Origin of the sequence: Dorea sp. 210702-DFI.3.125 (genome assembly GCF_020560945.1) — a bacterium.
GTDB classification, from domain to species: domain Bacteria; phylum Bacillota; class Clostridia; order Lachnospirales; family Lachnospiraceae; genus Dorea; species Dorea formicigenerans.
This window is the reverse complement of record NZ_JAJCNF010000024.1, coordinates 1-55,867: the sequence shown is the minus strand read 5'-3', so window position 1 is coordinate 55,867 and position 55,867 is coordinate 1. Positions and strand designations below refer to the sequence as shown.

Here is a 55,867-nt window from a genome sequence, read left to right as displayed (position 1 = left end):
CAAAAGTCATATAAAATGAGATTTGAAAGGATTAGAGACTAATTATGATGAAATGCGAATGGATATTGTGTCCTGTTTGTGGGAGCAAAACCCGTAATAAAATTAGGAAGGACACTGTTTTGGAGAATTATCCCCTTTATTGTCCAAAATGCAGACAAGAAAGCTTGATTAAAGTTGACAACTTGAAGATAACTGTCATCAAAGAGCCAGACGCTTAAGACGCAGAGCCGATGAAATTGTGGAACAATTCACGAATCATCGGCTCTTTTTGTTTCGTATTTGAAAGAACAAACTCACCAAATAAAAAAAACGATATTCGGGTGGGTTATTTTGTTATACCCTAAATTACCCTCTGAATTTGTTTTTAAATTTGGAGGGATTTTTTTATGTTCTTTTTTCGGGCGGTTATTCATCTGCTCATACGAAGTAAAATTTATCAATACATAGCATATCAGAGAATGGCAGGAAACCAGTTAAAAAAATTTCTGCCAGTGCAGCGGTACTTCTCACCTTGAAAGTGGAAGTACAATCTCCATACAACAGAATTTGTATTTCCCATAACCGTGAAGGTCACAGAGCCTTTGCGGTTTTTCTTTTGTCGTTTTTTGTTGGAAAGTGCCGCAGGGCTGTTTCTGGTGTGCGTTGCCGCTCCCCGCCTCTCCATCTGGATTTTTACATTTCAAAAATTCAGATTGGAGGTATTAGCGGTGAAATACGCACCAAGAAAAGTATATATCAAAGAAAGCGGCGGCTATGTGGAACTGTCCTATACGGATTTCTGCCGCCGCAGGCAAGCCGACAAGGGATATATGGACAAGCTGTTTATCCCCGTCCAAGGTTGTCTGCTTGAAGTCGTAAGGGAGCAATATGCGGACTTCTACCGTGACAGGGAGCGGTGGCGTTACCTGCAAAAATTAGATGCGAGGAACAGCCTGCTATCTCTGGACGGATTTACGGACAGCGAGGGGAATCCTCTGGACTTTATCGCTGATGAAGCGGCGGACATTGCGGAAACCGTTGTCAATGCTGTTATGGTGGACAGGCTGAAAGCCGCCCTGCCTTTGTTGTCGGATAGTGAGCAGGAGTTGATACAGGCAATCTTTTTTGACGGACTTTCCGAGCGTGAAGTCGGGGCGAGGTTAGGCATAACCCAGAGCGTTGTGAACAAACGCAAAGCCAGAATCCTAAGAAAACTAAGAAAGATAATAGAAAATTAAAATTTAAGGCGTTCAGCCCCCTTGTTTTTTCCTTTGGGAAAATGAGGGGGCTTTTCTCTGCCCTCTCAATCAATTCTGATTGGAGGAAGAAAGAATGGCATACAACCACGGACGGGAGGACAGGAAATGGCGTATCTGGAAAGAAGCGGAGGAAAAGCTGCTGCGTGAGTGCGGCGTTGATGAAGTGACCATTGAGCAGATACGCATAGCGGACAGGGCAGACTTCAATTCCAACAGGCGGTTTTACCGATGGACGAATGACGTTGCGGAATACCTTGAGGACATGGCAGACAGGGAGCGGCAAGCGGAGGTGAATACAGTTGCGGAGTTACTGGACGAGATTGAGAGCGAAAATCTCTATCAAGTATTAGTCACGGTGGACGGGCGTACCTTGAAAATCGTCCTGCTGAAAATGCAGGGGTATTCCACAAAGGAGATTGCCCCACTTGTGCATTTGACGACTGGTGCCATCTATGCGAGGTTAGACCATCTGCGGAAGAAGCTTCGGAAAATTTTGTAAGCGTCTAATACATCCCATTATTCTGCGGGCTACTGGGTGGGGAGTGGAATCTCCCCGCTTATTTTTGGCAGGAGGAAAACGGGATGGCATATAAAGCTAAGGCGTACACGCTTCGGGAGGAATCCACGGAAAGCGGTATAAGGTATTTTATCAGTTTTAAGGACGGGCAGGGGGAACACCACGAACTGGAAGTATCCGAGCAGTTATTCTTTGAATTTCGGCAGATGGAACGCAGGAACAGGAATCTTCTCCAATGGGACGAGCGGCACAGGGAGTTTTCGGAAGTATGGGACGAAACGCTGAACAGGCGGGCGTTAAAGCTGCCTAAGAGCATTGAGGAACAAATGATTGAAGCAGAACGGGCGGAACTGCTCTGTAAGGCGGTTGACAGACTGCCAGAGATACAAAGGCGACGTTTCCTGCTCTACTACGAGTATGAGTTCAATTTTTACCAAATCGCCGCTATGGAGCATTGCACCGCTTCTGCAATACAGAAATCCGTTGCTGTTGCAAAGAAGAAAGTAAAAGCGGAAATGAGGAAATATCTCCAACCATGACCGACACCGCCCGAAAAAGAAATCTGTTTTTTATTTGTGTGGGATTGGCGGTATTACATACTCTCACTTTTTTCGTGGGAGTAAATCTATTTTTAAGGAGGTCAACGCCTATGTGCAACAAAAACAAGATAACTGCCCGAAAGGAGGAAACCCATGCAGAAGTTACAGACAGTCAACGCCGAAACGCTCCTTTATGAGCCGCTTGAGAAGCCGTCCTTTGTGGTGGACAGCCTTATCCCCACAGGCTTGTCGCTGTTCTGCGGCTCACAGAAGATAGGCAAGAGCTGGCTCATGCTGAAGCTGTGCTTATGCGTGTCGCAGGGAATCCCCTTATGGGACATGACGACAATGGAGGGCGATGTGCTTTACCTCTGCCTTGAGGACACGTTCTGCCGCATACAGGACAGGCTGTTCCGTTTGACGGACGAAGCGAGCGGGCGGCTTCATTTTGCCGTGGCAAGCTGCAAGCTGTCAGACGGTCTTATCGTGCAGCTTGAGGATTATCTGAAAGACTATCCAGACAGCAGGCTCATTGTCATTGATACCTTGCAGAAAGTCCGTACAGCTTCAAAAGACAACGCCTATGCAAGCGACTATGGGGACATCTCCCTAATCAAAGATTTTGCCGACAGGCACTCTCTGGCGGTCATTGTCGTACACCACATCCGAAAGCAGAATGACAGCGATGTGTTCAACAAGGTGTCTGGGACGACAGGCTTAACGGGGAGTGCGGACGCTACCTTTGTTCTGGAAAAGGAGAAACGGGCATCTGACACCGCCAAGCTGTATGTAACGGGCAGGGACACGCCCTATCAGGAATACACGCTCCGTTTCCGTGATTGCAGTTGGGAACTTGTGGAGAGGAAAACGCAGGAGCAGCTTGCGAAAGAAACGATACCAGATGTCCTTTTTCGGTTGGTGGATTTTATGAGGGATAAGGAAGAATGGGCAGGCACGGCAACGGAGCTGTTAGCCGCTATGGGGGAAACGGAAACCATACCCACGGTGATTACGAAATGGCTGAATGAATATCACACCACATTTTTAAGCGAGAACCGTATCTGCTACCAGTACAGCCGCAGGAAAGACGGCAGGCAGATTGCCCTTGCAAGGAGGGCGGGTGACAGCGGTGACGGCGGTGACAGCGATATTGGGATACCCCCTGTTACTGTCATTGACGCTTAAAGCCATGTAAAGTTGGCGGCTCTGCCCTGCGGGTGACAGCGGTGACGGCAGTGACAGTGATTTTAGGATACCCTGCCGCTGTCATCCCTACGGGAGAACACCCCGCAAACGCAAAATGCAGGCGTGGGATTCACCCGCCCTTTTCGGGCGTGTAAAATCACCCCTGCGGTCAGAAAAATCTCTCCGATTTTTCCGACTGCGTTTACAGGGTGTAACACACTACACTTTGCCCTGCAAAGAGCCGTGTGCCAGACGTTCCCTCTGGACTCCCTTATGGCAGGTCTTACGCCCTGCTATCCTACGCCTTGCGGCTTCGGATAAAAGAACGGCGGCATGACGGTTACAGCTCTTGCGAGGGAGTATCCCAAAAACACCGTCACCATCGTCATGACCGTCATGCAGGGGATAAGGGTGACAGTTACGGCAATCGGCAGGGGGCATCCCAAAACTGCCGTCACCACCGTCACCGCTGTCACCCAAAGGGCAGTTACCCGCCGAAGAAAGGAAGATGATGGATTATGCCCTATGCAATCCTGCGTTTCCAGAAACGCAAAGCGGGCGGCGTTGCGGCTTGCGAACGCCACAACGAGCGGAAGAAAGAAGCCTACAAAAGCAACCCAGATATCGACATGGAACGCTCTAAAAATAACTATCATCTTGTCGCACCGCCAAAGTACACCTATAAGAAAGAGATTAACCGAAAGGTAGCCGAAGCAGGGTGCAGGACAAGGAAAGACAGCGTGATGATGGTGGAAACGCTCATCACGGCTTCACCAGAATTTATGAACCAGTTACCGCCCGAAGAACAGAAAGCGTATTTTACGATGGCTCTGGATTTCATTTCGGAGCGTGTCGGGGAGCAGAATATCCTCTCCGCAGTCGTCCACATGGACGAGAGAACGCCCCATATGCACCTCTGCTTTGTGCCGATTACACCAGACAATAAGCTGTCCGCCAAAACAATTTTAGGCAATCAAAAGAGCCTGTCGGAGTGGCAGACCGCCTACCATGAGCGGATGTCCTCACGTTGGAATCAGCTTGAGAGAGGTCAATCTTCGATGGAAACCAAGCGGAAACACGTCCCCACATGGCTCTATAAGTTGGGCGGCAGGCTTGATAAGCAGTATGGGGAAATCGTGTCTGCCCTGTCCGACATCAACGCCTTTAACGCAGGGAAAAAGCGTGACAAGGCTCTGGAACTGGTTGCCGCATGGCTGCCCGAAGTGGAGAAATTCTCTAAGGAAATCGGCAGACAGCAGGCGTATATCGACAGCTTAAAGGAGCAAATCGGGCAGGAAGCCGACTATGCAGGGCGTATGCGTGATGAAAAGTACGAGCAGGAATTAAAGGTGCAGAAAGCCAACCAGAGGATATTTGAATTGCAGAGAACCAACGAGCAGATGGGGCGGCTGCTCTCAAAGATACCGCCAGAAGTGTTGGAAGAATTACAGAGAACAGGCAGAAACAAATCAAGAGAAAGGTAAAAAGTGAATGAAGAAACAGGATTTTAAGGTGTTAAAGACCAAAGATTTATACCCGTTTCCCGACAATCCGTTTCATGTTGTGGAGGATGAAACGCTGTCAGAGTTAGCGGAAAGCATCAAGGAATTTGGCATTGTCACGCCGATAATCACACGCCCGAAAGAGGACGGGAACGGTTATGAAGTGATTGCGGGGCAGCGGCGTGTCCGTGCGTCCGAACTTGCAGGTATAAATACCGTGCCTGCATTTGTCCTGCCCTTAGACCGTGACCGAGCCATCATCACCCTTGTAGACAGTAATTTACAGCGTGAAAATATCCTGCCATCGGAGCGGGCGTTTGCCTACAGGATGAAATCCGAAGCCATGAAGCGGCAGGGTTTCCGCACAGACTTAACCTCGTCACAAGTTGTGACGAAGTTGCGGACGGACGACAAAGTGGCACAGGGCTTCGGCGTGGGCAGGATGACCGTCCAGCGTTTTATCCGCCTGACGGAACTGATACCGCCGATTTTGCAGATGGTGGACGAGGGGAAAATCGCCCTCACACCTGCGGTGGAACTGTCCTTTTTGAAGAAAGACGAGCAGGAAAATCTCTTTGCCACGATGGAGAGCGAAGAAGCAACGCCCTCACTCTCACAGGCACAGCGGATGAAAAGCATGAGCCAGAGCGGGCAGCTTGACATGGATATGATATTTTCCATTATGACGGAGGAAAAGGGAAACCAGAAAGAAACCTTGAAAATCAACACAAGCAAACTGAAAAAATACTTTCCGAAGGACACAACGCCGAAGCAGATGGAGGAAACCATCATCCGACTTCTGGAACGTGAGTTGCAGAGAAAACGGAGCAGGGACAGCCGCTAACCTTCTTTTTTCGGGAAGTAAATGCAGGAATTTGGAACAGAAGAAAGACAGAATTTTAAGGAGAATGAGGTAAGGAATGAAAGAAATCCAGTATGAGATTGTAAAGGAAATCGCCGTATTGTCTGCGAGTGACAGCGGCTACACAAAGGAAATCAATCTTATTTCATGGAACGGGAGAGAGCCGAAATATGACATCCGCAGCTTTTCCCCGAACCGTGAGAAGTGCGGAAAGGGTATCACGTTGAACGCTGATGAAGCAGCGGCACTCCTTGAAGCATTACAGAAAGAAGTAAACAGCGGGGATTGATGGTATCTGATTGACAGGGCGGGGCGTTTCCAGACGTTCTCCTGCCCTGTCTGGAAAGGAAGATTTAAGTATGGGCGAGGATAGGAAAACAACTGGAAGAAGAAAGCGTATTGTGCCAAAAGGGCAAGTACAAATGATTATCAGTCGAGAATATATCGGCACACAGACCGTTGCAGAAGCGTTTGTCCCGATTATCTCCGAGGATATTCGGAAGAAGATTGCCGAGGGCGACACCTTCGACAATGAGGGGCTGTCCGCTTAGAATGTACGCAATGGAACATGAAAACGTTAGGACAGATATGGAGGTTTTACAGTATGGCAGGAATAAGAACGGAGAACAAGATTTATGAAGTCGGCATTTACTGCCGCTTATCAAAGGACGATGGCACGGATAACGAGAGTGCGAGCATTGCGACACAAAAATCCATCCTCACGGATTATGTGAAAAGGCAGGGATGGCATTTAGCAAAAACGTATGTTGACGATGGCTACTCTGGAACAAATTTCCAAAGACCAAGTTTCCAGAATATGATTAAGGACATTGAAAACGGGCTGATAAACTGCGTGATTACAAAAGATTTATCCCGTCTGGGGAGGAACTATCTTGATTGTGGGTTATATCTGGAAGTCTTTTTCCCAGAGCATAACGTGAGGTATATAGCGGTCAATGACGGCGTGGACACCTTAAACAAATCCGCTATGGACATCACGCCTTTCCGCAACATCCTAAACGAAATGTATTCTGCCGATGTGTCAGTCAAGATAAAATCGGCGTACCGTGCGAGGTTTCAGCAGGGGAAATTCATGGGAACAACAGCCCCTTATGGCTATGTCAAAGACCCTGCCGACCACAACCATCTGCTGATAGATGACAAAGTTGCCCATGTGGTAAGGGAGATATTCGACCTTGCGTTAGCGGGCAACGGCATCGCCAAAATCCGCAAGCACATCAACAAACAGCATATCCTACGCCCTGCCGCTTATGCGGTGGAGCAAGGGGCAACAGGCTATGAGCGGTACTTTGAGGATAACGAGGAAAACCGTTATATTTGGAGCGAGAACAGCGTGAGGGGCATTTTAAGAAGCCCGATATATGCGGGCAACCTTGCAGGCTACAAGCGGATTGCAGCCAACATGAAAAGCAAGAAACGCCCCTCTAAGCTGCCCGAAGAATGGGAAGTGATACCAGACACCCATGAGGGGATAGTCACGCAGGAGGAATTTGACACCGTACAGCAGCTTATGACGAGCCGCAGGCGGGAGCAGAACGCAGGGGGATTTGAGAATATCTTTTCGGGCGTTATCAAGTGTGCGGACTGCGGCTATGCGATGCGGGCGGCGAGTGCCAACAGGAGGAAACGCCCCGACATCATCGACTGCGTACAATACACCTGCAATAATTATGGCAGATATGGCAATGTTATGTGTACCGCACACAGCATTGAAGCGAGGGACTTATTCAATGCCGTCCTTGCCGACATCAACCGCTTTGCGGATATGGCGGTCAATGATGAAAAGGCGGTCAGAGCCATAGAAAGGCGGCTCACGGAAACAGACCAGAGCAGGGCGAAATCATTAGAGAAAGAAAAGAAGAAGCTGAACAAACGCCTTGCGGAGCTTGACAGGCTGTTTTCCTCTCTCTATGAGGACAAGGTAATGGAGCGTATCACGGAGCGGAATTTTGAGATGATGTCGGGGAAATACCAGAAAGAGCAGCTTGAAATTGAAGCACGGCTGAAAGAGGTAACGGAAACGCTCAATGACAGCTATGAGAAATCGCAGGGCGTGAGGGACTTTCTATCCCTAATCCGCAACTATCAGGGGCTGAAAGAGTTGGACGCAACCATCATAAACGCACTCATAGACAAGATACTTGTTTCGGAACGTGAGAAACTTGCGGACGGGACAGTAAGGCAGGAAATCAAGATTTACTATAAATTCATCGGCTTTGTCGGTGAATTACATATCACACCCACAAAGCGGTGGACGGCGTTAAAGCCTAAAAATTGTACGGTGTGCGGTGTTGAATACGTCCCCAGCTCTGGAATATCAAAGTATTGTCCCGCTTGTGCTAAGAGGATACAGAGGGAGAAATCAAACGAGAGCAAACGCAGGAGTAGGGAGAGGAACCGAAGGGCATGTATTGAACTGTCCGCAAAAAATGACCGACTGACACTGACCGGAGATACGGCACTTAGAGGAACAAAGACTCTAAAAGGACGGGATATGAAGGAGAACGAAGCTTTTGAATTCATGCTGACAGCAGGTGATGACAGCACGAAGAAAGCCATTCAGGACGGTGAGGTGACGATTGCTCAAAATGGAGACAAAGCAGTTGTTGCTGGTGCAGAAGACGGCGTAACAACAGAATTCCAGTTTGGCGATGTTACATTTACAAAGGCAGGAAATTATACATTTGACATTAAGGAAAATGTTCCGCAGACACAGGCAGGAGGCATGACTTACGACGCACACACAACAAAAGTGACAGTTAATGTAGTGCGCGATACAGAAGAATTTGCGAAATTAAAAGCTTCCGTTTCTTATAATAATGGCACAGCCGGAACTGCAACAGATAAGGCTGTATTTGAAAACAGTTATAGCAGTTCTACAGAAGCAGAAGGCGGAACAAGTGCAGAAATTAAGGCAAACAAGATTCTGAATGGCCGGCCGATGAAAGCAGGGGAGTTCCAGTTTAAGCTGGCAACACGTCTGGCGAATGGAAGCAATGGAACAGTAATCCAGGAAAAACAAAACCAGGAAAATGGAAATATTTCTTTTGATTCATTGAAGTATAAAACTTCCAATACCGCAGCCGGAAATACTGCAATTGTACTTAGTAAAGCGGTAAGTGATGGCTATGCTGTAAAATCAACAGATCAGAATGGCAACACAGTGTATACACTCAATTATAGAATTTATGAGGAGACAGCAGAAGGAACTCTTCCAAATGGAGTAAGCGCTGTAACGAACTCTTATGATTTTACGGTGACAGTAACAGACAATGGTAATGGTACGCTGACAGCAGCGACCAATTATCCGGAAGACAAGAATAAGTTTGAGTTTGTGAACCGGTACGGTGCTTCCGAGGTTCCGGTGGCGATTACAGGAAGTAAAACTCTGTCATATGAAGAAGGACTGACACCGGACAGTATTGCAAGAAAGTTCACATTTACACTGGAGGCTCTGACGGAAGGAGCTCCGATGCCGGAAAATACGACAGCCGTAAATGATGCGGCAGGTAATGTCAACTTCGGACAGATTCCATTTGCACTTAGTCAGTTGGAAGGTGTGGCACCGGACGAGAATGGAACGCGAACAAAGGAATTTGAATATAAGGTTACAGAATCAGGAAGTGTTTCCGGCGTGACAAATGATACTGGTGCATCAACAGGCAAGACCTTCAAATTGACATTGCATGATGACGGAGAAGGAACTCTGACCGTGACAAGAAATCCGTCAGACGGCCCATTGTTCAGTTTTACCAATACTTATAATGTCAATGAATTAGCAACCAGTATCACAGACCAGATTAAAATTAATAAGAGCCTGACAGGAAGAGAATTAAGAGACGGAGAGTTCCAGTTTGAACTACTGGAAGGAAGCAGTGTAATTGCAACAGGAACCAATGATGCAGACGGAACTGTCACATTTGATAAGATTACATACACGAAACCGGGAAATCATCTTTACACAGTGCGTGAAGTGAAGCAGGGAGAATCCGGAATTACTTACGATGATCAGACCTACATGATTCATACCAAGATTACAGATAATGGTGATGGAACGCTTAAGGCAGAACATCAGGTGCTGGCAGGAATCGGTGAAGATGACCAGATGATTCCGGCAGAAGAAAATGCAATTACTTTCCAGAATAGTTATAAGGCAGAACCGGCAAATGTAACAATTGAAGCTGTCAAGAAACTGGAAGGAGGAACTCTGAAAGAGGGGCAGTTTACATTCCAGATTAAGGATAAAGATGGAAAAGCAGTTGCGGAGGTTAAAAATAAGGAAGATGGAGCAATCCGTTTTGAAAATCTGGCATTTGATTCAGAAGGTACTTATGAATACACAATTTCAGAAGTAAATGATAAACAGACCGGTGTTACATATGATGAAAACGTGTACAAGCTTACGGTTAGTGTGACAGATGATGGAAGTGGTGTGTTGTCAGCAAAAGTAAGTGGTGATAAAGCGACATTTATAAACCACTATAAAGCAACAGATCCAAAGACAGATCCGAAGTCAGACACAAAACCGAAGACTTCGGCTTCAGATGCGAAGGATAAAGTTCCGGAGACGGGAGATAGCAGTCCTATTGCATTGTATCTGGTTCTGGCAGTGATTGCAGCAATGTCAGGAGTGCTGGTAGTGAGAAGAAAAAATAAATAACAAAAGAGCGTATCGGTACAGATATCCCTAATAGTTTATCCTCCTCTCAGGTGTCATACATCTGGGAGGGGGATTTTTATAACCATATATGTATTAAATTAATTTTTGTATAAACAGAAAAACACAATAAAAATCTGATTATCCGCTAAAACACAGTATCTATCAGCATTTTCAAGGAAACAAACACATCAATTTACTACTTATTTACTACTAACGAATGAGCCTTGATACGCAAGTTTTCCTAGATATGCAAAGATATGGTACAGCATATCAGTATTGAAACAAGAAAAAATTGAATAACTCATAGATTATGGAACGCCTAAAATGACGTTCCTTTTCTATTTTCAGCCGTTCTTATTGGACGGCTTTTTTATTACCCAAAATGAAAGGAGCATTAGATTTATGAAAAAGACATTGAAACGATTGTGTACGGGCTTCTTAGCTCTTGCAACTGTCGTTACTGCTTTACCGACTACACCCGTTCATGCAGAAAGCAAGCAATACTGGACGGAAAGTGCAGAGCGTGTCGGTATCATTGAAAAAGTAATGAATGACGGTTCTATCGGTTCTACATTTAATGAGGGCATGATGAAAGTTGAGGGCGAAACTGCCTATTGTATTGACATTAACACAGATTTTAAGAATGGCTACAAGACCAGAGCTGACGCAAGCTCACGCATGAGTGCCGACCAGATTTCAGATGTGGCGTTATCCTTAGAGTATGTCAAACAGTATAGCGAAGCTCACAAGGAACTGAACTACAAACAAGTCTATCTGTTGGAACAATGTGTAGTCTGGCAGAGATTGAGCGTACATCTTGGCTGGCAATGTGATAACGTGCGAGCTTCTTATGATGAAATTCCAAAGGCAACGCAGGACGAAGTTTTCGCTGGTGCAAGAGCCTTTGTCAAAGAAAATAAAGGACGCTATGAATGTGGCGGTTATATCTACTCTGGCGAGGGGCAGGAATTGGGACAATTCTGGGCGAAGCTGAATGTCGGAAATGCGAAACTGCAAAAGACTTCCAGTAATACCAGCATTACAGACGGTAACGGGAATTACTCTATTGCAGGTGCGACCTATGGTGTCTTTTCTGATAAGGACTGCACGAAACAGCTTGCCACCCTTACGACTGATGAAAACGGAAATACAGATGTTGCAGAGGTAAAGGCTGGCACAGTTTATATCAAGGAACTATCCGCACCAGCAGGATATAAAGTGGATAAAACAATCTATCCATTAACAATCAAAGCTGGCGAAACAGCGACCTTGAAAGTATCAGATACACCCAAAGTAACAGACACTTTGATTGAGCTTTTCAAGATTGATATGGAAACACAGAAAGACAATCCGCAGGGAAACGCTTCTTTAGCAGGTGCGGAATTTACATGGAAGTATTATGCTGGCTTCTATAACAAAGACAATCTCCCTGCCGAAGCTACTCGTACATGGGTTACAAAGACAATCGCTGAAACAGACAGCGACGGAACAACCCACTACATCACAAAATTAGCGGACGCATACAAGGTATCTGGCGACAGTTTCTATATGCAGGACGGCAAGGCGGTTCTTCCACTTGGGACGCTAACCATAGAAGAAACAAAAGCTCCAAACGGCTACTTATTAGAGGGTGCATATATGCAGGCTGGCGATAAGTCCGAACAGATAAAAGGCTTATACCTTACACAGATTACCGAGGACGGCGACCTTGCCGTACTATCTGGAAGTAACCAGTTTTCCGTATCAGACAAGGTTATCCGTGGCGGTGTGGAAATTCAGAAACGAGATTTAGAAACGGGCGATACGAAGCCACAAGGAAGTGCCACTTTGAAAGATACTGCTTTTGACATCATTTCCTTAAATGACAATTCTGTTTTGGTTGAGGGCAAGCTATACAAGAAAAATGAAGTGGTAAAGACAATTCGTACCGATATTGAGGGTATCGCTTCTACTTCTGCCGACCTTTTACCTTATGGAAATTTCCGTATCGTTGAGAGTGAAGCTCCAAACGGATATTTGACAGACGGTGCAAAACCGATTGATTTTGCAATCACAGAAAACGGGAAAATCGTGGACTTAACCGACGAAGCCCACTCTATCTACAATCAGATTAAGCGTGGGGATATTGAGGGCGTGAAAATCGGAGCAGGCACACACAAACGTCTTGCTGATGTTCCCTTTAGGATCACAAGCAAGACAACGGGCGAAAGTCATATTGTGGTAACTGATGATAACGGGCAGTTCTCCACTTCTTCTGAATGGGCTTCTCACAAGCACAATACCAACGCAGGAAAGACCAGCGAGGACGGTGTGTGGTTTGGAACTTCTGAACCAGACGATAGCAAGGGTGCATTACCTTATGATACTTATATCATTGAAGAAATGCGTTGTGATAGTAACAAAGGCTTTGAACTTATCCCACCTTTTGAAATTGTGGTATCAAGAAATAATCTTGTGATTGATTTAGGAACGCTGACTGATGAATACGAAAAAGAAATCTCTATCCATACCACAGCAACCAGCAAGGACGGCGAAAAGACTATCCTTGCAGGAAAAGAAGTAACAATCGTTGATACTATAAAATTGGACGGACTTACAAAAGGCACAAAATACCAGCTCAAAGGCTGGCAGATGTTAAAAGAAGAAAATGCCGAGCTTATCATTGATGGGAAACGTGTAGAAAATGATTATACCTTTGTTGCTGATGATGAAGAAATGAAAGTGGAAATTTCCTATACATTCAATGCGTCTGCTTTAGGTGGCAAGAACCTTGTTACCTTTGAAGAATTGTATGATTTGAGCAATCCAGACGAACCCGTGAAAGTTGCGGAACACAAGGACATTGAGGACGACGGACAGACTGTATTGATTACAGAGCGTATCATCAAGATACATACAACTGCTACCGATAAGGACGGCAACAAAGAGCTTGAAGCTGGAAAAGAGGTAACAATCATTGATACCGTAACCTTAGAGGGCTTAGAAGTCGGTACACAGTACAAACTTGTGGGCTGGCAGATGTTGAAAGAAGAAAATGCAGAACTTCTTATCAACGGAAAGCGTGTGGAAAGTGATTATACGTTTACCGCTGACAGCGAAGCTATGAAAGTGGAAGTTGCTTTTATGTTTGACGCTACTTCTCTTGACGGCAAACAGCTTGTAACTTTTGAAGAATTATACGATTTCAGCAATCCAAACGAGCCGAAGAAAGTTACCGAGCATAAGGATATTGAGGATAAGGGACAGACGATTACTTTTAAGGAAAAGCCAGAAGAACCAGAAAAACCCGAAACACCACCGACACCAGAAAAGCCTAGCAGACCTAGCGACAGTCCCAAAACGGGCGATAACACAAACCTTTACGGACTGCTTGCACTTCTTTTGACTTCTGGTGCTGGACTGGCAGGTATCTTCTTCTACAAACGCCGTAAAATGAAGAAATCATAAGGCGGTAACGATATGATGAAAGAAAAATCACGCTCTCCGCCGAAGTGGTCAAACGGCAGACTTCCGCTTATTCTGGCTTGTCTACCAACAATCTGCAAGAACACGGATAGTCAAGGGTGCGAAAGCATTGATTTTACCCTTTACTATCTGTGGGATTGCTGGTACTTCCCGAACCGCCAGAATAAGAAATCACAATCAATTAACTTATCAAAATAGAAAGAAATGAGGTAAAACATTATGGAAATGAAATATGTCGTGCCAGATATGGCACAGTCTTTTGGAACTTTTGAATTTGCAGGCGAAAGTGAGCCAGTCTTTGAAAGAGATAAAAATAACCGCAGGGTCTTAGCCAGACGAAGCTATAACCTTTATTCTGACGTACAGAAAGGCGAAAATGTTGTAGTGGAAATTCCCGTGCAGGCAGGCGAAAAGCATTTCAAGTATGAGCAGAAAGTAAAACTTGTCAATCCGAAGTTATACGGCAGAGGTTACGCTATCGGGGATATGGGACATACCGATTATGTGTTAGTTGCTGATGATATTGTAGCAGTTGAAGAAAAGTAAAGGAGTGAAGAATTTATGAGATTATCAAACGGTTTTGTTATTGACAAAGAGAAAACATTTGGAGAATTAAAATTTACAGCGGTGCGTGATGTTTTCTTACAGAATGAGGACGGGACACCGAGTACCCAGCTTAAAAAGCGTATCTATGATTTGAAGTGCAGTCTGCATGGTGGAATTATCCCCGTATCTGTACCGCCAGAAGTACCGTTAAAGGACTTTCCGTACAATGCAGTTGTGGAACTTGTCAATCCAGTAGCCGATACGGTATCAAGAAAGACCTATACGGGTGCAGATGTGGACTGGTATGTAAAGGCAGAGGATATTGTGTTGAAGAATAAAGGTAACCAGAACGCAGGCAATCCACAGAACCATACACCGCAGGGACAGACGAAGAAATAGAATGATACAATCAGCTTTTTACTTTGAATAAAGTGTAAAGAAAAGTTATAATCTATGTATATTTTTATAATGTCAAAGCAGGTTGACAAATTGCCAACAAAGATTGGTTGAAGAAAACTCTTATTTTTGTAATACTATTCTTGCGGTCGCAAATAAAGAATACTATTAGGAGGCAATATATGAATTTTAATGAAAAGCTGATAAACCTTAGAAAATCAAAGGGACTTTCTCAAGAAGAATTAGGAAATGAGTTAAAAGTTTCCAGACAAACAATTTCAAAATGGGAGTCATGTCAATCTTATCCAGATTTTCAACGCTTAGTATTGTTAAGCGATTATTTTGGATTAACATTAGACGAATTAGTAAGAGATATTGATGTACAAGAGGTAAGAGAAAAAAACTTGAATAACGAAAAACTATCTTCAATATACAGCGATATGAATGAAGCAAAAAATTTTATTAGAGTTTGTCTTGTTATTGGTGTAGTAATTCTTATCTTTTTTGCAATGATTGTTACGTATGGAATATTCTTTGTAAAATAAAATGTAAATTCTTGTATATCAATCAAAGCAGTTAGTTTTAGGATTGACTGCTTTTTTCGTACCCAGAAAGGAGTGATTGATTTATGCAAAAGATTTGGAATAAAGGACACCGTATTAGAGCCAGCGACAAGCACTACGCTCCGCAGGGACAGCCGAAAAAATAGGATTGCTAACTAGATTTTCATTGTAGAGGATATATGGAACTGTTATAATATGGGTATGGTGAAAGCGACAAATTAGTAGTTTTGGAGGTAATACGGTATGAAATATATAGGTGGTATTATAACGGCATATATTGTTTTACTCGTTTTGGATATAATACAAAGCAGAAATCACAAACGAACTCAATCTATAAAAAAATTCACTATAAGAACAATAACTGATGTATCATTTATATGTGCAATAGGTGCTTTGTTTGTACTTGTTGTCTTTATTTGGGGATTTTGGAGTGAACCTGAAAATTTTTGTTCTAAAAGATATTTGATGATCATTATCCCATTTTCTATTATTTGGTTTGGAGTTACTTTTTTTGGTATGATTGCTCCGTTAAAAGGAGTGTGGGAGATAAAAGTTGAAGAAGATAATATCACGGTTATTAAAATGTTTATTTTTAGAAGACATTGGAAAATATCAGACATATCCTATTGTAAAATGAAACGCGGTGGTATGAATGTGTATGTCAATGGAAGAAAGAAAAAAGCATTTTTTGTTGATGGTATGACAGACCATTTTGATAACTTTATAAAACGGATGGAAAAAGAGGGAAAAGAGATTATTATTCCAGAGCCAAAAGAAAAGAACTAAGTGTATTAAAAAAAGTGAATTTTAGTTTTGCAACTTTATATCCATACATACAAAGCAGTTAGTCTTAGGATTGACTGCTTTTTTCATACCCAGAAAGGAGTGATTGATTTATGCGTAAGATTTGGAATAAAGGACATCGTATCAGAGCCAGCGACAAACACCTTGTTTACCATTATTGTATAGGAACGCTTCTGCTTGTATTCGTGGCGGTTCTCTTGCTACTCAATATCAAACAGCTCATGCGTACCGATTGGGAGCATTTCAGCTTGTTAGAAAATGGCTTGACGCTTTCCTCTTACAACTTGATAACCATACTGATAGCGACTGGTGTTTGTGCATTGGTCGCTTTTCTATATTACCGCTTCTGTTACGACAGTTTCAAGAAGCTCCTGCACCGTCAAAAGCTGGCAAGAATGATACTGGAAAATAAGTGGTATGAAGCCGATACCGTACAAGACAGCGGTTTTTTTACTGACCTGCAAAGCAGATCAAGGGAAAAAATCGTCTGGTTTCCAAAGATTTACTATCAAATGGAAAAAGGCTTGCTTCATATCCGCTGTGAAATTACACTGGGGAAATATCAAGACCAGCTTTTACGGTTAGAGGATAAATTGGAAAGTGGCTTGTATTGTGAGCTAACCGACAAGACCCTGCATGACGGCTATATCGAATATACCCTGCTTTATGATATGATAGCGAACCGCATTACCATTGATGAAGTACGGGCAGAAAACGGCTGTCTTAGACTGATGAAAAATCTTGTCTGGGAATATGACGCACTCCCTCACGCTCTGATTGCTGGTGGAACTGGTGGCGGTAAAACCTATTTTCTGCTGACGCTCATTGAAGCCTTACTACATACCAACGCTGTCCTTTACATCTTAGACCCGAAGAACGCTGACCTTGCGGACTTGGGGACAGTTATGGGAAATGTGTATCACACCAAAGAAGAAATGATTGATTGCGTCAATGCTTTTTATGAGGGCATGATACAGCGAAGTGAGGAAATGAAGCGACACCCAGACTATAAGACGGGCGAAAACTACGCCTATCTGGGACTTCCACCCTGCTTTCTTATCTTTGATGAATATGTGGCATTTTTTGAAATGCTGGGGACGAAAGAAAGCGTGAGCTTACTTAGCCAGTTAAAGAAAATCGTTATGTTAGGGCGACAAGCAGGTCATTTCCTTATCGTTGCCTGCCAGCGTCCAGACGCAAAATATTTCTCGGACGGTATCAGAGATAACTTCAATTTTCGTGTGGGATTGGGGCGTATCAGCGAACTAGGTTACGGTATGCTGTTCGGTTCAGATGTGAAAAAGCAGTTTTTCCAGAAGCGTATCAAGGGGCGTGGCTACTGTGATGTGGGAACAAGCGTGATAAGCGAATTTTACACGCCTTTAGTCCCGAAAGGACATGATTTTTTGCAGACTATCGGCTCTCTTGCACAAGCAAGGCAGGACGGGACGGCGACGTGCGAAGCGAAAGGCGACGGCACGGACTAGCCGTTGCTGGTGTGGCGTAAGCCACGCCAGCAGGTAAAACCCCTCGGTATCTAACAGAGGGGTACGTTTGCAAATAGACAATAGACAAAAAACATAGGAAACATAAGGCTTCTGGCATGATTTCCTAGCAAAAATCGGCTGTGAAGTTGCCTTAAAAAACTTCACACTTTACAGATTGGGGGTATGGTTCTGAATGAAGAACAATGGATAAAAGAATTACGGGAGAAACGGATTGCTTACGGTATCTCACAAGGCAGGCTGGCGGTGGCTTCTGGTATCACAAGGGAATATCTCAACAAGATAGAAAGCGGAAAAATGAAGCCGTCAAAGGAGCTTCTGGAAACTCTGCATAAAGAACTGGCAAGGTTCAATCCAGAAGCACCGCTTACCATGCTGTTTGATTATGTGAAAATTCGTTTTCCTACGCTGGATATACAGCACATCATCAAAGATATATTAAAACTGAATATCAACTATATGCTCCATGAAGATTACGGACATTACAGCTATACGGAGCATTATTCTCTTGGGGACATCTTTATCTATACGTCGGCTGACGAAGAAAAAGGTGTCCTTTTAGAGTTAAAAGGGCGTGGTTGCCGACAGTTTGAAAGTTACCTGCTGGCACAGCAAAGAAGCTGGTATGACTTTCTCATGGACGCACTCGTAGATGGTGGCGTGATGAAGCGTATCGACCTTGCTATCAACGACCATACGGGCATTTTGGATATTCCAGAGCTTGCGGAAAAATGCAGGAAACGGGAATATATCGGAAAGTCCAGAAGTTATAAGTTTTACCAGTCGGGCGAGCTTATCAAGCACAGAGAGGACGACAGAGAATATATGGGACGCACCCTTTATCTTGGTTCGCTGAAATCAGATGTGTATTTCTGTATCTATGAAAAGGACTATGAGCAGTACGTCAAGCTGGGGACACCGCTGGAAGAAGCTGATATTATCAACCGTTTTGAGATACGGCTTCGCAATGAACGTGCCTATTATGCAGTACGGGATTTGCTGACCTATTATGACGCAGAGCGGACCGCCTTTTCTATCATCAACCAGTATGTGCGGTTTGTTGATGAAGAACCAGACAAGCGGAAAAATGACTGGAAACTCAATGACCGCTGGGCTTGGTTTATCGGCGATAACAGACAGAGCTTGAAGCTGACGACAAAGCCAGAGCCTTACACCTTAGACCGTACATTGCGTTGGGTACAAAGGCAGGTAGCACCGACCTTGAAAATGCTGAAAAGAATTGATAAGGGAAACGGTACAGACTACATGGAAACAATCGAACAGCAGGCAAAGCTCACAGAAAAACATGAAATGATAATCAAACAGCAGACGACCCCTGCAAAAGATTTGGTGGAAAGTTAGGAGTGATAAAAAATGTGGATATTATTAAAAGACTTCCTGCTGGTATCTCTGGGAATGGGTATCGGCATAGTCTTGATGTGTATTTTGACTGTCGGCAAAGAAGCTGACTGTGAAATGAAACAATTAGAAGAAAGAGAGGACAAATAACATGAATTTCGGAAACAATTTGTATCAATGGTTTTTATCAAACGCACAGAGCTTGGTGCTTATGGCGATTGTGGTTATCGGTATCTACTTAGGGTTCAAGCGTGAGTTTTCCAAACTTATCGGCTTCTTGGTAGTTGCCTTGATTGCTGTCGGTTTGGTATTTAACGCCGGCGGTGTGAAAGATGTACTGTTAGAGCTATTCAACAAGATTATCGGTGCATAAATTTTTATTGTGATGTTGTTAATGGGGTGATATAATATGGATATAAAAATACAACTTTAGGAAGTGATATTTTATGTTAGGATTTAGTATAATGATGTGGTTTGTTTCTGCTATCCTTATATTCGTGAGTATTTCTTTATTAAAGGGAAATTACTCTTTTGTTCATGGTAAAGTATTTGATACTACTGATAACAAAAAAGGATATGCAAAAGAATTAGGAAAACCTGTTTTATTCGTAGGGATTGGTATTTTAGTATCTGGGGTAATTGCGATTATAGTAAAAAATCATTCTATTCCTACCGCAGTTTTTTTCTTGGCAATTATAGCTGGTATTGCTGGACTATGGCTACACAAAATACAAAAAAACTTCCGAAAATTTTAGTTTACAAATTTATATTTATATGCAAAGCAGTTGGTCTTAGGATTGACTGCTTTTTTCTTACCTAAAATTTCAGATTGGAGTGATTACATGAACGATATTTTTAAGGATATGCAGGCAAAAGTCGGCTGTGAATACATTTCCGACCTGCCCTCTTACAAGCGTAAGGTGTGGCAGGAAATGAAACGGTTGAACCCTGCCGATTATGAAGAAAAACAGTTAGAAGATTTTTCAAAGTATGTGTTTGGTATGTCGTACCAGAGCTTAAAAGATGTGATGAAACAACAGAAAGGACGTGAGGAACAATGCAGGAAACAAGGGTGCTGGTGGAAACGAGAGGAACAACTGGCAAAGAAACAACATCATACTGGTTTGAACTGCCGATAGATGTTGCCGAGTTTGAAGAAAAGTTAGGTATCGGTGCAGAAAGTGGGGATTACCGTATTATCGAAAAGGTGTTGCCTTATGCTGATGAAGTCCACGAACATACAAGCGTGTACCAGCTCAACGAATTAGATTTTATGTACCGCCAGCTTTCAAGCGATATGCAGGAAGAATATGTATCACTACTTACGGTGTTTGAGAATTTAGAAGCACTTTATATTTGCAGGAACGTGATTACGGTTTATCCTGACTGCAAAAGCATGATAGATGTTGCAAGGCAAAAGCTGATGAACGACCCGACATTTAAGCATTTATCCGAGGACTGTCAAGAATATTACTTTGACTTTGAAGCCTATGCTTCTCACTTGCAGGAACACGGGAAATTTTTAGTAACAGAACACGGTATCTTTGAACTGCCAGAGTAGGAAATGAGGTGGTGCTTATGATTGATGATATGGCGGTTTATATTGCTAATCTTGGCAAATACAATGAGGGCTATTTAGTCGGTGCTTGGTTCACGTTTCCTATTGACGAGGAAGATGTGAAAGAAAAAATCGGCTTGAATGAACAGTATGAGGAATACGCTATCCATGATACCGACAACTTTCCCATTGCGATTGGCGAGTATGTTTCCATTGAAGAACTCAATGAGATGTATGAAATGATAGAGGAACTTCCCGACTATATTGTAGAGTGTCTGGACGAATTTATCAGCCACTATGGGACGCTGGAAGAAGTCGTGGAACATAAGGACGATATTTACTATTATCCCGACTGTGAAACCATGACAGATGTTGCCTACTACTACATAGACGAATTGCAGGCACTTGGGGACATTCCACCCAGCTTACAGAATTACATTGACTATGAAGCCTACGGGCGAGATTTGGATATGGGCGGTTGCTTTATTGAAACAAGCCGAGGTATGTGCGAGATACCATATTAACGCTGGAAGATCAGCGACAAGCATGGTTGCTACTGACAGCGTATTTCTCTTTTAAGGGACAGTCTGAAAATGGCTGTCCTTTTCTATTTTGAAAGGAGCTGAAAGAACTTGAAAAAGATTAAAAGCTACACGGGTATCTGGAACGTGGAAAAAGTCTTATATGCAATCAATGACTTTAACTTACCCTTTCCCGTTACTTTTACACAGATTACATGGTTTGTGATTACGGAATTTATCATCATTCTGTTTGGGGATATTCCCCCACTTTCCATGATTGAGGGAGCATTTCTCAAATACTTTGGTATTCCCGTTGCTCTCACTTGGTTCATGTCGCAGAAAACCTTTGACGGAAAGAAGCCGTACAGCTTTTTGAAATCACAGATAACCTATGCCCTGCGACCAAAAATCACTTATGCAGGAAAAGCCGTAAAACTGCATAAGCAGACCTTGAATGAAACAATCACGGCAGTAAGGAGTGTGAACTATGTTCCCGATAAAATATATTGACAATAACCTTGTCTGGAACAAGGACAATGAAGTGTTTGCCTATTATGAGCTGATACCGTACAACTATTCTTTTCTATCCGCAGAGCAGAAATTTATCGTGCATGACAGCTTTCGCCAGCTTATCGCACAGTCCCGTGAGGGTAAAATTCATGCGTTGCAGATTGCCACAGAAAGCTCAATCCGAAGTATGCAGGAGCAGTCAAAGAAGCTGGTAACGGGAAAATTAAAGGAAGTTGCCTATCAGAAGATAGACGAACAGACCGAAGCGTTAGTATCTATGATTGGGGACAATCAAGTGGACTACCGCTTTTTTCTTGGCTTTAAGCTCATGGTTACGGAAGAACAGCTCAATCTGAAGAACATCAAAAAATCGGTGTGGCTGACGTTCACAGAATTTCTCCATGAAGTGAACCACACGCTGATGAATGATTTTGTTTCCATGCCGAATGATGAAATCAATCGTTACATGAAAATGGAAAAGTTACTGGAAAATAAAATCTCCCGTCGCTTTAAGGTGCGTCGCTTGGAAATCCATGATTTTGGGTATCTCATGGAACATCTTTACGGCAGGGACGGTATCGCTTATGAAGATTATGAGTATCAGTTACCAAAGAAGAAATTGAGGAGAGAAACGCAGATAAAATACTACGACCTTATCCGTCCGACAAGATGTGTGATTGAGGAAAGCCAAAGGTATTTACGATTGGAACATGAGGACAAGGAAAGCTATGTGTCCTACTTTACCGTCAATGCGATTGTCGGCGAGCTTGACTTTCCGTCGTCTGAAATCTTCTATTTCCAGCAACAGCAATTCACATTCCCCGTTGATACTTCTATGAATGTAGAAATCGTGGAAAATCGAAAAGCATTAACCACAGTCCGCAACAAGAAAAAGGAATTGAAAGACCTTGACAATCACGCCTATCAAGCTGGAAGTGAAACCAGCTCAAATGTGGTGGACGCTTTAGACAGCGTGGACGAGCTGGAAACAGACTTAGACCAGAGCAAAGAAAGTATGTATAAGTTAAGCTACGTGATACGGGTGTCTGCACCCGATCTTGACGAGCTGAAACGCCGTTGTGATGAAGTCAAGGACTTTTACGACGACCTCAATGTAAAGCTGGTGCGTCCTGCTGGGGATATGCTGGGGCTTCATTCTGAATTTCTTCCTGCCAACAAGCGATATATCAATGATTATGTGCAGTATGTAAAATCAGATTTTTTAGCAGGGCTGGGCTTTGGAGCTACCCAGCAGTTAGGAGAAAACACGGGTATCTATATGGGCTATTCCGTTGATACGGGAAGAAATGTGTACCTGCAACCGTCTTTAGCTTCGCAGGGCGTAAAAGGTACAGTTACCAACGCTTTAGCGTCTGCTTTTGTCGGTTCGCTTGGCGGTGGGAAGTCGTTCTGCAACAATCTTCTGGTGTATTATTCGGTGTTGTTTGGCGGTCAAGCAGTCATTTTAGACCCCAAAGCCGAGCGTGGCAACTGGAAAGAAACGCTCCCAGAGATAGCCCATGAAATCAATATCGTAAATCTTACCAGCGACAAGGACAATGCAGGACTTCTTGACCCATTCGTGATTATGAAGAATGTAAAGGACGCTGAAAGTCTGGCAATCGACATCTTAACATTCCTTACGGGTATTTCCTCTAGGGACGGCGAAAAATTCCCCGTACTTCGTAAAGCGGTTCGTTCCGTTACCCAGAGCGACAGTCGGGGCTTGCTCCATGTGATAGACGAGCTACGCCGTGAAGATACGCCCATATCAAGAAATATCGCAGACCATATCGACAGCTTCACGGACTACGACTTTGCACATCTGCTGTTTTCAGACGGTACGGTGGAAAATGCAATCAGCCTTGATAACCAGCTCAATATCATTCAAGTAGACGACCTTGTACTGCCAGATAAGGACACGACCTTTGAGGAATACACGACTATTGAATTATTGTCGGTGTCTATGCTGATTGTGATTAGTACCTTTGCCCTTGATTTTATCCATTCGGACAGAAGTATTTTTAAGATTGTCGATTTGGACGAAGCGTGGGCGTTCTTAAATGTGGCACAAGGAGAAACGCTCTCTAACAAGCTGGTTCGTGCTGGACGAGCTATGCAGGCAGGCGTTTATTTCGTTACACAATCTTCTGGGGACGTGGCAAAGGAAAGTCTGAAAAACAATATCGGCTTAAAATTCGCTTTCCGTTCTACTGACATCAACGAGATAAAACAGACCTTAGAATTTTTCGGTATCGATAAGGACGATGAAAACAACCAGAAACGGCTTCGTGATTTGGAGAACGGACAATGCTTATTGCAGGACTTATACGGGCGTGTCGGTGTGGTACAGATACACCCAGTTTTTGAAGAACTGCTACACGCCTTTGATACCAGACCGCCCGTACAGAGAAATGAGGTGGAGTGATGAAAGAAAGGATAAAAGGTGCGTTCACAAAAAGGAAGATACTTCACTTTCTCAAAATGGCTCTGTTCGTGGTGGCACTCTCCCTTATCCTGCTTTCACTTCTGGGGACGGTGGCTCATGCGACGGGGCTTGTGGACGATACCATAAACGCAGAAAATCTTTACTCTAAATATCCGCTGTCGAATTACCAGCTTGATTTTTATGTGGATAATAGCTGGTCGTGGTTGCCGTGGAACTGGCTGGACGGGATTGGAAAATCGGTGCAGTACGGGCTTTACTGCATTACCAATTTTGTCTGGACGATAAGCCTTTATTTAAGCAATGCTACGGGCTATGTGGTGCAGGAAGCCTATAAGCTGGACTTCATCAATGATATGGCAGACAGTATCGGAAAAAGCATACAGACCCTTGCAGGCGTAACACAGAACGGTTTTTCCAGCTCTGGCTTTTATGTCGGTTTCCTGCTTCTCATTATCTTAGTGGTGGGACTTTATGTTGCCTATACAGGACTGATAAAACGGGAAACCAGCAAGGCACTTCACGCTGTTATCAACTTTGTGGTGGTGTTCGTGCTGTCCGCTTCTTTTATTGCCTACGCTCCCGACTATATCAAGAAGATAAATGAATTTTCATCAGACATCAGTACCGCTTCTTTGGACTTGGGAACAAAAATCATGCTCCCCAACTCTGACAGCGAGGGCAAGGACAGCGTGGACTTGATACGGGACAGCTTATTTTCTATTCAAGTGGAACAGCCGTGGTTACTCTTACAATTCGGGAACAGCAACGCAGAAGAAATCGGGGCAGACCGTGTGGAAGCTCTGGTATCAGTAAGTCCAGAGGACGAGGACGGAAAGACCAGAGAGGAAGTCGTGAAAACAGAAATCGAAGATAACGACAACAACAATCTGACGATACCGCAGGTCGTGAACCGTTTAGGCATGGTGTTCTTCCTACTGTTCTTCAATTTAGGGATAACGATATTTGTATTCTTGCTTACGGGCATGATGTTATTTAGCCAGATACTTTTTATTATCTTTGCAATGTTTTTACCTATCAGCTTTTTACTTTCCATGATACCGAGCTATGAAAGCATGGCGAAGCAGGCAATCGTAAGGGTGTTTAATACCATAATGACACGGGCAGGAATAACGCTCATTGTAACGGTGGCGTTCAGCATTTCCAGTATGTTTTATAACATCTCCACGGACTATCCGTTCTTTATGGTAGCGTTCTTGCAGATAGTATGTTTCGCTGGTATTTATATGAAGCTGGGCGATTTAATGAGTATGTTCTCTTTGAACGCTGGCGACAGTCAAAACATGGGACGCAGGATATTCCGCAGACCATATCTGTTTATGCGACATAGAGCTAGGCGTATGGAAAGACGGCTTGCTGGTGCGGTTACTGCTGGCGGTGTTGCTGGTGCGGTGGTAGGTAGCACGATTTCAAACAGAAAACCGACAAGGAACACAGCCACAAAAGACAGTCGGGGCAAAGGCTCGTACAGACTATATGTTTTGTGCGGGCTTTTTTCATACCCGAAAAAAATTTAAAAATTTTTCAAAAGAGGTCATTAAATCACACCTTTCATTCCCTATATGGTGCGGAAAGAGGGATAAACACTTTTCAAATCATAGTGGAAAGGGGGTGAGATTGATGAAACCGTCTGACTTCCAGAAAACAGTTCAATGTCGCTTTGAAAGTTGTTTGAAGAAAGTTGTCCGTCATATTGTAAAGGACTACCAACAAGGATTGAAACGACGAAAAGATAAAGAAATTCCATTCTGTGAACTTCCAGAAATTTTCGTTGAAAATTTTGCTGTGTGGGATGACTACGAAACAGATTATACAATCTTTTCAGTATGTGGCATTGATATTCGTGTCCTTGATGATGAGCTGGCAGAAGCCTTGAAAAAACTTCCAGAAAGAAAGAGAAATACTCTGTTAATGTATTACTTCTTGGAAATGACAGAAAGTGAAATTGCCAACTTACAAAAGATTACGCAAAGCGGTGTATTTAGAAACCGACATCATGCTTTGGAAACTATGAAAAAAATACTAAAGGAGAAGCAGTAAAATGAAGCAAACATTTAAGAAGCCGTCCTACTATTTGCTTTCGCAAGCAATGGACGGGGACGAAAAAGCGATTGAAAAAATACTGGCATTTTATGACCCGTACATATCAAAGTGCTGTTTGCGTCCACTCTATGATGAATACGGCAATGTCTATATTGTTGTAGATATGGAGTTAAAGGGACTTATCCGAGAAGCACTTATCAAAATGATTTTAGGGTTTGATATTGCCTTAGAAATCGAAGAAGAATAAGCAGTTTTTAGCAGAGCATGGTTTAATGTCCCCCTCTTTCCTGCTCTGCCCTGCTTTTACATGAAAGCAACACGCTTTCGCCACAGCTCTTTGACAACTGAATAAAGCAGACGGATACGTTTGTGAGATAGCGAGCCACGGGGACTGTACGCCACGACCTTTCCAAAAGAAAGCGAGCGACCCACGCAGTGATCCGAGAGCGACTGTTGGAAAAGTCGTTTTGCCATGACCTATCCTCACAGAATAATGATACGTCCGCATGGTGCGGTTCTGCCCACAAGAATGGGAATAGTTGAGATACTAATGGAGCTTTCCAAAGCCGTCTGTCTGCTTGTAAAAAACAACACACAGTAAAGGGGGTGCATAGATTATGAACAATACTGATGTGCCTATCTGGGAAAAATATACGCTGACGATTGAAGAAGCGTCTAAATACTTCCGCATTGGCGAAAAAAAATTGCGTAAATTAGCCGAAGAAAATATTGACGCTGGCTGGGTTATCGTGAACGGTAATCGTATTCAGATTAAGCGAAAACAATTTGAAAAAATCATAGATACATTGGACGAAATCTAATGTCATTGAGCCGTAGATATGGTATAATAAAGTATAGCGTATCACGGCTCATTCCATGACGGAAAGGAGCTTTACACTATGTCTAATGTAAAACGAAAAGACAGTAAAAATCGCAATTTGCGTAATGGAGAGAGCCAGCGAAAAGACGGAAGATACGTTTATAAATATACCGATATATACGGAAAGCCACAATTTATCTATTCTTGGAAACTTGTACCGACAGACAAGACACCTGCTGGAAAGCGTGATGATATTTCATTGAGGGAAAAAGAAGCACAGATAAAAAAAGACCTTAACGACAGTATCGACACAGTCGGCGGTAAAATGACAGTCTGCCAGCTTTACGAGAAAAAGAACAGCCAAAGAAAGAACATCAAGAGGGCTACCGAAAAGGGACGACAGTATCTTATGAACGCTCTGAAAAATGACCCATTGGGTATGAGGGCGATTGATACTGTTAAGCAGTCGGACGCTAAAGAATGGGCTATCAGAATGAGTGAAAAAGGATATGCCTATAAAACAATTGATAACTATAAGCGTTCCTTGAAAGCGTCATTTTACATGGCGATACAAGACGACTGTATCAGAAAGAACCCATTTGAATTTAAACTAAGTGATGTTCTGGAAGATGATACAGAGCATAAAGTTATCCTTACACCAGAGCAGGAAGAACGCCTGCTTGCCTTTATGGAAAAGGATAAGATTTACAGCAAGTATTATGATGAGGTTGTGCTTCTGTTGGAAACGGGACTTCGTATTTCTGAATTTTGCGGACTGACGACGCATATTGATATGCAGAACAAAATACTCAATATAGACCACCAGTTATTGAAAGACAGCGAAATCGGCTACTATATTGAAACGCCAAAAACCAAAAACGGAAAACGGGAACTTCCATTGACAGAACGGGCTTATCAAGCAATCCAAAGAATACTAAAGAACAGAGGAAAGGCACAACCGCTGATTGTAGGTGGTTACAGCAATTTCCTATTCTTAAACCGTGAGGGCTTGCCTAAAGTTGCAGGAAACTATGAGGGCATGGTGCGAGGACTAATTAAGAAGTATAACAAGTATCACACGGACAAGTTACCGAACATCACACCACATTCATTCCGACATACTTACTGTACGAATATGGCAAATAAAGGAATGAACCCAAACACTCTGCAATATCTCATGGGACACGCCAACATAACCATGACACTTGGTTATTACGCACACGGTACATTTCAATCTGCAAAAGCGGAACTGGAAAGACTGGCTTGCTAATATCGGAGCTTATATTTACTACTCATTTACTACTTTTGGTTGCATTTTCATGCTGGTAAATGCCAGCTTATGCAAGGTATCTTCCAAAAAGAAAATACCGATAAAGCCCTAAAATACGGGATATATCGGCATTTACCAACTTATGAAAAGATAATCAGAAATTTAGTAAGTTTTTTTCATAAAAAATATGTTCAAGTATGTGTGCAGATTCCGCAGAATTCAGACAGAGAAGTGGGAAACTTGATGGCAATCAGAAATCATTATCCGAAGTATGTGGTAACTTTAAATGAGATGGTGAAATCTTGTTTGAAAAGATTACGGAATATGTGGTAAAATAATAAAAACAGATAAGAATTACGAGAGGTAAAAGGGACGAAATTTTGGAATTTCGTCTTTTTATAAAAAACATGAACAAAAATTTTATCATTTATCTTTGTGTTATTAATATCATTACATTCCTGGCATTTGGCCAGGACAAATGGAAAGCGAAGAATGACGAGTGGCGAACCAGCGAGAAGACTCTTCTTGGGTTTGCCTGTATCGGTGGCTCTGTGGGAGCATGGATCGGAATGCATGTATTCCACCATAAGACAAGAAAGAACGAGTTCCGATACGGGATTCCGGCGATTTTTGCAGTGCAGGTGATTCTTACACTGATTCGATATTCGGGAATCTTGAGGTGATGAAATATACCATTACAAATGGAAAAAGTTATGGTATATTTTTTTGAAAAGATTCGCTTGTTATCAGGCGCTTACAGTGGTATGATAAGCCTGATATGTAAATATCATAGTAAATTTTATAAAAAAGAAGGGAACAAAAAACGTGACCTACAAAGAAGCAAGGGTATATTTGGACGAGATGTCGAAATACGGAAGTGTACTTGGCTTAGATACGATTCGAGGTCTGTTGCATGAGCTTGGTGATCCACAGGACGATCTTAAGTTCATACATATTGCAGGAACGAATGGCAAGGGCTCTGTGCTTGCGTACACTTCGACTATATTAAGTGAGGCTGGCTACAGAACCGGGCGATATGTTTCTCCGACCGTTATGTCTTATCTGGAGAAAATCCAGATGGACGGAACATGGATCTCGGAATTGGATTTTGCACAGAGTGTAGAGAAGATAAAGGAAGCGATTGCCAGTCTGAAAGCAAAGGGAGAACCTCTCCCGACGTTATTTGAAGCAGAGACGGCAATGGCTTTTTTGTATTTTCGGAAAATGCATTGCGACATGGTCGTACTTGAGACCGGACTTGGCGGTGAGACGGACGCGACGAATATTGTGAAGAATACCATCTGTGCAGCATTTGCAACCATCAGCGTCGATCATCTTGGTGTGATTGGAGATACGCTGGAGGAGATTGCCCGGACGAAGTCGGGCATTATCAAACCTGGTTGTGCGGTAGTATCCGCGAGACAGACAGACGTTGTGAGAAATGTCCTGAAGAAAAAATCAGAAGAGAAGAACTGCTCTTATGTAGAGGCGGAGCCAAAGAAAATGGAAATTCTGACGGACAGTTACGATGGAATCACATTTTCTTATAAAGAGTTTGAAAAGATGCATTCGAATCTTGCGGGGCAGTGCCAGAGAGAGAATCTTGCCACAGCGCTTGAGATTATAAAGCAGTTAAGAACACTTGGATATGAGATCCCGGATGAAGCAGTGCGGGACGGGCTTGCAAAAACCGTGTGGGAAGGCAGATTTACCTGCCTTAGAAAGAATCCGGTTTTTATCATAGACGGAGCGCATAATGAGGATGCTGCAATCAAACTGAGAACATCCATTGAGCGATACTTTAAAGGAAAGGAAATCCAGCTTATTATGGGAGTATTTCAGGATAAGGAGTATGAAAAGATTACAAGTATCCTGTGCCCTCTGGCAAAGAAGGTTTACACTGTAGAACTTCCGAACAAAGCCAGAAGCTTAAGTGCCGGGAAACTTGCGGACTGTGCCAGAAAATATTGCGAAGAAGCAGAAGCAAAAGACAGTATTCAGTCGGCGGTGGAATCAGCGACAGCAGCATGTGGTGCAGGAATGAATAATCAGGTAATCATCGCATGTGGTTCACTTTCTTATCTGGGAGAAGTGAAGTGGATTGTGGAAGAAAATAGAAAAATAGAAAAGAGCGAATAAAAATGATAGATCATGAAAAAGTAGAACAGGCAGTTCGGCTTTTATTAGAAGGAATAGGTGAAGATGTGAACCGGGAGGGGCTTATTGACACTCCGGACCGGATTGCAAGAATGTATGAAGAGATATACGGCGGCATGGAAGAAGATGCAGCAACACATTTGTCCAGGACATTTACAGTAGACAGCAGTGAGATGGTTGTGGAAAAAGATATTACATTTTACTCCACATGCGAACACCACCTGCTGCCATTTTACGGAAAAGTACATATCGGATATATCCCGGATGGAAAAGTCGTAGGACTGAGCAAGCTTGCAAGAACAGTAGAAGTATTTGCAAGAAGACTGCAGCTTCAGGAGCAGTTGACGGGACAGATCGCCGATGCGCTGATGGAGCATATGCAGGCAAAAGGCGCAATCGTGATGATCGAGGCGGAGCATATGTGCATGACTATGCGCGGAATCAAGAAGCCGGGAAGCCAGACAGTGACGCTGGCAAGACGTGGAGTCTTCGAGACAGACCCGGCACTGGAAGAACGATTTTTCCGCATGTTGGAGAGATAGCGATGCTGATGGAAAAGTATATAGAGATGCCGCGCCTCAATGCAGTCTGGAATCATCCACTTTATCAGAAGTATTACCGGGAAAATGAAAAAATTGAGCATGACCGTGAATTTTGTTGTCACCAGATTACACACCTTTTGGATGTAGCGCGGATTGCGTATATTAAGAATCTGGAAGCAGGTCTTGGCATTGATAAGGAGTTGATTTACACAGCAGCAATTTTACATGACATTGGAAAAGCTTTGCAGTACACGGACAAGATTCCTCACGAAATTGCAGGTGAGAAGATCGCAGGCGAGATTTTAGATACACTTTCGGAAAATGATGCATTTTCAGAGACGGAACGGGCATGGATATTAGAAGCTGTGCGCGGACACCGCAGAAAATGTAACGGCATGTCGGAGGTGGCAAGACTTTTTTATGAGTGTGACAAGCGTTCCAGAAATTGTTTTGCGTGTCCGGTAAAAGAGCAGTGTAATTGGAGCGAAGAAGAGAAGAATATGGAGATAAAGATATGATTATTGGCGGAAAGAAATTTGACGTAGAGCATGAAACTTATGTTATGGGAATCTTGAATGTAACACCGGATTCCTTTTCTGATGGTGGAAAATATAATGGCATGGATCAGGCAATGGAGCATGCAAGACAGATGGTCGAGGACGGCGCAGACATCATTGATGTAGGAGGCGAGTCTACAAGACCGGGACATATAATGATCACGGATGAGGAAGAAATTGCAAGAGTGACTCCTATCATTGAGAAACTGAAAAAAGAGTTTGATGTGCCAATTTCCATTGATACTTATAAAAGTAAGGTGGCGGAAGCAGCAGTTCAGGCAGGAGCAGATCTTGTGAATGACATCTGGGGATTGAAATACGACAAGAAGATTGCAGGTGTCATTGCAAAATATAACGTTGCCTGCTGCCTGATGCACAACCGTGACAATACAGAATATAGCAATTTCCTGGATGATTTTATGGAGGATATGCGGGAGTGTATACGTCTGGCAAAGGCGGCAGGGATTGCAGATGATAAGATTATTCTGGATCCGGGAGTTGGATTCGGAAAGACTTACGAGATGAATCTGGAGATTATTGACAAATTAGAAATCATGCAGAAGCTCAATTACCCAATCCTTCTTGGAACTTCCAGAAAATCCGTCATTGGTCTGACACTGGATCTGCCAGTCGATCAGCGGGAAGAAGGAACACTCGTGACGACGGTATACGGTGTTCAAAAAGGCAGTGCATTTGTGCGTGTCCATGATGTAAAGAAGAATAAGAGAGCCATTCAGATGACAAAAGCGCTTATGCGTGACCATGAGGTATAGAGGATGGAATTAGATCAGATTAAAATTGAAGGTCTGGAAATATTCGCAAATCACGGCGTATTTCCAGAAGAAAATGTACTGGGACAGAAGTTCATCGTGTCCGCAACACTTTATACAGACACAAGAAAAGCCGGAAAGACCGATGAGCTGACGGCATCGATCCATTACGGAGAAGTCAGTGCATTTATTACAGAATTTGTAAAATCACATACATACAAATTACTGGAGCGCGTGGCCGAAGAACTGGTAGAAGATATGCTTCAGAAGTTTGACGGGCTTGAAAAAGTAACACTGGAGATCCAGAAACCATGGGCACCGGTAGGACTTCCGCTTAAAACTGTCAGCGTCAGAATCACAAGAAGCTGGCACACGGCTTACATTGCCCTCGGATCTAATATGGGAGACAGCAGACAAATCCTGGACGACGCAGTGTCAGCAATTGACGCGCTTCCTGCAAGCAAAGTGGAAAAAGTCTCCGGATTTATTACAACCCCACCGTACGGTGTGACAGACCAGCCGGATTTTCTGAATGGCTGTCTGAGAATGAAAACTCTTTATTATCCGAGGGAACTCCTTAGAGAACTGAACCGGATTGAAAAGGAAGCCGGAAGAGAGCGAATCATTCACTGGGGACCAAGAACGCTGGATTTGGATATCATTTTCTATGATGATCTGATCAGTCAGGAGGATGACTTATGCATTCCCCATGTTGAAATGCATAAACGTTCTTTTGTACTGGAGCCTTTGGAGGAAATCGCACCATACAAACGGCACCCGGGAAATGGAAAGACAGTACGACAGATGCTGGAAGAGCTTACCGATTCATAAAAGTAAGAGAGAATACGGTACATGAGAAAAGAAAGACCACGTGCAGACAAAAACAGATAACCAGATATGAAAAGAGGTGGCCTTATGAGTCTGACAGAGAACCATACAATAGCGGAATTATTGTATGAAAATGAAAAGTTAAGCGCAGAACTGGAAGCGGAACGATTTATGCTTGAGCTGATTACAAGTCTCAGCAGTACAGAACTGATCGACGATGGAATCAATAACGTATTATGCAAAGTCGGTGAGTATACATGCGCAGACCGTGCCTATGTATTTGAAATTAATGAAGATTATACAACAACCAATACATATGAATGGTGTAAAGAAGGGGTGACACCACAGATTGATAATCTAAAAGGAATTCCATTCGAGAGTATGCCGAACTGGATACATCTGTTCCTGCAGGGGGAAAATATCCTGATTGAGGAACTGGAAGATATTAAGGCAGAGATGCCCTAGGAATATGGACTTTTAAAGTTCCAGAATGTTCAGACACTGATTGCATTTCCAATTTCTGTCCATGAAAAATTAATGGGTTTTGTGGGTGTAGATAATCCGGATATGAAGAAATCCAGACTGATTCGAAGGCTGCTTTCCCTGTTGGGCTATTATATCGGAGTGGCAGTTGATGCTTACAAGAAAGAATGTACAAAGCTTGAGATGGCATCTATCAAGTCCAGACAGAAATACCGCAGGAATATAGAAGAAATCTTTCGCGGAGCACAGATTGGTATCTGGTCGATTATCAAGCAAGAGGGAAAAGAACCGGTAATGGAGGCTGATGCAAATATGCGTGAGCTTCTGGGGCTGACGAAAGGTACCACAAGTGAGGAATGTTACCGTATATGGAGAGACAATATTCCATCGGAATATACGGAAAAAGTGGACAACTGTGTGAAAGAAACTTTGGAAAAAGGATATGCTGACGTCATTTATCCGTGGCACCATCCGACTCGTGGAAAAATCTGGATCCGATGTGGAGGAGTGCGGCCGAAAGATTATGAGGGAATCGGAGTCTGCATACGTGGTTATCATCAGGATGTTACTAAGAACATCGAGCGGGAAATGCGATTTCGAAGTCTAAAAGCTGCAACAAGTGAGATTTATTATGCAATCTATAATATAAATCTGAACACAGATTATATGGAGCAGATTTCTGAACCAAATAAAATGTACAAAATTGCAAATGACAGAGGAATTGCATCTGAAAAGCTGATGGATTTTTGTACATTTCAGATTCATGAAGATTATCAGGAAGAAATGCGAAAGTTCTTTGACTTGTCAACACTGAGGGAACGGTTAAAAGAGAAGAACTTTGTCAGCCGGGAATATCCGAATAAGCAGGGAATCTGGAGACGTGCATTATTTATCGCGCAGGAGAAAGTTCCGGCAGAATCCGTAACAGAAGTGTTGTATGTGACGCAGATTATTGATGATTATAAGCAGAAAGAGCTGGCTTATCAGCAAGAGCTGGTTAAGGCATTGAAAGAGGCAAGAATTGCTAATGATGCCAAGGCAGAATTTCTTCGGAAAATGTCCCATGATATCCGGACTCCGATCAATGGCATCATGGGTATGCTGGATATTGAAGAGAAAAACTGGGATGATCCAGAAAGATTAAAAGAATGCCATGAAAAAATGAAAGTGACAGCAGGTAATCTTCTGCATCTTGTAAATGATGTGCTGGATATGAACAAATTGGAGACAAGCAGGCTGGAAGTAGAACATAAGCCATTTGATATCCGGGAAGTACTTAGAGGCTGTTGGACAGATCTGGAATCCCAGGCAGAGAAAATGGGACTGGAGCTGGAAAAGAGTGGAGTGTCAGAAATTGAATGTCCACATGTAGTGGGAAGTCCGATGTATTTCCGGCAGATATTTGCAAATATCCTTAGTAATGCAGTAAAATATAATAAAATCCATGGTAAGATTACACTTCGCGTAGATATGGTATCACGGACAGAAGATGATGTAGTGTATCGATTCTCTGTCTCGGATACTGGAATTGGAATGAGTGAAGAATTTCAGAAACATATTTTTGAAACATTTACACAAGAGGATACAGGAGCGCGTACGGTTTATCGAGGAACCGGTCTTGGTATGGCAATTGCAAAGAAGCTGGTGGACGCTTTGGGCGGCACGATTAAGATAAAGAGTAAAAAGAATGTAGGAAGTACATTTATATTAGTTCTTCCATTTGCAATTGACAAGGATTATGAAAATGCAAGTGTACAGTCAGAGCCGGAGACACCCAATGTGGAAGGTATGCACGTATTGCTTGTAGAAGACAATGAGCTGAATCTGGAAATTGCCCGGTATCTTCTGGAAGAAGCAGGAGTACAGGTGATAGCTGCAAAAAATGGACAGGAGGCACTGGATATCTTTGAACAATCAGGGGAACAGGAGATTGACCTGATTCTGATGGATATTATGATGCCGGTTATGGACGGTCTCGAAGCGACCAGAAGAATCCGTACATGCACTCACCCACGGGGTGCAACTGTACCGATTATTGCAATTTCAGCAAATGCATTTGCTGACGATATTCAGAAAGCAAAAAATGCCGGTATGAATGAGCATCTGGCGAAGCCATTTGAGATGGAGAAGGTGCTTCGTGCGATTTCAAGGTATCACAAGGTGTAGAGTAAAAAAATATAATTGAAGGCTTTTGTACTCAACATCATCTTATGACATATAAAGAGGAGGAAAGAATGATGTATATCACATGTTTAGACGTAGAAGGAGTATTAGTACCGGAAATTTGGATTGCTTTTGCCAAGGCAAGTAATATTCCGGAACTTAAGAAGACAACAAGAGATGAGCCTGATTATGACAAACTTATGAAATGGCGTCTTGGTATTTTAAAGGAGCATGGTCTTGGATTGAAGGAAATTCAAGAGACAATTGCCAAGATCGATCCGCTTCCGGGAGCAAAAGAGTTCTTAGATGAGCTCCGTACATTTAGTCAGGTGATTCTTATCAGTGATACATTTACACAGTTTGCAACACCACTGATGGAGAAATTAGGATGGCCTACATTGTTCTGTAACACACTGGAGGTTGCGGAAGATGGAGAGATTACCGGATTCAAGATGCGTGTAGAACAGTCGAAACTCAGTACAGTCAAAGCACTGCAGTCTATCGGATTTGACACAATCGCAAGTGGAGATTCTTATAATGACCTTGGCATGATTCAGGCTAGTAAAGCTGGATTTTTATTTAGAAGTACCGATAAGATCAAAGCAGACTATCCACAGATCCCGGCATATGAAACATATGATGAACTGTTAAGTGCGATTAAAGAAGCAATGAAATAGATTTATAAGAATACCCGGTTGGTTTTATATATTATTTATCTTATTGCAATAAAAAAGATGCCAGGTTAATCTGCGTGGTAAAAACACAGATTTCTGGCATCTTATAAAATCAATAAGTATAAATTAAATCCAGATTCTTAATGTATTGATTAATTTCTGTTTTTCCAGATCATTCATCTGAGCTACAAGATGCATAACTTCATTGTCCAGAGCGTTCTCTTTATAAGCAGGCTCCAGAGAACCAACAAGAGAATCCAGTGTTGTATTCATAAGCTTTGCATAGTAGATCAGGATACGAAGAGACATTGCTGTACGATTGTTCTCTACGTTGCTGATATATCCTGGTGTTACGTGCAGGGCATCTGCGACCTCTGCCTGTGTCAGATTCATCTCCTGGCGTAATTTCTTCACGCGGGAGCCAAGGTTTTCTTCAAAATTGCCGTCTTTTTGATTTTTATTCATAATGACCTCCATGATCAAATTTTTTCTTTTAAGTACAATAATAAGTATACTTAGAATTATACTATAAATAATCAAGAAGTGCAACGTTGGAGATTAGTTGTAATCTCATTTTTTGCGCATTAAACCGAATGCCGAGGCATTCTTGAATAGGAAAATAAAATAAATTTCCGGGAAAAGAGGGAGTAATCACTCTTCATGGGTGCTTGCAGCAATCACGACACCGACCATAATCAGAAATGCCCCAATTGCTCCTTGCAGAGATAATTTCTCATGGAGAAAAATATAGGCAAAAATCATAGAAAATACTGGTTCCAGTGCGAAAAGCATGCTGGTATGTTCCGGAGATGTGTATTCTTGAGCAACTGGCTGAACGATAAATCCAAAAGCACTGCAGATTATTGCCAGACCAAGAATTGCACCCCACTGCGCGCCACTGCCTGGAAGTGAGGGAGTCTCAAATAAAAATGTAAAGATCACACCATACAGACCGGTAAATCCAAGTTGCCAGATTCCAAGAAGAAAGCTGTCAGTTTCTTTTGTAAAATAATCCATCAGAATAATCTGGATGGTGTAGGAAAATGCACTGAGGATACATAAAATATCTCCAAGATTAATTGTAAAGGTGGAGAGAAATGTAAGCAGGCAGATTCCAAGTAAAGCCAAAAGGACTCCAAGAGTTGTACGTTTGGATGGCAGTTTGTGTTTTAAAAAGCTGTGTACTACCGGTACGAATACAGACACAATACCAACCAGGAATCCAGCATTGGAAGCGGTCGTGTATTTCATTCCCGGAACAAGAAAAGCAAACACACCAAACAGAAGCAGCCCGAGAATACTTCCATATCCAAGAGTGCGCAGGTTCATCAGTTTCATTTTCGGTAAGAAAACCAGTGCAACAGTAATAAATGCAATGCAAAAGCGCAGTGCGATAATAGAGAATGGCGGCATTCCAGTCAACCCGATTTTCATCATCAGATAGGAACTTCCCCATGTCATGGCAACGATGGCAATCAGAATATCGGCCTGTCCCTGTGACAGCCCTTTTTTCGTTGTAGTATTAGCAGTTGCAGATTTTGTTATAGTGTTTTTACGTTCCCCAGACATAATAGACACTCCTTTAACATTCTTGAATTGGTAAATCTCTCAATGAATGATAATACCATTATTCTTATTGTACATGGTTTACGGAAATTTGAAAAGAGTAGATATGAAAGGAGTGTTCTAGACACAGCGAAGCCTCGCGGGTGCGTTCCCGGCGAGGCTTCGTGTGCTGTTATAGTTATATAAAGGAATGAGAGTAAGTGCTTTTCGCACTTCTATGAGGGGGTGATAGCTGATGTCTTTCTCAACTATCTGTCATTTAGTATAAGAGGAAAATGTGACGAAAGTATGTTGAAACTCTTAAACAAATCGAAAATTTATAAAAAACCACTTAAGAAATAATAAAGTTATGGTAGAATAGTACTTACGGAGGTGGAATATGAAAAAAAGAGTATTGTTACTGGGACTTGTAGTGCTTATGGTACTTACAGGCTGTGGGACAACAGAAAAAGAAACGAAGACAAAGGAAAAAGATCCAGACAAACTGGTATTAAATATAGAAGATAAAAAAGAAGACAATATACAAGAGGAACAGACAGATATGCAGGAACAGGCTTCACAGCCAGACGGACAATCACAGGCAGAAGAGGCGAATGAACAACAGCCGCAGAAAAATGGACATTTGATTGCGATTGATGCAGGACATCAGGCAAAGGGGAATAGCGAGAAAGAACCGGTCGGCCCAGGTTCTTCTGAAATGAAAGCAAAGGTGGCTTCCGGGACAAGTGGCAAGACATCAGGGCTTCAGGAATATGAACTGACATTGGCTGTTTCTATGAAGCTGAAAGAAGAATTGATGAACCGTGGGTATGATGTTTTGATGATACGAGAGACGAACGATGTAAATGTATCGAATGCAGAGCGTGCACAGATTGCAAACAATGCCAATGCCGATGCATTTATCCGTGTTCATGCCAATGGTTCAGATAGCAGCAGTGCCAATGGCATGATGACGATTTGTCAGACTGCTTCCAATCCATATAATGGAAATCTATATTCCCAAAGTCAGGCACTTTCTACAGATATTTTAGATCAGATGGTGGCAGCAACCGGAGCAAAAAGAGAGCGTGTCTGGGAGACAGATACCATGAGTGGAATCAACTGGGCACAGGTTCCGACGACCATTGTGGAGATGGGATATATGAGTAATCCGACGGAAGATCAGAAGATGGCGACAGACGAATATCAGTGGCAAATCGTAACCGGGATTGCCAATGGCGTGGATCAGTATTTTGGAATTGCGAGATAAAAACTGAAATACATCACAGTAATCCAACTTTTTATCAAGATAGAGGAGAGACAGAATGAATAAAGCAGCATTATTTTTTGATGTAGATGGTACATTGATTGACGAACAGACGAAGATAGTGCCGGAAAGTACACTTCGTGCAGTGAAGCAGGCGAGAGAAAACGGACATCTTGTGTTTATCAATACAGGTCGTACATCTTGTAATACATTGGATTCTATGAAGCACATACCGGTAGACGGATATGTGTGCGGTTGTGGAACGGAAATCATTTATCAGGGAAATGTGCTGATGCACAGTACACTGACCAAGGAGCAATGCAGACGTTACATACAGGTGATTCAGGAGTGTCGTATGGAAGGAGTTCTGGAAGCCAGTGACGATCTATATTTTCCCCAAAATAGTTCCCGTTTTCCGGAAATCGAAGATATCAGACAGCGCATGGGAAAAGCCTGGGGCTTAGGCTGTAAGAAATATATAGAGGATGGCGGATTCATTTATGATAAAATGTTCTTACTCTCTGATCAGACAAGTGATGTAGTAAAATTCATAGAGGAAGTCCGTGACGATCTGGCAGTCATCGATCGGAGACATGGAAGTTATGAGTGTATTCAAAAGCAATATACAAAAGCGACCGGGATTGAGTATATGAGGAAATATCTTGGCTATGACATGGATCAGATATATGTATTTGGAGATAGCAGCAATGATCTGGCGATGTTCGAATACGCCACACATACAGTAGCGATGAAAGAGCATGATTCTGTATTGGATCCATATACAGAATATGTGACGGACAGTGTGATGAATGACGGAATTGAAAAAGCAATGAAACATTATCAATTAATATAGAAGGGACTGTATCATATGGGAGAACAACTGACAGAAAGTGATGTAAAGAAAATAAAGGAAGAAATTGAGTACCGAAAGATTGTTGTCCGTAAAAAAGAGCTGGAAGCAGTAAAAGAGGCAAGAGCACAGGGAGACTTGAGTGAGAACTTTGAGTATAAAGCAGCGAAGCAGGATAAGAACCGCAACGAAAGCCGTATCCGTTATCTAGAGAGAATGTTAAAAACTGCCAACATTGTGTCTGATGATTCAAAAGAAGACGAGATAGGAATTAATAATACCGTGGATCTTTATTTTGAAGATGATGAAGAAGTGGAGACATACCGGATTGTGACAAGTGTCCGAGGAAATTCCCTGGCAGGACTGATCAGCATCGAGTCACCGCTTGGAAAAGCAGTACTTGGACATAAAGTTGGTGACCGCGTGAAAATACCGGCAGGAGATGACGGATATTATGTGGTAGTAAAGAGGATTGATAAGACTACCGATGACAGTCATGATACGTTGAGAAAATATTAGTAAAAGTGAAAAAATATTTTTGAGAATATTGCAAAGGGAATTTACATATGCTATAATGCCAGTAGGAAGAAAAGAAATAAGAAGGTCATTTATTGTGACAAACCCCCGGAAGTCTCGTACACTTTCGGGGGTTTTTAATTCAATTCCGGCATGGGAGAATCAAGACCATAGGTATCAGAGGCGGTAACGTAATAATTATAATATATTATAAGAGTAAAGTATATTATAATTAATAAACTTGTAAAATTTTGTCTATTATGTATAATATATATGAAACGAATAACGAACAACAGGGGGCTTGCGTATCAAGCAGGCTGAGATTGGGATGAATGCCTTGACCTGCAACCTGATTTGGATAATGCCAACGTAGGGAAAGAGATGCGTAAATGTTAGCAGGTATATCTTTTATTAGGTATATCTGCTATTTATGTTAGCAATATAAAAATCAGCGAATGTTCACAACACAAAAAGGAGAGAGAATTATGCTAGGTACATGTTTACAGAACGTTAGAGAAAAAGGACCGCTTGTCCATAATATTACGAATTATGTTACGGTCAATGATGTAGCAAATGTGATTCTTGCGTGTGGTGCAAGCCCAATCATGTCAGATGAGCCGCAGGACGTGCAGGATATCACTGCAATTTGCGGAGGTCTGAACATCAATATTGGAACGCTGAATGTAAGAACGATTGAAGGAATGTTGGCGGCAGGTCATAAGGCAAATGAATTAAATCATATGGTTCTGCTTGATCCGGTTGGTGCAGGAGCAAGTTCTCTTAGAACGAATACAGCTGTCAACTTGATGCAGGAAATAAAGTTTGATGTAATCCGTGGAAATATTTCCGAAATCAAGACATTAGCTGCAGGAAGCGGTACTACAAAGGGTGTTGACGCGGATGTAGCTGACGCAGTGACAGAAGATAATCTGGACGAAGCAGTTGCATTTGCAAAAGCATTTTCTGAAAAATCCGGAAGTATAGTTGCAATTACAGGAGCAATTGATCTTGTCAGCGACGGCAGAAAATGTTACGTGATCCGTAATGGACGTCCCGAAATGGGAAGAATTACAGGAACAGGCTGTCAGTTATCCGGACTGATGACAGCATATCTTGTTGCAAATCCTGAGCAGAAGCTTGAGGCGGCAGCAGCGGCAGTTTGTACGATGGGACTTGCCGGTGAGATTGGCTGGAGTTACATGCAGAAAGGTGACGGTAATTCTACCTATAGAAATAGAATTATTGATGCTATTTATAACATGACAAAAGAGCAGTTAGACGAAGGAGCAAAATATGAAGTGCGATAAAAAAGATTTGCTGCTTTATGCAGTGACAGACAGAAGTTGGCTGAATGGAGAGACACTTTACAGTCAGGTTGAGAAGGCACTGGAAGGTGGAGCTACATTTGTACAGCTTCGTGAGAAACATCTCGATCATGATGCTTTTCTTCAGGAGGCAAAGGAAATCAAGGAATTGTGTGCAAAGTACCAGGTACCGTTTGTGCTAGATGATGATGTGGAGCTTGCACTGGAAGTTGGCGCGGACGGAGTTCATGTAGGACAAAGTGATATGGAAGCAGGAGATGTCCGGGCAAAGCTTGGTGAAGATAAGATTGTCGGAGTTTCAGCACAGACAGTGGAGCAGGCACTTCTCGCTCAGGAGCGCGGAGCAGACTATCTTGGAGTCGGAGCCGTATTTCCGACCAGTTCCAAAGATGACGCAGTAGAAGTTGACCATGAGATGGTAAAAGCAATTTGTGAGGCTGTAGATATTCCAGTTATCGCAATTGGCGGCATCACAAAAGATAATGTGCAGGAGTTGTCAGGCTGTGGACTTTGTGGAATCGCAGTTATCAGCGCTATTTTCGCAAAACCGGATATTAAGAAAGCGACAGAAGAGCTGAAAGCAGCCACTGAGAAGATGGTGAAAGCATGTTAGAAAATAAATCTGACGTGGAGAAAAATGCATCAGAGCAGAAATGTTGTGGAAAAGTTTCTGTACAGAATATGGGTGGTGTTATCTTAGACATAGACGGGACAGTTCTGGATTCTATGTCCATCTGGCAGGACGCGGGTGTGAGATACCTTGCGAGTCAGCAGATTGAAGCAGAGCCTGGACTTGCCGAGAAGATTTATTATATGTCTATCCCGGAGGCTGCATTATATATGCGGACACGCTATGGGCTTGAACAATCTGTAGAAGAAATCAGTCAGGGGATCAAAGATGTAGTGAGAGATTTCTATTATTACGAGGCGCCGTTAAAAGCCGGAGTAAAAGAATTTCTACAAAAAATGTCAGATAGAAAGATTCCGGTCGTGGCAGCGACAGCCAGTGATGAAGATCACCTGGAACATGCATTTACACGTCTTGGAATACGTCAATATTTTGAACATATTTTTACATGCGCGCAGGCAGGAGCCGGAAAGCAGAGCCCGGCAGTCTATCATATGGCAGCAGGATATCTGGACAGGAATCCGGAAGAACTGTATGTTTTTGAAGATGCATTGTATGCGATCCAGACAGCAAAACTGGCAGGATATCATACGGTTGGCGTGTATGACGAAGAAAGTAAAGAAGATCAGGAAATGATCCGCGAAGAAGCAGACATTTATATGGAAAGCTTTTTGAAGGCGGATGTGTTTTTTGAATAGATAAGAAAAGGAAAGGCAAAACAATGAGAACAGCAGTAACAATTGCCGGAAGTGATTCCAGCGGTGGAGCAGGAATTCAGGCAGACATTAAGACAATGATTGCAAATGGCGTTTATGCGATGAGTGCAATCACAGCGTTAACCGCACAGAATACAACAGGTGTGACAGGGATTATGGAAGTGACACCAGAATTTCTAGGTGAGGAATTAGACAACATTTTTACAGATATTTATCCGGACGCAGTGAAGATCGGAATGGTATCTTCCAGTGCGCTGATTGAGAAAATTGCAGATAAACTGAAAGAGTATCAAGCAAAAAATATCGTCGTTGACCCGGTTATGGTAGCAACAAGTGGAGCGAAGCTGATCAGTGAAGAGGCAATCGGAACTTTAAAGAAACGTCTTCTTCCAATTGCCAGTGTTCTGACACCGAATATTCCAGAAGCAGAAGTTCTGGCGGAAATGGAGATTCACTCAGCAGATGATATGATCGAGGCTGCAAAGAAAATCAGTGATACATACCACTGCGCAGTTCTCTGCAAGGGCGGACATAAGTTGAATGATGCAAATGACTTGCTTTATCGTGACGGTGATTATCGTTGGTTCAACGGAAAACGTATTGATAATCCGAATACACATGGAACCGGCTGCACACTTTCCAGTGCCATTGCATCGAACCTTGCAAAAGGATTTGATATGGACACATCCGTAGAGCGTGCAAAAGATTACATTTCCGGAGCGCTGGCTGCGATGCTGGATCTCGGAAAAGGAAGCGGACCTATGGATCACGGATTTGCAATTACGGGAGAATATAAGAAAGAAGCATAAAGAGGGAAAGACATCATGGAAGAAAAAAGAACAGGTTTATTTGAAAATGGACTGATCTGGTTTGGAGCAGGCGTTTCTATCGCGGAGATTCTGACCGGAACTTATCTGGCACCACTTGGAATGGGGAAAGGACTTCTCGCAATTATCGTAGGACATATCATCGGCTGCCTTATGTTATTCCTGGCAGGTGTAATCGGTGGTAAAGTCAGAAAAAGTGCAATGGAAACTGTAAAAATGAGTTTTGGACAGAAGGGAAGTATTCTGTTTGCAGTGTTAAATGTGCTGCAGCTTGTGGGATGGACGGCGATTATGATTTATGATGGAGCACTGGCAGCAGATGGTGTCATGAACACCGGACGCTGGATCTGGTGCCTGGTCATCGGAGCACTGATCATTCTGTGGATTGTTATTGGAATTACGAATCTTGGGAAAATAAACACGGTTGCTATGGCAGCATTATTTATCCTGACACTGATTCTTTGTAAAGTTATCTTCACAGGAAGTGGAGCAGGCGTACCATCGGATGACAGCATGACATTTGGCGCAGCAGTTGAACTTGCCGTTGCCATGCCATTATCCTGGCTTCCGCTGATCAGTGATTATACAAGAGAAGCAAAAGAGCCGGTAAAAGCAACAGCAGTCAGCGCAATTACTTACGGTATCGTAAGCTGCTGGATGTATGTGATCGGAATGGGAGCAGCAATTATTACCGGAGAGTATGATATTGCACAGATCATGCTAAAAGCAGGTCTTGGAATCGCCGGACTTCTGATCATCGTATTTTCAACAGTTACAACAACATTTCTGGATGCATATTCCGCAGGAATTTCCAGTGAAACCGTTGTGAACAAATGGAATGGAAAACATGTGGCAATCGTGGTAACTGTGCTTGGAACGATTGCAGCAATTGTATACCCGATGGATAATATTACAGATTTTCTGTATCTCATCGGTTCCGTATTTGCACCGATGATCGCAATCCAGATTGCAGACTTCTTCCTGCTGAAACTGGATAAGAGTAATCAGGCAGTGCATGTACCGAATATGATTATCTGGGTGATAGGATTTATCGCGTATCGAATTCTGATGAATATCGATATGCCGGTAGGAAATACACTGCCTGATATGGTGATCACGATTATTTTGTGCCTTATAGTAGGTAAACTATTTCCGGTAAGCAAAAAGCGGTAAGCCGTTTTCTTCCGGTACCACCACTTTTCCTTGGATCAGTGGTCTTGCATACTGTATAAATGCTTCTGTGACATCACAGCCGTCTTCGGTGATCCAATCAGATGGTACGGCTTTTTCCATGTTACAGATTTCATTTACATCGGCAGTTTCGTAGGAGAGCTCGTAAGGAAGATCACAGTTTCGGATAAATGTGATCATCTTGCCTGTCTCTCCTTTTAATGCAGCCTGAACACCAACGATTCCGGCATTTTCAGATTCATTTAAATCTGTAGCTGACAGGTATTCGCTGGAGCAGCGCTGGCATACATTCAACTCAATGGAGCGGACTTTTACGCCGATTTGCTCTTTGACCAGATTTTCCAGATATTTTCCAGAGCCGGTCAACATCTTATGACCAAAGGTATCAGTTCCAATATCACCGGCCAGTTCGCAGACAAAGGTTCCATTTTTGTCATGAATTCCTTCAGAGATGCATACAACTAAGTTTGGGGTTGTTTCCAGCATTTCCTGTACTTTTTTAAGAAATGCTTCCTGGTCAAATGCAGTTTCCGGCAGATAAATAAGGCGTGGGTTATCACCATCATATTTGCGGGCAAGGGCACTGGCGGCAGTGAGCCAGCCGGCGTGGCGCCCCATAATTTCTACAATCGTGACAGATTTTTTGTTGTCATAAACACTTGCATCAATAGCAACTTCGCGGACCATGGAAGCAACATATTTTGCAGCACTTCCAAATCCCGGAGTGTGATCTGTGTGGACCAGGTCATTATCAATGGTTTTCGGAACACCGATAAAGCGAATATCGCTGTTGATCTTTTTGGCATATCGGGATAATTTACTTACAGTATCCATGGAATCATTTCCCCCAATGTAGAAGAAATAACCGATACCATGCGATGCAAACTTGTTGAATAACAATGGATAAACAGGATCATTTAAATCTTCGGGAAGCTTGTAACGACATGACCCGAGGTAAGAGCCGGGGGTTGTACGGAGTAAGGAGAGTTCGTTCGTTTCAATGAGCGAACGCATATCCATCATATGTCCGTTTAAAAATCCTTCAATTCCATTAATCATACCGTATATTTCGTCGATTTCCTCAGTGTGTCTCATGGCTTCAGTGACTACGCCATACAGACTTCCGTTAATGACCGCAGTCGGGCCGCCGGATTGTCCGACAATCAGATTCTTTTTCATATGTGTACCTTCCTTTTGTTGAAAAATTATCAATTTTATCTCTACTATATCGAATCATAGCATTTTTTACAAGGAGATTGCAAAAAAGACACAAAAATTTTGGTTGGAAAAAGTGCACAGATGCTATATACTTAAAAAGATTCCTAAGGCTCTGCTTTGGGTAAGTAGTGACATAATAAGAAAGAAACTATAAATTCAAAAAGATGTGATATAAGGAGAAAGATGCATGAAATATATATCTTTTGCAATACCAAGTTACAATTCACAGGAATATATGTCTCACGCCATTGAGAGTATTCTTGTGGGCGGGGAAGATGTAGAGATTATAATTGTAAATGACGGATCTTCCGATGATACTTCTAAGATTGCACATGAGTATGAGGAAAAATATCCGACGATCATCAAGGCGGTGGATAAGGAGAATGGAGGCCACGGCGATGCTGTGAATTCAGGACTTACACATGCCACCGGAAAGTATTTTAAAGTTGTGGACAGTGATGACTGGGTAGATGCCGAGGCTCTTCGGAAGATTCTGGAATTTCTTAAGAAGCTGGAATCTGAAGATGAAGAGGTGGACATGCTCATTTCCAATTATGTTTATGAGAAAGTAGGAGCAACCCATAAGAAATGTATTCACTACCGTAATGTGCTTCCGCAGAATAAGATTTTCAAATGGGAAGAAATCGGACGGTTCCATCTGGATCAGTACATTCTGATGCATTCTGTTATTTATCGGACAGCGATGCTTAAGCTCAGCCAGTTAGAGCTTCCAAAACATACATTTTATGTAGATAATATTTATGTGTATTATCCGTTGCCATTTGTGCGAAAAGTGTATTACCTGGACGTGGATTTTTATCGTTATTATATTGGAAGAGAAGATCAGTCTGTCAATGAGAAAGTCATGATATCCAGACTGGATCAGCAGATTTTTGTTACAAAGACAATGATTGATATGTACCAATTAAAAAATGTAAAATGTAAGAAACTGAGAAATTATATGCTTAATTATCTCGCAATCATGATGACTGTTTCTTCCATTTTATGTATCCGGTCTAAGAAAGCAGAGAACCTGGAGAAGAAAAAAGAACTGTGGATATATCTGAAACAGAAGGATTTCAAGACATTTATGAAGATCCGCTACGGAATACTTGGACAGACCATGAATATTCCGGGAAGATCCGGACGAAAGATATCCTCTCTTGCGTACAGTGTGGCAAGAAGAATTATAGGATTTAATTAGGAAAAAGTATGAGAATGACACAAAAACAAAACATATTAACGAAAACAGGTATTGTAGCACTTCTTGCGTGTGTATGCTGTATTTTGTGGGGAAGTGCGATTCCGGTAATCAAGACAGGCTATCGTTTCCTGCATGTAGATTCTTCTGATATTGCAAGTCAGATTGTCTTTGCAGGAGTACGATTCACGCTGGCAGGAATTTTGGTATTGATTTTTGCATCTATTAGAGAAAAGAAAGTGATGATTCCTGACAAAGAGATTTTAAAATATGCAGTTCCGGTATGCCTAGCTCAGACGGTAGGACAGTATTTCTTCTTTTACATAGGTGTTGCCAATACATCAGGAGTAAAAGGAGGAATCATTACCGGACTTGGAAACTTTATTGCAATTTTGTTGTCTTGCCTTGTTTTTCGAAATGAACGGATGACAAGAAGAAAAATTGCAGGATGTGTTCTGGGATTTGCCGGAGTTGTGGTAATTAATTTGCTGGGGAACTCTCTGGATATGGGATTTAAGCTGATCGGAGAGGGGTTTGTTCTGATCGCGCAGCTATCCTATGGAATTTCTACAGTGTTGATCAACCTTTTTTCCAGAAAAGTATCTCCGGTTGTATTGAGCGGAACGCAGTTTACGATGGGTGGAATCGTTCTGATGCTGATTGGAGCAGGAATGGGTGGTCATCTGGAAAATGCTACTACAGGGGGTGTGGTAATTATATTTTATCTGGCAATGGTTTCGGCAGTGGCATATACGCTCTGGTCCGTACTGCTTGCCTGGAACGATGTTTCCAAAGTTGCTATCTTTGGATTTGTGAACCCGCTTTGTGGCGTGATTTTATCAGCACTGATACTTGGAGAGGTGAAACAGGCATTTAATGTTGGGAGTCTGGCAGCATTGATTTTGGTGTGTGCCGGAATTTATATAGTGAACTGTAAAGAGAATAAGAGGGAATAATTGTACAGCCATGGAGCATACTACTTATAGAAGTAAGAAAGGAGTATGTACCATGGCTGTTGATTTTAGTAAAAGTAAGACAAGAGAAAATTTGATGCGGGCATTTGCAGGAGAGAGTCAGGCAAGGAATCGTTATACAATTGCGGCAAAGCAGGCGAGTCGAGATAATCTGTATTCCATTAGCCAGATTTTTTTATTTACTGCAGATCAGGAGCGGGCACACGCGGAAGTGTTTTATGAATTATTGAGAGGTCAGACAGAACAGACGATTGAAATTTGTGGCGGGTATCCAGTAAATCTTGCAGAAAATGTGACAGATCTTCTGAAAAGTGCAGTGCATAATGAAATGCAGGAGTTTGAAGACGTTTATCCGGAATTTGCTAAAATTGCAAAAGAAGAAGGTTTTGACCAGGCAGCAGGAGCATTTGACATGATCGCAAAGGTAGAAGCTGTGCATGGACGTCGCTTTGCGTTGCTTGCAGAACTGCTTGGGAAAAATCAGTATTTTGAAAATCCAGATGGAGGAGAATGGATGTGTATGAATTGCGGACATATTCAAAAAGGAAAAATGGCACCGCCTGTATGTCCAAGTTGTCATTATGATCGAGGTTATTTTATTCCGGTAGAATTGGCACCATATTTGATGCCTGAGCTCATTTAAGGGAGTAGAAATGCAGAGTCAGAAATTAGAAAATCTCTTGAATCAGGCATTGAATGCCACGGAAAGTGAACGTGAACGATCTCAGGAATTGAATGTAGGATATAATCCTGTGGACCAGGTGTGGGAGTTGATTATCAAATATTCCGGTAATTTGGAGACAGTCCGACAGATTTCTGAGAGAGTTACAGAGCTGTTAAATGAATATGCTATTATTCATATACGTCAGTCACAGATACCGGATCTGGTGCAGATTGTAGAAGTAGAATATGTGGAAAAACCAAAACGATTATTTTTCCAGGTACGAAATGGGAAACGGGTGTCTTGTATCAATGAGGTACAGGACGCCCGTTTTTCGCTTACGGGACAGGGAGTACTTGTGGCAGTCATAGATTCCGGGGTTGATTACACACTACCTGATTTTCGGAATGAAGACGGGACAACAAGAATCCGTTATCTGTGGGATCAGTCATTAAAGGCGGTGGAGGGGGAGCATGTGCCGAAAGGATATGGAATGGGAGTGGAGTATACAAAGGAAGAGATAGATGCTGCTTTTCCAGATTTTTATCATGTAATAACACCGAAAAATATAGTGACACAGGGAGCGATAACTATCCGTACGCGTGATATTTCAGGACACGGAACGGCGGTAGCCGCTATTGCGGCTGGAAATGGAAGAGGAAGCGGCGGTGTTTATGCAGGAGTTGCCCCTCAAAGCGAATTCATTGTAGTAAAACTTGGAAATCCTATGTCTGGGGGATTCCCAAGGACGACGGAGCTTATGCAGGGAATTGATTATGTTATACGTAAAGCACAGGAGCTTCGTATGCCGGTGGCAGTTAATATAAGTTTCGGTAATACATATGGGGCGCGAGATGGAACTTCGCTTTTAGAGAGATTTATTGATGACATTTCTAATATCTGGAAGAGCTGCATTTGTATCGGAACAGGAAATGAAGGGGCAACCGCAGGGCATACATCTGGGAGAGTATCAGAAAATGTCAGAGCAAATAGAGAACAGGAGATTGAGCTGGCAGTGCAGGAAAAACAGCCATCGTTAAATGTTCAGATTTGGAAAAGATATGTAGATCAGATAGATATTTCAATTGTATCGCCTACAGGTACACGTATCGGACCAGTCAAGGAGCAGCTTGGAACACAGCGATTTACTGTCGATGCAACAGAAATGCTTTTGTATTACGGGGAGCCAAGTCCATTTAGCACAAACCAGGAGATCTATCTGGATTTCCTCCCACGCGGGAGCTATATAAACAGCGGAGTGTGGAAAATGGTTCTGACACCGAGAAAAATTGTGGATGGACATTATGAAATGTGGATCCCAGGAGAAGGAATATTGAATCCGGGAACCGGATTTCTCAGACCAGTAAGCAGCACGACACTTACAAATCCGGCAACTGCGATGCGGGCAATCACAGTAGGAGCATATGACAGCCTGACATTTTCCTATGCAGATTTTTCCGGGCGTGGACCACTGACCGGAGAAAGTGCAAGTGCAGTCAAACCAGATCTTGTGGCGCCGGGAGTAAATGTGAGCACGATATCTGTCGGAGGAAGCGTGATGCAATTCAGCGGAACGTCTTTTTCCACACCATTTGTGACGGGGAGTGCGGCACTTTTAATGGAGTGGGGAATTGTAAGAGAAAATGATATTTATTTATATGGGGAGAAGGTCAAGGCTTATCTGAGAAGAGGGGCGGAACCATTTCCGGGGATTGAAAAATATCCAAATGAAATGGTGGGATATGGGCGGCTCTGTCTTGCAGAGAGTATTCCAGACTAATTGCTTTTGGGTGACAATATAATAACAAAAGAAAAAATATGCCTTTATGTGAAAAATAAATCGAAAAAACGGTCTTTCACGAGTATAATAACATTACAAGATAAAACAAAAAATCTATTTCATCTTTAAAAGAAGTATAGATGGTAAGTTTTGAACAGAAGGGAAGCGACAGCATTTGTTAGAAAAATTACGGGAACTTGGAATCAGAGATGATTTGATTGATGAGATAAAAAAATTTCGTGAAAGTTATCCGGCAGAAAAATCTTATGAGGCAAGAATTCCAAAGCTGGAGCAGTTTTATTATGGGAAAGATGTGTGGGAGCAGGCAATTACAGCTATTCTATGCGGGCAGAATCTTCTGCTTGTCGGACATAAGGCGACAGGAAAGAATCTGTTTGCTGAGAATCTGGCCGGAGTTTTTATGCGGCCGCGATGGGATGTGTCTTTTCATGTGAATATGGATGCGGCTTCTCTCATCGGAATGGATACATTTCGTGGCGGTGAAGTGACTTTCCGGCCTGGTCCGGTATATACAGCGGCAAAAACAGGTGGTTTTACGGTATTGGATGAAATTAACATGGCAAAAAGTGAAGCTATGGCAGTGTTGCATGCAACATTGGATTTTCGTAGGACCATTGACGTTCCGGGGTATGAAAGAATAGAACTTCATCCTGCAACGCGGTTTATTGCAACCATGAATTACGGATATTCCGGCACAAAAGAACTGAATGAAGCATTGGTGTCACGTTTTGCCGTCATTCAAATGCCGATGATTGCCAAAGAAAGCCTGATAAAACTGATAAGAAAGAACTCTCCGGCAATCCGGGAAGATGCGGCAGAAGAGTTAGCAGCATTATTTTTAGATTTACAGAAAAAATGTGAAAATGCTGAGATTTCTTCTAAGGCACTGGATCTTCGAGGCCTTTTGGGAGCAATCGATCTGATGGAAAAAGGACTTGATATTCATACAGCGCTAGATATGGGAATTGCGAACAAATCGTTTGATCCATATGAGCAGACATTGATCCGGGATACGATTCAGGCAAGGATTTCAAGAAAAATCCAAAGAACGGATGTTTTTCGCAAAAAATAATAAAATATGCAAATATTTACAAGGTGACAGAAATGGAAGAGCAGGAATTAATAGAAGCGAAAAGAGCACGTAATTTTATATGGACTGCAGCAGAAAAGTATGAATTTGAACCAATGTTTCTTGCATTTTCCCCGGATGGAACAGCAGATATGTATTTGAACCTGATTATCGGACTGGCATATAAATGGTACGATCAGGAAAAAATAGACGCATTTTTTAATCAGTTAGGAGGAAAGAACCAGGAGTTATATGAAGGGCTTCTCTGGATTGGGCTGGGAAATGCATTGTATCCAAAAGAAGAGAAGATAAGATCGGCACTTAGGGATATAAGGAAGGAGTATGCAAGGGAAAGCCTGAGGCGTTATCGGAAATATAAAGAGTATTCCAGAATTGATCAGATACGAAACGGACATTGCAGAGAAATTTTGGGACAGTCATCAGGGTTAAAAGAGGAAGATGAGCAGATTTTACATGCGTTTTCTTTTTCAGAAGATATGTCAACGGATCAAATTCTGAAACAGACAAGAGAAAATCTGTGGAAATATTTTGCGTATCGTCCGACTGAAAAGAAGAAAGGAAATTATTTTCTGCAGAAGGTATCCGGAGCATTTCAGTCTTTTGGAAAAGTAAGTGCTACTTATGTACGTGCCAGAAATTATGATGACCAAAATACATTTTTTGATGGAAAATCGGGAATAATGGAGCGAGGCAGACACTATATATTCCAGTTGTCGCTACAGAGAAATCCGGAAGAAACAAAAAGATATGTAGAGGCATGTTTTGGAAAGAGTATCTATTCGCAAGAATACCAGGAAAAAATAGAACAAAAATTGTGTGTGGGAAATCATAAAAATTGTCATCTTTTATTTACAAAAGGGAATTCAAGAGCAGGGGAGGATGGCCTGAAAGAGTCGGAGACAGAAAAAAACAGAAATAAGATATATACCGGTGAAAATGAATTATCCAAGATAAAAGGAAAAAGAGAAAAAAAGGAAATTAGAGAATTTCAGGCAGAGTCTGCCAGACAATATGAGAAGAATAAAAAACATTATGAACAGAATTATGCGATTTATCAGAATGCCATTCGAAGACTTACAGAAAAGCTAAAGATTTGTCTTGAGGAACAAGAAGAGAGATTTCCGGAGAAAGCAGCTCACGGAAAACTAAATCCACGGGAAGTGTGGAAAGCAGTCTATCTGGACGATCCAAGAGTATTTGAGAGAAAAGAAGAGGTAGAAATTCCTGGATTTTCTGTTGATATTCTCATAGATGCCTCTTCTTCGAGAAAGCAGATGCAGGAGCAGATTGCGGCTCAGGCGTATATTTTATCCAAAAGTCTGAAACAATGTAAGATTCCGGTACAGATTTATTCTTATTGCAGTATCCGCGGCTATACGATATTGCACATTTTCCCTAATTGCAAAGAAGAGAGAGAGGATGAACTGTTCCGGTATGTTGCGGCGGGAAATAATCGCGATGGACTTGCACTTCGGGCAGCAGGACACTTGATGGAGAACGGCGAAAAAAGAAAAAGAATTTTACTCGTACTGACAGATGCAAGCCCACAGGATGATCAGGATAGTGGAGAAGGTGCTTTTTATAAAAATAAAGAATATACAGATCTGCTTGCGATTCAAGATACTGCGAAAGAAGTGCAGAATCTGAAACAAAAAGGAATTCAGGTGATCGGAATTTTTATGGGAAGTGCACGCTCTGGAGAAGTAGCAGGAAAGATTTTTGGGCAAAATCTGATAAAGATTCGAAATATCAGTGATTTTTCACAGGCGGTCGGAAGAGTATTGCAGGAAATTGTTTTTTCATGAAAAGTATTTGCACAATATATTGAGATATAGTATGATAGTGCAGAGCGTTAAAGTGACAAAGAGCTCAGAAAGGATATTTCTGAAATGGTTGTATCGTTAATTGAAAGAATTTATGCATTATTGTGGGGAGATTTGATACATGTTCCATTGCCGGGTGGAGATAGTGTGGGAATCTCATTGCTGATTATATTATTGATTCCGACAGGGATTTATTTTACAGTGCGGACAAAAGTATTACCTTTGCGTTTGTTCCCGGATATGACTCGGGCACTGATGTCAAAGAAGGAGAATAAAGACAGTCTGTCCACGTTTCAGACGTTGATCGTATCAACAGCGACGAGAGTCGGCATGGGAAATCTTGTCGGGGTTGTAGCTGCAATTTCCGCAGGAGGTGCAGGAGCAGTCTTTTGGATGTGGGTAACAGCCCTGATTGGCTCTTCAACAGCATTTGTAGAGGCAACGCTGGCACAGATTCACAAAGAAAAAGATCCACTTTACGGAGGATACCGTGGAGGTCCGGCTTACTATATTCATCACTATATGGAAGAAAAGACAGGAAAGAAGAAAAATCATACCTTGATTGCTGTTCTGTTTGCAATTTCCGGTCTGATCTGCTGGTGTGGAATCAGCCAGGTAATCAGTAACTCAGTTGCATCTTCTTTTGAAAATGCATTTCATATTCCACCGCTTTATACAACGATTGTCCTTGTTGCAGTTGCGGCAGTGATTGTCCTTCGTAAAAACGCGACGGTAAAAGTTCTGGACCTGATCGTGCCGATTATGGCTGTATGTTATTTCTTCATTACGATTTTTATTATTCTTATAAATATGAAAAGTATTCCAAGCGTATTTGGTCGGATCTTTGAGGAGGCATTTGGAATCAGACAGGTTGTATCTGGAGGTTTCGGAGCAGTTCTGATGAATGGCGTGAAGAGGGGATTATTTTCTAACGAAGCAGGATCAGGGTCAGCACCATGTGCAGCTGCTGCAGCAGAATGTGATTTTCCGGTAAAAGCAGGACTTACACAGGCGCTGGGAGTATTTATTGACACCATTGTGATCTGTAGCTGTACTGCAATGATCATGCTGTTGGCACCGGAAAATGTAGTTGCCGGAAAGTCTGGAATGGATTTACTACAGTCAGCAATGAAATATCATCTTGGAGAATTTGGTGTAATCTTTATAGCACTTACATTATTTTTATTCAGTTTCTCGACATTTTTAGGAATACTCTTTTACGCAAGAAGTAATGTATCCTATCTCTTTGGTGATAAATGGTTCTGGCAGACTGCTTATAAAGTACTTGCACTTGTAATGCTGTTCATTGGTGGAATTGCAGCTTATACATTTGTTTGGGATCTGGGGGATGTAGGAATTGGTCTTATGACCATATTTAACACTGGAATTCTGTATCTCATGGGTGGTCAGGCATTAAAAGCATTGAAAGAATATGAAAGTAACAAAGATAAAAAATAGAAATATTGAACGAAAAAAAGACAACACATGCGTCGTGTATGTGTTGCCTTTTTTTGTATGCGTTTAGTGGAAATCTTTGAATTAATGTCGGCGAATATATTCTAGAAATTGTCGCTCAAGATTGGATTCCTGTTCGGCAGTATTCTCGTCAAGTTCATATTCTTTTTGTACATTATCAGAATCTTGTGCCGCATCGGAATCTTGTGCCGCATCGGAATCTTGTGCCGCATCGGAATCTTGTGCCGCATCGG

The 55,867-nt window shown here is 42.5% G+C and carries 56 protein-coding genes, 2 pseudogenes and 1 riboswitch; of the genes and pseudogenes, 55 read left to right on the top strand and 3 right to left on the bottom strand.

All coding sequences use genetic code 11. The annotated features are described in order from the left end of the window. The first annotated feature begins 44 nt into the window (after window positions 1-44). The 40 genes and pseudogenes from LI164_RS11570 to thrH all read left to right on the top strand — a co-directional run bounded on the left by LI164_RS11570 (window position 45) and on the right by thrH (window position 36,528). Window positions 45-218, top strand: coding sequence for a cysteine-rich KTR domain-containing protein (locus tag LI164_RS11570; RefSeq protein WP_011528024.1), 174 nt, complete (start codon window positions 45-47; stop codon window positions 216-218). A 489-nt stretch (window positions 219-707) separates the two neighbouring features. After that, a complete protein-coding gene (locus LI164_RS11565) occupies window positions 708-1,217 on the top strand; it encodes a sigma-70 family RNA polymerase sigma factor (RefSeq protein WP_000872511.1) in 510 nt (169 codons plus the stop codon). 94 nt (window positions 1,218-1,311) lie between these two features. Continuing rightward, window positions 1,312-1,737, top strand: a complete 426-nt coding sequence (locus LI164_RS11560; protein WP_000323896.1) for a sigma-70 family RNA polymerase sigma factor — start codon at window positions 1,312-1,314, stop codon at window positions 1,735-1,737. Window positions 1,738-1,820: 83 nt separating this feature from the next. Further along, window positions 1,821-2,294, top strand: coding sequence for a sigma factor-like helix-turn-helix DNA-binding protein (locus LI164_RS11555; RefSeq protein WP_000323521.1), 474 nt, complete (start codon window positions 1,821-1,823; stop codon window positions 2,292-2,294). A gap of 153 nt (window positions 2,295-2,447) precedes the next feature. After that, complete coding sequence (locus LI164_RS11550; protein WP_001170965.1) at window positions 2,448-3,479, top strand: AAA family ATPase; 1,032 nt, start codon at window positions 2,448-2,450, stop codon at window positions 3,477-3,479. Between the two features lie 518 nt (window positions 3,480-3,997). Next, window positions 3,998-4,963, top strand: coding sequence for a MobV family relaxase (gene mobV / locus LI164_RS11545; RefSeq protein ID WP_001145977.1), 966 nt, complete (start codon window positions 3,998-4,000; stop codon window positions 4,961-4,963). A 7-nt stretch (window positions 4,964-4,970) separates the two neighbouring features. After that, entirely contained in the window at window positions 4,971-5,825 is an 855-nt protein-coding gene (locus LI164_RS11540; protein ID WP_000743701.1) for a ParB/RepB/Spo0J family partition protein, read from the top strand. 76 nt (window positions 5,826-5,901) lie between these two features. Then, window positions 5,902-6,132, top strand: coding sequence for a YdbC family protein (locus LI164_RS11535; protein WP_000659121.1), 231 nt, complete (start codon window positions 5,902-5,904; stop codon window positions 6,130-6,132). Window positions 6,133-6,202: 70 nt separating this feature from the next. Then, a complete protein-coding gene (locus LI164_RS11530; RefSeq protein ID WP_000503424.1) occupies window positions 6,203-6,394 on the top strand; it encodes a hypothetical protein in 192 nt (63 codons plus the stop codon). 53 nt (window positions 6,395-6,447) lie between these two features. Then, window positions 6,448-8,724 (top strand): annotated as a pseudogene (locus tag LI164_RS11525) (recombinase family protein); the annotation flags it as partial. 48 nt (window positions 8,725-8,772) lie between these two features. Continuing rightward, window positions 8,773-10,524: an FctA domain-containing protein gene (locus tag LI164_RS16170; RefSeq protein ID WP_227087176.1), complete on the top strand. Its 1,752-nt coding sequence runs from the start codon at window positions 8,773-8,775 to the stop codon at window positions 10,522-10,524. A gap of 402 nt (window positions 10,525-10,926) precedes the next feature. Then, entirely contained in the window at window positions 10,927-13,971 is a 3,045-nt protein-coding gene (locus tag LI164_RS11515) for an SrtB-anchored collagen-binding adhesin (RefSeq protein ID WP_055261571.1), read from the top strand. Between the two features lie 237 nt (window positions 13,972-14,208). Next, complete coding sequence (locus LI164_RS11510; protein WP_055261573.1) at window positions 14,209-14,535, top strand: YdcP family protein; 327 nt, start codon at window positions 14,209-14,211, stop codon at window positions 14,533-14,535. Between the two features lie 15 nt (window positions 14,536-14,550). Beyond that, window positions 14,551-14,934, top strand: coding sequence for a YdcP family protein (locus LI164_RS11505; RefSeq protein WP_055261575.1), 384 nt, complete (start codon window positions 14,551-14,553; stop codon window positions 14,932-14,934). A 179-nt stretch (window positions 14,935-15,113) separates the two neighbouring features. After that, a complete protein-coding gene (locus LI164_RS11500) occupies window positions 15,114-15,476 on the top strand; it encodes a helix-turn-helix domain-containing protein (RefSeq protein WP_055261577.1) in 363 nt (120 codons plus the stop codon). A 261-nt stretch (window positions 15,477-15,737) separates the two neighbouring features. Beyond that, window positions 15,738-16,280, top strand: coding sequence for a DUF6560 family protein (locus LI164_RS11495; protein ID WP_055261579.1), 543 nt, complete (start codon window positions 15,738-15,740; stop codon window positions 16,278-16,280). Between the two features lie 110 nt (window positions 16,281-16,390). Continuing rightward, the gene (locus LI164_RS11490) at window positions 16,391-17,785 is read left to right on the top strand and encodes an FtsK/SpoIIIE domain-containing protein (RefSeq protein WP_055261581.1); all 1,395 of its coding nucleotides are present in this window, start codon (window positions 16,391-16,393) and stop codon (window positions 17,783-17,785) included. 183 nt (window positions 17,786-17,968) lie between these two features. Continuing rightward, window positions 17,969-19,165 carry a MobT family relaxase gene (mobT, locus tag LI164_RS11485; protein WP_227087175.1) on the top strand — a complete coding sequence of 399 codons (1,197 nt, stop codon included), beginning with the start codon at window positions 17,969-17,971 and terminating at the stop codon, window positions 19,163-19,165. A 12-nt stretch (window positions 19,166-19,177) separates the two neighbouring features. Continuing rightward, window positions 19,178-19,312: a DUF3789 domain-containing protein gene (locus LI164_RS11480; RefSeq protein ID WP_004843354.1), complete on the top strand. Its 135-nt coding sequence runs from the start codon at window positions 19,178-19,180 to the stop codon at window positions 19,310-19,312. A 1-nt stretch (window position 19,313) separates the two neighbouring features. Continuing rightward, window positions 19,314-19,535 carry a hypothetical protein gene (locus tag LI164_RS11475; RefSeq protein ID WP_004843355.1) on the top strand — a complete coding sequence of 74 codons (222 nt, stop codon included), beginning with the start codon at window positions 19,314-19,316 and terminating at the stop codon, window positions 19,533-19,535. A 73-nt stretch (window positions 19,536-19,608) separates the two neighbouring features. After that, a complete protein-coding gene (locus LI164_RS11470; protein WP_004843356.1) occupies window positions 19,609-19,917 on the top strand; it encodes a hypothetical protein in 309 nt (102 codons plus the stop codon). An 87-nt stretch (window positions 19,918-20,004) separates the two neighbouring features. After that, complete coding sequence (locus tag LI164_RS11465; protein ID WP_227087174.1) at window positions 20,005-20,301, top strand: conjugal transfer protein; 297 nt, start codon at window positions 20,005-20,007, stop codon at window positions 20,299-20,301. Continuing rightward, a complete protein-coding gene (locus LI164_RS11460) occupies window positions 20,220-20,723 on the top strand; it encodes an antirestriction protein ArdA (RefSeq protein WP_227087173.1) in 504 nt (167 codons plus the stop codon). The genes LI164_RS11465 and LI164_RS11460 overlap by 82 nt, the downstream gene beginning before the upstream one ends. Window positions 20,724-20,740: 17 nt before the next feature. Continuing rightward, on the top strand, window positions 20,741-21,244 hold the full coding sequence (locus LI164_RS11455; protein ID WP_002323345.1) for an antirestriction protein ArdA: 504 nt from the start codon (window positions 20,741-20,743) through the stop codon (window positions 21,242-21,244). A gap of 108 nt (window positions 21,245-21,352) precedes the next feature. Beyond that, entirely contained in the window at window positions 21,353-21,751 is a 399-nt protein-coding gene (locus tag LI164_RS11450; protein WP_004843362.1) for a conjugal transfer protein, read from the top strand. Beyond that, window positions 21,729-24,179, top strand: a complete 2,451-nt coding sequence (locus LI164_RS11445) for an ATP-binding protein (protein WP_055261585.1) — start codon at window positions 21,729-21,731, stop codon at window positions 24,177-24,179. Before LI164_RS11450 ends, LI164_RS11445 begins: the two co-directional genes overlap by 23 nt. Beyond that, window positions 24,179-25,675, top strand: a pseudogene (locus LI164_RS11440) (CD3337/EF1877 family mobilome membrane protein); the annotation flags it as partial. The gene LI164_RS11445 and the pseudogene LI164_RS11440, both read left to right, overlap by 1 nt. Before the next feature lie 163 nt (window positions 25,676-25,838). Further along, window positions 25,839-26,258: an RNA polymerase sigma factor gene (locus LI164_RS11435; protein WP_044998991.1), complete on the top strand. Its 420-nt coding sequence runs from the start codon at window positions 25,839-25,841 to the stop codon at window positions 26,256-26,258. Between the two features lies 1 nt (window position 26,259). After that, window positions 26,260-26,508 carry a helix-turn-helix domain-containing protein gene (locus LI164_RS11430; protein WP_004613734.1) on the top strand — a complete coding sequence of 83 codons (249 nt, stop codon included), beginning with the start codon at window positions 26,260-26,262 and terminating at the stop codon, window positions 26,506-26,508. Window positions 26,509-26,878: 370 nt separating this feature from the next. After that, window positions 26,879-27,082 (top strand): excisionase, encoded by a 204-nt coding sequence (locus tag LI164_RS11425; RefSeq protein ID WP_004613735.1) that lies wholly within the window; start codon window positions 26,879-26,881, stop codon window positions 27,080-27,082. Window positions 27,083-27,160: 78 nt separating this feature from the next. Next, window positions 27,161-28,351 carry a site-specific integrase gene (locus LI164_RS11420; protein ID WP_055261597.1) on the top strand — a complete coding sequence of 397 codons (1,191 nt, stop codon included), beginning with the start codon at window positions 27,161-27,163 and terminating at the stop codon, window positions 28,349-28,351. Between the two features lie 380 nt (window positions 28,352-28,731). Then, window positions 28,732-29,034, top strand: coding sequence for a DUF1294 domain-containing protein (locus LI164_RS11415; protein ID WP_005339981.1), 303 nt, complete (start codon window positions 28,732-28,734; stop codon window positions 29,032-29,034). A gap of 142 nt (window positions 29,035-29,176) precedes the next feature. Then, window positions 29,177-30,490, top strand: coding sequence for a folylpolyglutamate synthase/dihydrofolate synthase family protein (locus LI164_RS11410; RefSeq protein WP_215683883.1), 1,314 nt, complete (start codon window positions 29,177-29,179; stop codon window positions 30,488-30,490). Between the two features lie 2 nt (window positions 30,491-30,492). After that, window positions 30,493-31,050, top strand: a complete 558-nt coding sequence (gene folE, locus LI164_RS11405) for a GTP cyclohydrolase I FolE (protein ID WP_005339985.1) — start codon at window positions 30,493-30,495, stop codon at window positions 31,048-31,050. Between the two features lie 2 nt (window positions 31,051-31,052). Then, a complete protein-coding gene (locus tag LI164_RS11400; protein ID WP_117605823.1) occupies window positions 31,053-31,568 on the top strand; it encodes an HD domain-containing protein in 516 nt (171 codons plus the stop codon). Beyond that, window positions 31,565-32,380, top strand: a complete 816-nt coding sequence (gene folP / locus LI164_RS11395; protein WP_117605824.1) for a dihydropteroate synthase — start codon at window positions 31,565-31,567, stop codon at window positions 32,378-32,380. The genes LI164_RS11400 and folP overlap by 4 nt, the downstream gene beginning before the upstream one ends. Before the next feature lie 3 nt (window positions 32,381-32,383). Beyond that, entirely contained in the window at window positions 32,384-33,208 is an 825-nt protein-coding gene (gene folK, locus LI164_RS11390; RefSeq protein ID WP_147567132.1) for a 2-amino-4-hydroxy-6-hydroxymethyldihydropteridine diphosphokinase, read from the top strand. Window positions 33,209-33,292: 84 nt separating this feature from the next. Then, a complete protein-coding gene (locus LI164_RS11385; RefSeq protein WP_227087172.1) occupies window positions 33,293-33,670 on the top strand; it encodes a hypothetical protein in 378 nt (125 codons plus the stop codon). Between the two features lie 72 nt (window positions 33,671-33,742). Then, entirely contained in the window at window positions 33,743-35,854 is a 2,112-nt protein-coding gene (locus tag LI164_RS11380) for a response regulator (RefSeq protein WP_227087171.1), read from the top strand. Between the two features lie 71 nt (window positions 35,855-35,925). Continuing rightward, on the top strand, window positions 35,926-36,528 hold the full coding sequence (gene thrH / locus LI164_RS11375; protein WP_022278922.1) for a bifunctional phosphoserine phosphatase/homoserine phosphotransferase ThrH: 603 nt from the start codon (window positions 35,926-35,928) through the stop codon (window positions 36,526-36,528). Between the two features lie 123 nt (window positions 36,529-36,651). On the opposite strand, the gene LI164_RS11370 is transcribed toward thrH, so the two are convergent. Both LI164_RS11370 and LI164_RS11365 read right to left on the bottom strand, forming a co-directional pair. Beyond that, on the bottom strand, window positions 36,652-36,990 hold the full coding sequence (locus LI164_RS11370) for a helix-turn-helix domain-containing protein (RefSeq protein WP_005339999.1): 339 nt from the start codon (window positions 36,988-36,990) through the stop codon (window positions 36,652-36,654). A 186-nt stretch (window positions 36,991-37,176) separates the two neighbouring features. Next, the gene (locus tag LI164_RS11365) at window positions 37,177-38,094 is read right to left on the bottom strand and encodes a DMT family transporter (RefSeq protein WP_215683885.1); all 918 of its coding nucleotides are present in this window, start codon (window positions 38,092-38,094) and stop codon (window positions 37,177-37,179) included. Between the two features lie 376 nt (window positions 38,095-38,470). Here LI164_RS11365 and LI164_RS11360 point away from each other — a divergent pair, with 376 nt between their 5' ends. The 8 genes from LI164_RS11360 (at window position 38,471) to cytX (ending at window position 45,372) form a co-directional block, all read left to right on the top strand. After that, window positions 38,471-39,340, top strand: a complete 870-nt coding sequence (locus LI164_RS11360) for an N-acetylmuramoyl-L-alanine amidase (protein ID WP_215683886.1) — start codon at window positions 38,471-38,473, stop codon at window positions 39,338-39,340. A gap of 55 nt (window positions 39,341-39,395) precedes the next feature. Then, window positions 39,396-40,190: a Cof-type HAD-IIB family hydrolase gene (locus LI164_RS11355; protein WP_215683887.1), complete on the top strand. Its 795-nt coding sequence runs from the start codon at window positions 39,396-39,398 to the stop codon at window positions 40,188-40,190. 15 nt (window positions 40,191-40,205) lie between these two features. Further along, the gene (locus LI164_RS11350) at window positions 40,206-40,706 is read left to right on the top strand and encodes a GreA/GreB family elongation factor (protein ID WP_005333729.1); all 501 of its coding nucleotides are present in this window, start codon (window positions 40,206-40,208) and stop codon (window positions 40,704-40,706) included. Window positions 40,707-40,986: 280 nt separating this feature from the next. Next, window positions 40,987-41,096: riboswitch (TPP riboswitch) on the top strand. Window positions 41,097-41,188: 92 nt separating this feature from the next. Next, on the top strand, window positions 41,189-42,010 hold the full coding sequence (thiM, locus tag LI164_RS11345) for a hydroxyethylthiazole kinase (protein ID WP_029731135.1): 822 nt from the start codon (window positions 41,189-41,191) through the stop codon (window positions 42,008-42,010). Continuing rightward, complete coding sequence (thiE, locus tag LI164_RS11340) at window positions 41,997-42,641, top strand: thiamine phosphate synthase (protein ID WP_117650599.1); 645 nt, start codon at window positions 41,997-41,999, stop codon at window positions 42,639-42,641. Before thiM ends, thiE begins: the two co-directional genes overlap by 14 nt. Beyond that, window positions 42,635-43,354: an HAD family phosphatase gene (locus LI164_RS11335; protein WP_215683888.1), complete on the top strand. Its 720-nt coding sequence runs from the start codon at window positions 42,635-42,637 to the stop codon at window positions 43,352-43,354. The genes thiE and LI164_RS11335 overlap by 7 nt, the downstream gene beginning before the upstream one ends. Window positions 43,355-43,377: 23 nt before the next feature. Continuing rightward, a complete protein-coding gene (gene thiD, locus LI164_RS11330; RefSeq protein WP_215683889.1) occupies window positions 43,378-44,181 on the top strand; it encodes a bifunctional hydroxymethylpyrimidine kinase/phosphomethylpyrimidine kinase in 804 nt (267 codons plus the stop codon). A 15-nt stretch (window positions 44,182-44,196) separates the two neighbouring features. After that, entirely contained in the window at window positions 44,197-45,372 is a 1,176-nt protein-coding gene (gene cytX, locus LI164_RS11325; protein ID WP_117605834.1) for a putative hydroxymethylpyrimidine transporter CytX, read from the top strand. Here cytX and LI164_RS11320 read toward each other — a convergent pair. Then, window positions 45,346-46,569, bottom strand: coding sequence for a 6-phosphofructokinase (locus LI164_RS11320; RefSeq protein ID WP_227087170.1), 1,224 nt, complete (start codon window positions 46,567-46,569; stop codon window positions 45,346-45,348). The two genes, cytX and LI164_RS11320, sit on opposite strands and share 27 nt — an antisense overlap. A 226-nt stretch (window positions 46,570-46,795) precedes the next feature. On the opposite strand from LI164_RS11320, the gene LI164_RS11315 reads away from it, so the two are divergent. The 7 genes from LI164_RS11315 to LI164_RS11285 all read left to right on the top strand — a co-directional run bounded on the left by LI164_RS11315 (window position 46,796) and on the right by LI164_RS11285 (window position 55,616). Continuing rightward, window positions 46,796-47,812 carry a glycosyltransferase family 2 protein gene (locus tag LI164_RS11315; RefSeq protein ID WP_005333747.1) on the top strand — a complete coding sequence of 339 codons (1,017 nt, stop codon included), beginning with the start codon at window positions 46,796-46,798 and terminating at the stop codon, window positions 47,810-47,812. A 14-nt stretch (window positions 47,813-47,826) separates the two neighbouring features. Beyond that, window positions 47,827-48,765 carry a DMT family transporter gene (locus LI164_RS11310; RefSeq protein WP_331464376.1) on the top strand — a complete coding sequence of 313 codons (939 nt, stop codon included), beginning with the start codon at window positions 47,827-47,829 and terminating at the stop codon, window positions 48,763-48,765. Window positions 48,766-48,817: 52 nt separating this feature from the next. Beyond that, complete coding sequence (rbr, locus tag LI164_RS11305; RefSeq protein WP_040015518.1) at window positions 48,818-49,426, top strand: rubrerythrin; 609 nt, start codon at window positions 48,818-48,820, stop codon at window positions 49,424-49,426. Window positions 49,427-49,436: 10 nt separating this feature from the next. Next, window positions 49,437-51,224 (top strand): S8 family peptidase, encoded by a 1,788-nt coding sequence (locus LI164_RS11300; RefSeq protein WP_227087168.1) that lies wholly within the window; start codon window positions 49,437-49,439, stop codon window positions 51,222-51,224. 175 nt (window positions 51,225-51,399) lie between these two features. Then, window positions 51,400-52,317, top strand: a complete 918-nt coding sequence (locus LI164_RS11295; protein WP_227087167.1) for an AAA family ATPase — start codon at window positions 51,400-51,402, stop codon at window positions 52,315-52,317. 32 nt (window positions 52,318-52,349) lie between these two features. Then, window positions 52,350-54,140, top strand: a complete 1,791-nt coding sequence (locus tag LI164_RS11290; protein WP_227087166.1) for a hypothetical protein — start codon at window positions 52,350-52,352, stop codon at window positions 54,138-54,140. 84 nt (window positions 54,141-54,224) lie between these two features. Continuing rightward, entirely contained in the window at window positions 54,225-55,616 is a 1,392-nt protein-coding gene (locus LI164_RS11285; RefSeq protein WP_227087165.1) for an alanine/glycine:cation symporter family protein, read from the top strand. The last annotated feature ends 251 nt before the right edge of the window (window positions 55,617-55,867 follow it).

What these genes read in the sequence shown, in the direction of transcription:
- LI164_RS11475 (WP_004843355.1), top strand. Translation starts at nt 19,314, where the DNA reads ATGAATTTCGGAAACAATTTGTATCAATGGTTTTTATCAAACGCACAG.
- LI164_RS11505 (WP_055261575.1), top strand. Translation starts at nt 14,551, where the DNA reads ATGAGATTATCAAACGGTTTTGTTATTGACAAAGAGAAAACATTTGGA.
- thiE (WP_117650599.1), top strand. Translation starts at nt 41,997, where the DNA reads ATGAAGTGCGATAAAAAAGATTTGCTGCTTTATGCAGTGACAGACAGA.
- LI164_RS11435 (WP_044998991.1), top strand. Translation starts at nt 25,839, where the DNA reads ATGAAACCGTCTGACTTCCAGAAAACAGTTCAATGTCGCTTTGAAAGT.
- LI164_RS11490 (WP_055261581.1), top strand. Translation starts at nt 16,391, where the DNA reads ATGCGTAAGATTTGGAATAAAGGACATCGTATCAGAGCCAGCGACAAA.
- LI164_RS11315 (WP_005333747.1), top strand. Translation starts at nt 46,796, where the DNA reads ATGAAATATATATCTTTTGCAATACCAAGTTACAATTCACAGGAATAT.
- LI164_RS11320 (WP_227087170.1), bottom strand. Translation starts at nt 46,569, where the DNA reads ATGAAAAAGAATCTGATTGTCGGACAATCCGGCGGCCCGACTGCGGTC.
- LI164_RS11570 (WP_011528024.1), top strand. Translation starts at nt 45, where the DNA reads ATGATGAAATGCGAATGGATATTGTGTCCTGTTTGTGGGAGCAAAACC.
- LI164_RS11515 (WP_055261571.1), top strand. Translation starts at nt 10,927, where the DNA reads ATGAAAAAGACATTGAAACGATTGTGTACGGGCTTCTTAGCTCTTGCA.
- thiM (WP_029731135.1), top strand. Translation starts at nt 41,189, where the DNA reads ATGCTAGGTACATGTTTACAGAACGTTAGAGAAAAAGGACCGCTTGTC.
- LI164_RS11430 (WP_004613734.1), top strand. Translation starts at nt 26,260, where the DNA reads ATGAAGCAAACATTTAAGAAGCCGTCCTACTATTTGCTTTCGCAAGCA.
- folE (WP_005339985.1), top strand. Translation starts at nt 30,493, where the DNA reads ATGATAGATCATGAAAAAGTAGAACAGGCAGTTCGGCTTTTATTAGAA.
- thrH (WP_022278922.1), top strand. Translation starts at nt 35,926, where the DNA reads ATGTATATCACATGTTTAGACGTAGAAGGAGTATTAGTACCGGAAATT.
- LI164_RS11530 (WP_000503424.1), top strand. Translation starts at nt 6,203, where the DNA reads ATGGGCGAGGATAGGAAAACAACTGGAAGAAGAAAGCGTATTGTGCCA.
- LI164_RS11455 (WP_002323345.1), top strand. Translation starts at nt 20,741, where the DNA reads ATGATTGATGATATGGCGGTTTATATTGCTAATCTTGGCAAATACAAT.
- LI164_RS11365 (WP_215683885.1), bottom strand. Translation starts at nt 38,094, where the DNA reads ATGTCTGGGGAACGTAAAAACACTATAACAAAATCTGCAACTGCTAAT.
- LI164_RS11540 (WP_000743701.1), top strand. Translation starts at nt 4,971, where the DNA reads ATGAAGAAACAGGATTTTAAGGTGTTAAAGACCAAAGATTTATACCCG.
- thiD (WP_215683889.1), top strand. Translation starts at nt 43,378, where the DNA reads ATGAGAACAGCAGTAACAATTGCCGGAAGTGATTCCAGCGGTGGAGCA.
- LI164_RS11350 (WP_005333729.1), top strand. Translation starts at nt 40,206, where the DNA reads ATGGGAGAACAACTGACAGAAAGTGATGTAAAGAAAATAAAGGAAGAA.
- LI164_RS11535 (WP_000659121.1), top strand. Translation starts at nt 5,902, where the DNA reads ATGAAAGAAATCCAGTATGAGATTGTAAAGGAAATCGCCGTATTGTCT.
- LI164_RS11560 (WP_000323896.1), top strand. Translation starts at nt 1,312, where the DNA reads ATGGCATACAACCACGGACGGGAGGACAGGAAATGGCGTATCTGGAAA.
- LI164_RS11310 (WP_331464376.1), top strand. Translation starts at nt 47,827, where the DNA reads ATGACACAAAAACAAAACATATTAACGAAAACAGGTATTGTAGCACTT.
- LI164_RS11355 (WP_215683887.1), top strand. Translation starts at nt 39,396, where the DNA reads ATGAATAAAGCAGCATTATTTTTTGATGTAGATGGTACATTGATTGAC.
- LI164_RS11380 (WP_227087171.1), top strand. Translation starts at nt 33,743, where the DNA reads ATGGGTTTTGTGGGTGTAGATAATCCGGATATGAAGAAATCCAGACTG.
- folK (WP_147567132.1), top strand. Translation starts at nt 32,384, where the DNA reads ATGGAATTAGATCAGATTAAAATTGAAGGTCTGGAAATATTCGCAAAT.
- mobV (WP_001145977.1), top strand. Translation starts at nt 3,998, where the DNA reads ATGCCCTATGCAATCCTGCGTTTCCAGAAACGCAAAGCGGGCGGCGTT.
- LI164_RS11400 (WP_117605823.1), top strand. Translation starts at nt 31,053, where the DNA reads ATGCTGATGGAAAAGTATATAGAGATGCCGCGCCTCAATGCAGTCTGG.
- cytX (WP_117605834.1), top strand. Translation starts at nt 44,197, where the DNA reads ATGGAAGAAAAAAGAACAGGTTTATTTGAAAATGGACTGATCTGGTTT.
- LI164_RS11420 (WP_055261597.1), top strand. Translation starts at nt 27,161, where the DNA reads ATGTCTAATGTAAAACGAAAAGACAGTAAAAATCGCAATTTGCGTAAT.
- folP (WP_117605824.1), top strand. Translation starts at nt 31,565, where the DNA reads ATGATTATTGGCGGAAAGAAATTTGACGTAGAGCATGAAACTTATGTT.
- LI164_RS11300 (WP_227087168.1), top strand. Translation starts at nt 49,437, where the DNA reads ATGCAGAGTCAGAAATTAGAAAATCTCTTGAATCAGGCATTGAATGCC.
- LI164_RS11385 (WP_227087172.1), top strand. Translation starts at nt 33,293, where the DNA reads ATGAGTCTGACAGAGAACCATACAATAGCGGAATTATTGTATGAAAAT.
- LI164_RS11510 (WP_055261573.1), top strand. Translation starts at nt 14,209, where the DNA reads ATGGAAATGAAATATGTCGTGCCAGATATGGCACAGTCTTTTGGAACT.
- LI164_RS11335 (WP_215683888.1), top strand. Translation starts at nt 42,635, where the DNA reads ATGTTAGAAAATAAATCTGACGTGGAGAAAAATGCATCAGAGCAGAAA.
- LI164_RS11495 (WP_055261579.1), top strand. Translation starts at nt 15,738, where the DNA reads ATGAAATATATAGGTGGTATTATAACGGCATATATTGTTTTACTCGTT.
- LI164_RS11285 (WP_227087165.1), top strand. Translation starts at nt 54,225, where the DNA reads ATGGTTGTATCGTTAATTGAAAGAATTTATGCATTATTGTGGGGAGAT.
- LI164_RS11290 (WP_227087166.1), top strand. Translation starts at nt 52,350, where the DNA reads ATGGAAGAGCAGGAATTAATAGAAGCGAAAAGAGCACGTAATTTTATA.
- LI164_RS11465 (WP_227087174.1), top strand. Translation starts at nt 20,005, where the DNA reads ATGAACGATATTTTTAAGGATATGCAGGCAAAAGTCGGCTGTGAATAC.
- LI164_RS11500 (WP_055261577.1), top strand. Translation starts at nt 15,114, where the DNA reads ATGAATTTTAATGAAAAGCTGATAAACCTTAGAAAATCAAAGGGACTT.
- LI164_RS11360 (WP_215683886.1), top strand. Translation starts at nt 38,471, where the DNA reads ATGAAAAAAAGAGTATTGTTACTGGGACTTGTAGTGCTTATGGTACTT.
- LI164_RS11555 (WP_000323521.1), top strand. Translation starts at nt 1,821, where the DNA reads ATGGCATATAAAGCTAAGGCGTACACGCTTCGGGAGGAATCCACGGAA.
- LI164_RS11445 (WP_055261585.1), top strand. Translation starts at nt 21,729, where the DNA reads ATGTTCCCGATAAAATATATTGACAATAACCTTGTCTGGAACAAGGAC.
- LI164_RS11460 (WP_227087173.1), top strand. Translation starts at nt 20,220, where the DNA reads ATGCAGGAAACAAGGGTGCTGGTGGAAACGAGAGGAACAACTGGCAAA.
- rbr (WP_040015518.1), top strand. Translation starts at nt 48,818, where the DNA reads ATGGCTGTTGATTTTAGTAAAAGTAAGACAAGAGAAAATTTGATGCGG.
- LI164_RS11480 (WP_004843354.1), top strand. Translation starts at nt 19,178, where the DNA reads ATGTGGATATTATTAAAAGACTTCCTGCTGGTATCTCTGGGAATGGGT.
- LI164_RS11550 (WP_001170965.1), top strand. Translation starts at nt 2,448, where the DNA reads ATGCAGAAGTTACAGACAGTCAACGCCGAAACGCTCCTTTATGAGCCG.
- mobT (WP_227087175.1), top strand. Translation starts at nt 17,969, where the DNA reads ATGGTTCTGAATGAAGAACAATGGATAAAAGAATTACGGGAGAAACGG.
- LI164_RS11425 (WP_004613735.1), top strand. Translation starts at nt 26,879, where the DNA reads ATGAACAATACTGATGTGCCTATCTGGGAAAAATATACGCTGACGATT.
- LI164_RS11470 (WP_004843356.1), top strand. Translation starts at nt 19,609, where the DNA reads ATGTTAGGATTTAGTATAATGATGTGGTTTGTTTCTGCTATCCTTATA.
- LI164_RS11370 (WP_005339999.1), bottom strand. Translation starts at nt 36,990, where the DNA reads ATGAATAAAAATCAAAAAGACGGCAATTTTGAAGAAAACCTTGGCTCC.